Origin of the sequence: Staphylococcus hominis subsp. hominis, assembly GCF_002901845.1 — a bacterium.
GTDB classification, from domain to species: domain Bacteria; phylum Bacillota; class Bacilli; order Staphylococcales; family Staphylococcaceae; genus Staphylococcus; species Staphylococcus hominis.
In genome coordinates this window covers 57,672-115,342 of the sequence record NZ_PPQE01000030.1, presented here as the reverse complement: position 1 = coordinate 115,342, position 57,671 = coordinate 57,672, and the positions used below count along the sequence as shown (strand labels likewise).

Here is a 57,671-nt window from a genome sequence, read left to right as displayed (position 1 = left end):
CATGAAAATATGACCAATAATAATTGTAAATACAGATACTGATAAATCATTGGCTTGTAATAAAATAAAACTATCAGCAAATCTATTGAAACTCATCATTCCAATAATAAAAATAATGAGCGGTAAAATTAACGCAAGTATTATACGTTCAATAACTCTAATATCAATAGAGAAATTCAAACCAGCTAGTTGAGTACGCTTATTTTTAAATGCAATAATACAAATTATTGCAGCAATAAATGGCGCTAAATTATTAATACTAAACACAAAACGTTTAATACCAATAGATGCTTGAAAGTCTCGCAGGATTAAAGACAATGCCATTGTAACAACGAAAAATACAAAAATTGTTAAAGCCCATTGAAATCCTGAAATACGTTTCGTCTTCATGTATGTAACCTCCATTAGGGTAACCATATATATATTCTTTCCTTAATATTATACATATTACAAGGGGATAAATAAATTGTCCATTTTAAATATCATTAAAATGTAATAGTATTGAATTATTTTTAAATTTTTGAAACTAATATTTAATGTCTGAATCATAAATTAAAGGGTGAATAATTTAATAAAAATGGGTATTGATTGTATAAAATATGTTATATGATTAAGGTAACCTTAAATAATTAGGAGGCATCTATTATTATGTACAGTAAAAGCAATCCAAAACTATGGAAAGGAAGAGTAGATAGTCAAAATGATCCTAAGCAGTTTAAGCATTTTCAGACCGTCACATTTGCTAATTTAGAAAATATAGACAATCGTTTTGATAAAGTTGGTGTAGGTTTGTTAGGCTATGCCGTTGATAAAGGGATTGAACTGAATGAAGGAAGAATGGGTGCTAAAAAAGGACCAGATGAAATAAAAAAAGCTTTTGCCCAATTACCGGATTTAAGTGAATGTGAATCTCTTGTTGATTATGGAAATGTAGAATATACAAAAGGTTCTCTAAGTGAAGTTCAAGAAGAAATGGGACATTTGGCTGCTCGAGTTATTCAACAGCATCACCAATCTTTTTTTGTTGGTGGAGGACATGATATCGCATATGCACAATATCTAGCAACGAGACACACTTATCCTGATGCTTCTATTGGCATTATTAATATCGATTCACATTTCGAGACGCGTGCTGATGTACAATCTAATTCTGGTACAATGTTCAGACAAATTTTAGAAAAAGATGATAATGTTGATTACTTAGTTTTAGGCTTGTCTCAAGGTAGAAATACACGTTCTCTATATGAATATGCTGAAGAAAAAGGAATTATCTATGTATATGCAGATGAAATTTTAAATGATTTGTCTCCAACCATTAAAGATAAAATTGAACGATTTATTCATCAGCATGAAACGATTATGTTTACAATTAGTATGGACGCCATCGATAGTGCATTTGCGCCTGGAGTAAGTGAACCTACTGTACTCGGATTGAATCCTCATTCTGTATTTGATATAGGTAAACGCGTCATATTAAGTGGAAAGACGTCTTCTATTAGTATTGCCGAAGTCAATCCAAATTATGATATTGATCATCGTACTGCTCAACTTGCAGCGAATTTTATTCACCATTTTATTGAGTAGTTATTTTAAAAATTGAAATGAACTTTTAAATAAGAGTAGTCCACATTCTAAGTAATGGGTATCTACTCTTATTTAGTTATAAGAAAAGTTTGATAATTATGATACTATAGACTATACAACATTTTATTGGACTTAGAGGAAGGGAAGTGACATTGATGACAAGTTTTAACGATGTTGTAAAATGGAGACGTATGTTTCATCAATATCCTGAGTTATCAAAATACGAATATAAAACGACGCAACGTATAAAAGATATATTAACTTCATACAATATTAAAATGATTGACATTCCAATGGAAACGGGTCTAGTAGCAGAAATAGGACAAGGAGAAAAGTGTATCGCGGTTCGTACTGATATTGATGCGTTACCTATTCAGGAGCAAGTTAGTCAAGATTTTACTTCTACTAATGATGGAGTGATGCATGCTTGTGGACATGATATTCACATGGCTAGTATCTTAGCTATTGCTACCAAGTTAAAAGAAGAAGAAGAACAATTAAATGGAAGAGTAAGGTTTTTATTTCAACCAGCCGAAGAACTTGGATATGGAGCTAAAGTCATGGCTAAAACCAATGCACTAGATGATGTACAAGCGATTATTGGATTTCACAATTATCCAACATTAGATATTGGAGAATTTGCCATTAAATCAGGTCCTATTACTTCTGCTGTAGATCGTTTTGAATTTAAAATTCATGGCAAAGGAGCTCATGCTGCCAAGCCAGAGCAAGGCAATGACCCTGTAATGGCGTTAGGGCAATTAATTACAAGTTTGCAAACAATTATTAGTCGTAATTTATCTGCCTTTGATAGTGCTGTCATTACAATAGGAGAAGTGTCTTCAGGTAATACTTGGAATGTTATAGCAGATAATGCTTATGTTCAAGGTACGGTACGTTCATTCAAACCTGACGTACAAGATTATATTGAACAACGTATGCATGACATTGCTAAAGGATTAGAACAATTATTTAATATAGAGATTGAATTAATTTATACACGTTTACCAGGCGCAGTTATTAATGACGTAGAGCTTACCAAACATGCTAAAGAAGCGGCAAAAAAAGTAGGATACACAGTAATTGATTTAGAACATCCGTATACAATTGGAGAAGATTTTTCTGGTTTATTAGAGCATCATCCAGGGGTATTTGCATTTATTGGATCGAATAGCGAATATGATTTACATCATCCAAAATACAATCCAGATGAACGTATTTTAGAAAAAATACCTGATTATTTTATAGAACTGATTTATCAATTATTAGCATAATATTTATTAGAAAATTTTTGGAATTATGATTTAATTACTATTTAATGTGGTAAACCAGTATTGAGTGATTAAATAGGAGATGATTTTAATGGGTGCACAAGATCCAAGAACTAAATTTAAAGATTCTGATTATAAAAAACAAGAACAAGAAACACCAGGTTATCAATATAAAATGTCACCTAAACCAGATTGTGGTGAAGAATCATATGAAGGTCATGGTCGTTTACAAGATTATAAAATGCTTGTAACTGGTGGCGATTCAGGTATTGGACGTGCAGCAGCAATTGCTTATGCTAAAGAAGGTGCTGATGTAGTTCTTAACTACTTACCAAGTGAAGAACAAGATGCACAAGAAGTTAAAAAAGTCATCGAAAAAGCTGGAAGAAAAGCAGTGCTTATCCCTGGAGATGTGAGAAATGAGCAGTTTAACTATGATTTAGTAAAACAAGCTTATAATGAATTAGGTGGCTTAGACAACATTACTCTTGTTGCAGGTCATCAACAGTATCATGATGATATTCATGGATTTACAACTGAACAATTTGCTGAAACATTTGAAACAAATGTCTATCCAATTTTTTGGACTGCTCAAGCAGCAACTAAATATTTAAAACCAGGTGCTTCAATTACAACGACATCTTCAGTGCAAGGGTATAAACCTGCTGCAATTTTACATGATTATGCCGCTTCTAAAGCAGCAATTATTTCATTAACAAAAAGTCTTTCTGAAGAATTTGGAGATAAAGGTATTAGAGTGAATAGTGTAGCGCCAGGACCATTTTGGTCACCTTTACAAATCAGTGGTGGACAACCTCAATCAGCAATACCAGAATTTGGCCAAGCTACTCCACTAGGTCGTGCAGGTCAACCTGTTGAATGTGTGGGACCATATGTATTATTTGCTTCAGAAGATGGTAGTTATTTAACTGGTCAAGTTCATAGCGTTACTGGTGGTATTCAAATCGACTAATTTAGTAAAATGTTAAGTATACTGGCGAGAGATTTTTAGAAATCTCTCGCTTTTTATTTTATAAAGGAGAATTAAAAATGAAAGAGATTAATCCAAATCAATTATCAGACATTCAAAATTATAAATTATTAAGTGGTTCAGTTATCCCTAGACCTATTGCGTTTGTAACATCGGAAGATGAAAAAGGTAATTTAAACGGTGCGCCATTTAGCTTTTTCAATGTAGTGAATAATAAACCACCTATGATAGCAATTGCAGCACAAAGAAGTAATGGTAAGCGTAAAGATACAGCTATAAATATTGAAAAAACAAAAGAATTTGTTGTGCACATTACAGATGAATTCAATATTGAAGATATCAATGAGACGGCTGCACCTTTAAAATACGAAGACAATGAATTAGAACGTACATCATTGACTCTTATCAGTTCATCTATGATAAAGACGCCTGCTGTGAAAGAATCTAATATTCGTTTTGAATGTAAATTAGATCAAATGATTCAATTAGGTACTAAAAATGATGGTGCTGATTTAATTATAGGAGACGTTGTTATGTATCATATAAGTGAAGATGTCTATTTTGAGGATAGTAAAATTGATTCTAATCAGCTTAAACCGGTAGCACGTTTAGCGGGAAATAATTATTCTAAACTCGGAGACACATTTACAATTGAACGTCCAGAATCATAATAATATGAATTTTACATGTAATTGTATTGACGATGATACATGAATCTTGTACCTTTAAATATAAATTCAATTAGTATTAATGAAAGTAGGTTAAATATGGGAGAAGGTAATAAAGGGCATGCATGGGCACTACTACCTCTTGTGCTATTTATTGCATTATTTTTAGGAATAGGAATCGCTACTGGAGATTTTAGTAATATGCCTTTAAATGTTGCGATAACGATTACTGTGATTGTAGCATTAATGATGAATAGAAAAGAAAAATTTTCAAAAAAGATTGAAATATTTACCCAAGGAGCAGGGCATTCAAATATTGTCCTAATGGTTTTCATCTTTATCTTAGCAGGTGCATTTTCAACTACTGCTGAAAAAATGGGTGGTGTTACGTCTACAGTTAATTTAGGACTATCACTCATACCACAAAATTTTATTATTGTAGGATTGTTTATAATTTGTATGTTTGTCTCTATCTCTATGGGAACCTCAGTTGGAACGATCGCAGCACTTGCACCTGTAGGATTTGGATTTTCTCAGGCAACTGATATTTCAGCTATGTTAGCGATGGGAACAGTAGTAGGCGGTGCGATGTTTGGTGATAATTTATCAATGATATCAGATACCACAATAGCAGCAGTACGTACTCAAAAAACAAAAATGAGCGATAAGTTTAAAGTTAATTTTTGGATTGTTTTACCAGGTGCAATTCTAACAATTATCATTTTATTTTTCTTAACAAATGGTGTACATGTTGATCATTCTAAGCAATATGATTATAACTTAGTGAAAGTCATTCCTTATATTTTAGTGCTTGTTTTAGCCGTCATTGGTGTGAATGTTATCGTAGTTTTAATTAGTGGTACTATACTTTCTGGAATCATTGGTCTTATTGATGGTTCTTTCAATTGGAAAGGTTTATTAACTGCTATATCAAAAGGAATTATTGGAATGGAAGATATTGCAATTATAGCTTTACTTATTGGTGGGCTTGTTGGTCTTATTCAACATAATGGCGGTGTAGAATGGTTGCTTAATTTTGTGAAATCGAAAGTGAAATCGAAACGTGGTGCTGAATTTGGTATCGCTAGTCTTGTGAGTGTAGCGGATATCGCTACAGCAAATAACACAATTTCAATTATTATGTCAGGACCATTGGCTAAAAATATTGCCGACGAGTATGAAGTAGATCCTCGTAAATCAGCAAGTCTTCTTGATATTTTTGCTGGATGTTTTCAAGGTCTGTTACCCTATAGCCCTCAACTTATTGCAGCAGCGGGTGTCGCTGGAATATCTCCTTTTAGTATGATGCCATATTGTATTTATTCAATTTTATTAGGCATTTGTGGAATTCTAGCAATTGTATTTAGATTTCCACGTCTTAAGACGAAATAAATGATATATAACAAGTTAAAATCATCTAAATTTATATTTTTTTAATTTCTGATAGTTGAAATTTTGGTAGTATTTATAAATGCGTTAAAATATAACTAAGAGTGAAAGTAGGTGAGATGAGTGGCAAAATATAATGTAGAAAATGAACAAGTTGAGATTCATATTGAGCGTTTATTTAAATATTCTCCAGAATTTGTTTATAGTGCTTGGACAGATATAAACTTATTAAAGCAATGGTTTATGACCTCCCAACGAACAAATAAGTTATTTGATGCAGATATTCATGAAGGTGGACAATATCGTATAGTAGATGCTCGTAATGGTAAACAAAATGTAATTCAAGGTAAATATGAAGAATTAGTATCCGATGAATATATCAAAATGACTATTGGAATGCCAGAATTAAGCGATAGTCAAGATGTTATTGAAGTAGAATTTGAAGAGCGTGAATCAGGCGGTACGCAAATGTTCTTTTACTATCAATCTATAGTAGAAAAAGAACGTCGTTTAACGGCTTTAGAATATAAACATAAAAAGAAAGAATATCATGATTCTACTGCACATGGTTTAGAATTAATGTTTGATCGAATGAATGAAGTTTTAGATCAATATGTAGAGGACAATGATATGTTACTTTAATTAAAATGAAAAGACCTATTGAGTAAGAGTAAGTTATTACTTAATAGGTCTTTTTATTTATTATAATTCACCGTTTTCTTTTCGCTCATTATATTTTCTTAGTAACGTTTCAAAGAAGATATGATAATTAATAAAGCTAGAATAATCTATATCATTGTATAAATAAAATGTATGACTAGAAACGTAAACATTATAATTTGCCTTTTGTGCTAATGTATTGTCTTTCATGGTTGTAACAGAAATAAAATAACGTTGGCGCAATTGAAGTAAATTAGTAATCTCAGTTAATTGGTGAGTTTCTCCAGATAAAGAAATCACAAAAAATAAGTCATCTTCATTAGAGTAGTTAAGTACCATTTTAATCTCATGTTCATCATGCAATACAATTACATTTTTATGCATAGTTAATAAGATACGTTGTGCCTCTTCAGCTACATTTTTCTGAGCTCGTCCAGTACCATATAAGTATACATTGGTAGCTTTATCAATTTTTTCAGTAATAAGGTTAAAATTTACCCTTTCTAGGTAAGTAAATGTTGTTTCAATTTCTTGTTTAAATTGTTTGATTGAATCGGTAGGAACTTCATGTAAAGATTGACTTTCAAATTTTAAATAAGATTTAAAATCACTATAGCCATCAAAGCCTAATTTACGGGTGAAACGATGAATCGTTGCGTTTGATGCATGTGTATATTGTGATAGTTCTTGTATTTTTAAAGTTTTACATTGTTCTATATGTGTATTAACAAAATGAGCTATATGAAGGTCATTGTCATTTAATTTATCAAAGTTAGCATTAACTCTCTCATCTAATAACATATAAACACCTCAAGTTATAATATTGAAAATTTTTTCATCTATAGAAAATATAAACTGATTATACAAAAATATTTCAAAATGAGTCAATGCTATTGTATATATGAAAGCGTTTACTATAATAGAATTAAGATATTAAGAAAGCGCTTAAAAAAGTGCAATATCATATGATTAATGATGATATTTAGATTTGGGGGGCAGCATATGAACGCAATAAAACGTTTTGGGAGCGCAATGATAGTTCCAGTATTAATGTTTGCATTCTTCGGGATTATATTGGGGTTTGCAACACTATTTAAAAACCCAACGATAATGGGTGGTTTGGCAGATAGTCACACATTTTGGTTTAAATTTTGGTCAGTCATTGAATCTGGTGGTTGGGTTATCTTTAATCACATGGAAATTGTATTTGTAGTAGGGTTACCCATTTCACTTGCTAAAAAAGCACCAGGTCACGCAGCATTAGCAGCTTTAATGGGTTACTTAATGTTTAATACATTTATCAATGCCATTTTAACGCAATGGCCACATACGTTTGGTGCAAACTTACAAAAGGGTGTTGAAAATGTTACAGGTTTAAAAGCAATTGCAGGTATTCCAACATTAGATACTAATATTTTAGGTGGTATCATTATTTCAGCTATTGTAACTTGGATACATAATAGATATTACAGTAAGAAATTACCTGAAATGCTTGGTGTTTTCCAAGGTTTAACATTTGTAGTCACTATTTCATTCTTTGTTATGTTACTAGTAGCAGCCATTACATGTGTAGTGTGGCCAACGATTCAAAGCGGAATTGAATCATTACAACACTTCATTATTGCTTCTGGTTATATAGGCGTATGGTTATACCATTTCTTAGAACGTGTATTAATACCTACTGGACTTCACCATTTTGTTTATGCACCAATTGAAGTAGGTCCAGTTGTAGCAAAAGATGGTTTAAAAGCAGAATGGTTTAGACATTTAAATCAATTTGCCGAAAGTAGCAAACCATTAAAAGATCAATTCCATTATGGTTTCATGCTTCAAGGTAATGGTAAAGTATTTGGCGCAATTGGTATTGCTTTAGCAATGTATTCTACAACACCTAAAGAAAATCGTAAAAAAGTAGCTGCATTATTGATACCTGCTACATTAACTGCTGTTGTAGTTGGTATTACAGAACCATTAGAATTTACATTTTTATTTATTGCACCATTCTTATTTGTTATTCATGCATTATTAGCTGCAACAATGGATACAATCATGTATGGTTTTGGGGTAGTTGGTAATATGGGTGGAGGACTGCTTGACTTTATTGCAACAAACTGGATTCCACTTGGACAAAATCACTGGATGACTTATGTAGCTCAAGTTATTATTGGTTTAATTTTTTCAGCAATTTACTTCTTTGTATTTAGATATCTTATTTTAAAATTTGATATTCCATTACCAGGACGTCGTGCTGAAGAAGAAGTGAAACTATTTTCTAAAAAAGATTATAAAGAGAAAAAAGGAGAAGATAGTACAGACACTTCAGGTTTTAAGCCTAGTAATGAATATGAAGAAAAAGCATATTATTATTTAGAAGGTTTAGGTGGAAAAGAAAATATTAAAGATGTGACAAATTGTACAACACGTTTACGCTTAACTGTTAATGACGAATCAAAAGTAGAAGATACTGCATATTTTACACATCAACAAATGGCACATGGACTTGTAAAAAGTGGTAAGAATGTACAAGTAGTTGTAGGAATGACCGTACCACAAGTACGAGAAGCATTCGAACACTTAGTGTTTGATGAAAATGATAAAAAATAAGATACCAAAAGGGTCGAAACATTTTGTTTCGACCCTTTAACTACTCTAAGAAATACGTGCATTATGTAATGCGCGAGTTTTATATGTGGCTGATAAAATATCAATATTTCGACAAGCAATAAACTGAATGAGTTTCGAGAATATTTCTGGTTTACAACATACGCTAGCATAATTATTGTTTAATGTATAAGTTAAATCATATTGATTAGAGAAATATGTCATTATATCAATAACTTTATCTTTAATAAAAGCATCTTGTAATCCATCTATACATAAATTAAAGCGTTTAGAAGAAGAATAATGTTGTCCAGAATCTAATAAGATGTGTGTATTTCTAGAAGAGAGAATTTGGTAAATAGAAATTTGGTAAAAACTTAAAAAACTAATGAAATAGGGTAATTGTTGTTTAGGTAAGCTAATTTCAAGGGCTGGAGTATTGTTATATTTAATAATGTTGTATTGAAATGATTCGCAAAATTGAACATTTCTGCAAATTTTCATTAATTGTCTTTTAGTCGATCTTGATTGCAAACCTACAATATTTAGAATGTAAGTTTCAAATTTATCTATCCACATGCAAGAACCTCCCAATTCTTAATAATATGTAGTCTTCATGTCATTATCATTCTTAAAATAAAACACGTCGTTCCCATATACAGTCTGATTGTATCACTCTTTATTATGATTATCACTACGACTTTTGAATGAATTTTAATTTAATATTTTTGTAATACATTCGTAACTCTATTTAAAAAAGAAAAAATAAAAATATACATATTTTTAAATATTCTGAAAATTTATTGTTTTACTTTTTCTCCTGTGATACTCTTATTTCATTATTTAAAATAAGAGGGTGACGTCATGTTAAGTAAAGTAAGTGAATTTGCAACTAAGACATTTTTATTGTGGATGTTTATTGCTGCTATTATAGGTTTTATATTTCCAACTCAACTAGCGACGATTGGTCAATTCGTCCCATGGCTATTAGGAATTGTGATGTTAGGCATGGGAATGACAATTAAACCTAGTGATTTTAAATTGGTTTTTAAAGAGCCGAGGTCTGTTATTATCGGAGTGATCTTACAATTCACTATTATGCCTATCTTGGCCTATACTATTGCGAAAATATTTCATTTACCAGCTGAGTTAGCAATTGGAGTGATTTTAGTTGGATGTTGTCCTGGCGGAACATCAAGTAATGTCATGAGTTATCTAGCTAATGCTAATGTTGCGTTATCTGTAGCGATTACAAGTGTATCTACTTTATTAGCACCATTTGTAACACCTGCTTTAATTTATTTATTTGCTCATGAGTGGTTACATGTATCATTTTTAAGTATGCTATGGTCGGTCATTCAAGTTGTTTTATTACCAATAATCATAGGATTCATTCTACAACTTGCTTCCAAAAAAGTAACTCGAGAGGCTACTAAAATTTTACCAATTATTTCTGTAGTAGCGATTTCATTGATTTTAGCGGCTGTTGTTGGAGGGAGTAAATCACAAATTCTTAAAACTGGATTACTTATTTTTATTGTAGTCATTTTACATAATGCAGTGGGCTATTTATTAGGTTATGTTTTAGCACATGTATTCAAACTTGATAGAAGAGACAAAAAGGCGGTTTCTATTGAAGTTGGAATGCAAAATTCAGGTTTAGCTGTGTCTTTGGCAACTGTACATTTTAATCCACTAGCAGCAGTGCCAGGAGCCGTATTCAGTTTTGTTCATAATATTTCTGGACCTATTCTTGCCAAATATTGGTCTAAACGTTAATGTAATATGTTAAACTTACCTATAATATTAAGTTTAAAGGAGAAATATCATGTATAAAGCAATAGTATTCGATTTTGATGGTACAATTGTCGATACTGAACAACACTTGTTTAATATTATTAATAAGCATCTAATTAGTCATAATGCAACACCAATTACACTCGATTTTTACCGTGAAAATATTGGTGGAGAAGCAAAGGATTTACACGAATATTTGGAACAGACGATTGGAAATGATAATAAAGAAACTATTTATAAAGAACATCATCAAACAAGCAATCAATTAGAAATTAATCCTACGATTAAACAATTGATGAAATACTTAAAGCAACGTCATATTCCTATGGCAATTGCGACAAGTAGTTATAAAAAGGATATTTTTCCAGTATTTAAGAGTTTAGGTTTAGATGAATATATAAATATTATTGTTGGGAGAGAAAGTGTAGAATATGTAAAACCAGAGCCAGAACTTTATTTGACTGCGGTTCAGCAGCTTAATTATTCTCCAACGCATTGTTTAGCTATTGAAGACTCTGTAAATGGTGCTACAGCTGCTTTTCGCGCTGGATTAGATGTTATAGTAAATACAAATTATATGACTCAAACACAAGATTTCTCAACTATTCCATATATTGGTAAAGATTTAAATAACGAAGAAATTATAAATCGTTTTTTTGAAAAGGGTCATGTGTGAATGAAATGTCGTGGCAATTAATTATCTTCTTTTTAGCTGGACCCATTATTATTGGAATAGGAAATCTTGTTTTAGGTCCAATATTTAATAAACGTATTCCTTTTAGAGTTCGTATACGTTCATTCATGTTAGGATCAATGATATATCTTATACTTGCTTTTATAGCGTATTTCTTTTTGTTACAAGGCAAATTATAAAGTGATCGACCAATATAACAGTAAAAAGGAACCTTTTTCTAAGGTTCCTTTTTTATTAAATAATTATTTTTAGAATAATTGTAAAGACTAATAAAACAATTAAAATCGCATCAATACCTACCATTACGGTAAATCTAGTGCTTTTAGATCCTTGAGATTTAGCTTGTTTCATTGCATTATAATTTGGTATGAGACTTAAAAATAATAAAACAATAATTAATATTATACCGATAGTGACTGACATATATATTTATTCTCCTTTTCTTTTTTCAATCCATTCCCATATAAATCCTGCAATAATACCTACACAGATTCCTATTAAAACACCGAACTTTGGAGAAGATAATACTATTCCTATAATTAAAAAGATTATAACAGCGATAGATAAAGTAATACTAAATTTTATTTTACGTTGATCAGAATTAAAGATTGAAAATACAATTAAGTATAGTAAGAAAAATGCTAAAGTTGCTAAAAACGTTCGTAGTATAAGCGAACTTACCATGTGCTGTTGTTCACTAAAAAAGTTCAGTAAAAAGAACACAATAGCAAAAATAATAGATATTTTTATATCCTTTTTTAATAAATGCTGCATAAGGTTAAACTCCTTTAAGTCTATATAAGCAGTATAGCATACTGCTAAAGTATCAATTAAATATATTAATTTAGTAATATGATTCTCAACTAAAAATAACTCAATAATACAAATATTAAATTATTCATTTTTGTAAAAAAGTAAAAATATTTTAATTAAATAAATGGAAACGCTTTCAATGTAATTTAAAAAATATATTTTATTTTCTGAAAATTATAGTATAATAACTTCAATAAGGTAAAGGATATGTCGACTAAGAAAACGTAATAAATATTTTCTATAGTTTAAAAGTATCGCACCTTAGTCCAAATAGAGATGGGGTATTTTTATGGATAATAATGAATTACACAGGGGACTAAGTGCACGTCAAATTAGAATGATTGCGCTTGGCGGGACAATTGGTGTAGGTTTATTTATGGGGGCAACAAGTACAATTAAATGGACTGGACCGTCAGTTATTTTTGCGTATTTAATCGCAGGAATATTCTTATTTTTAATAATGAGAGCAATGGGAGAATTGATTTATTTAAATCCAACAACAGGTTCATTTGCAACATTTGCTAGTGAATACATACATCCAGCTGCTGGCTATATGACAGCGTGGAGTAATATATTCCAATGGATTGTCGTTGGGATGAGTGAAGTCATTGCCGTAGGTGAGTATATGAATTATTGGTTCCCTCATTTACCACAATGGATACCAGGTGTGATTGCAATAGTATTATTATTAGTAGCAAACTTAGCTTCAGTTAAAGCGTTTGGAGAATTTGAGTTTTGGTTTGCAATGATAAAGGTGGTAACAATCTTATTAATGATTATTGCTGGGTTAGGATTGATTTTCTTTGGAATTGGTAATGGAGGACATCCTATCGGTATTTCTAACTTATGGAAACACGGTGGATTTATGCCAAATGGATTAGTTGGTTTCTTCTTTGCACTTTCAATCGTTATTGGTTCTTATCAAGGGGTTGAGCTCATTGGTATTACTGCAGGTGAAACAAAGAATCCTAAAGAGAATATTAAAAGTGCTGTAAATGGCGTTATATGGCGTATATTAATTTTTTACATAGGTGCTATTTTTGTTATCGTTTCAATATACCCTTGGAATCAATTAGAAAGTATTGGTAGTCCTTTTGTAGCTACATTCTCTAAAATTGGTATTACATTTGCTGCAGGTTTAATCAACTTTGTTGTATTAACTGCTGCATTATCAGGATGTAACTCTGGTATTTTTAGTGCAAGTCGTATGATATATACACTTGCTCAAAAAGGGCAAATGCCTAAAATCTTTACACGTGTAATGAAAAATGGTGTGCCGTTTTATCCAGTATTAACTATTGCAATTGGTATTTTAATCGGAGCATTATTAAATGTTATTTTACCTGTATTTATTAAAGGTGCTGATAGTATTTTCGTGTATGTTTATAGTGCATCTATTTTACCAGGTATGATTCCATGGTTTATGATTTTAATTAGTCATATTCGTTTCAGAAAATTACATCCAGAACAGGTTGAAAATCATCCATTTAAGATGCCAGGAGGCCCAATTTCTAGTGTTATTACCATTATCTTTTTACTCATTGTTTTAATTGGTATGTTATTTAATAAAGACACAGTTATTTCAGTGGTTATAGGTATTATTGTCTTAGCAGGGGTTACAGTTTATTACTTTATTCGCGGTCACCACAAAAATGATGCTATAAAAAGAGTAAAATAACGATAAATATATATATTAAAAAATCTGAGACGTGCATAAACGTCTCAGATTTTTTAACGTTTGGATAGTAAATCCCTAAGTTAAACATAGACTAATATCAAGTTTTTCAATTGTAGACCGAGACCCTAACATAAAGCCATTCAAAAAGAAAGTCGACGACCAACGTAAGTTAGGAATGAAGTGGAACAATGAGTTCTATCCCACTCCTTTTTTACTAATGTTTAAATTCAATTTTTGATAAATATTTGTGATAATTATCTAATGAAATCTTTGACTGTGTTATATAGTCTAAAGAATCGTGATAATTACGTGCTATAAAGCGGTAAAAGATAATATCAATCGTATATAATTGTGCAAATAATGCAGTCGTCGCACTCATACACAGTTCGTTTTTATAATCTTCATTATACGTTAAAACTAAATCAGAATCTTTTGCAATTGAATTATTGTTAGAACTTGTAATAGTAATCATTGAAAGATTAAAATCTTTAACGACTTTTACCATTGCTTGTAGTTCGCTCTGTTCACCACTATTTGTAATAAAAACGACACAGTCATTTTTATTATGTGTAGACAACATTGTAGTAAGTAAATGTGTATCTTGAACTAATTGAATATTGAGACCAATACGGGATAATTTCTGATAAAATTCAAGGGCACACACATATGAACTCCCATAACCATATAGAAAAATGGTATGTGCCTGTTTAAATGTTTCACAAATAGCGTCAATAGTTTGGTGATCTATAAAATGATTACTTTGTTTTAACGACGCTTTAGTTTGAAAATATAATTTTTGTTTTAAACTTTCTACTGATTCATTTTCTACTAACTTGATATTATATGGTGTGACTTGTTTAGGAAACCATTGCTTAATTTCATCGCGTATAGCTTTAAAATTTTGATTAATTAATTTTTGACTATAACGATTCATAGTAGATACACTAATATTAAGCTCATCTGCAATCGCTTCATTAGACATTGAAACTAATTTATGTGGAGAATTTAATATGAAACGTGAAAGTTTCTGTTCACTTTTAGAAGACGAAGCGTAGACTTCATCTATCCTACTTAAAATATTTGTCATCCAATCACCTAATTTATTAAAAGTTTTTCTTTCATCATAAATAGATAGATGAAAATGAAAACATCTCTATCTAGGCATGTGAATACATCATATATTACATCTAAATTCCCACAAATATCGATAAATAACTGTAAAGTGATTAAGTTAAGTAAAGGTTTACGTAATAGGATTACCGAAATAATGTGATATTCTCCCATCAATATGACATTATTTCGAAGATTAAAAAAATAGTATGCAGTTTTTACTTAATATTAATCAAGCATTATTATACATACTATCAATTACAATGACAATTCACCTACTAAACTTATCAAAAAAATAAGGTTATTGATAATTATTAATCTGATTATAAACTTTATAAATATGATTTTGACGTTCTTGCAAATCAACGATTAAATTTCCATTTTTAAAATTTTGAAGAGGGATCTGTTTTAAGTGAGTCACCAATTTATTGTATTGCTCGAAACAATACATTTGTGAATCAGAACAATGAGATGAAATACTATTTATTTGATTATGTTTAAAATGAGCACGGCAATGAGTAATAAAATTATTGTAATCTTTAATTCCCAAAGATAAATGTGCTATGTCCATAAAATAATAATATTTAGCTTTTTCTAGTAAAATTAATAATTGAATTAAAATGTGTTGATCGTATATTAAGGTTTTATAATGCATGGTACACTCATCCTTTAAAAGAGAATGTTAAGGATATATGGTGTGTAAGCATTTAGTATTTAAGAATGAAAGTGAGAATACATCGAAATTTCTTCAATACTCACTATATTCATTATTCATTGTTTTTAGTCTGTAGAAATTCCTTATAGTTATGAATAGTAATATCGTATGTTTGAATCTTTTTTTCAAATGAATAAGAAATATCAACAATATTTAATATTGATAATTCACGAGTTCTACCGAATCCAATTTCATAAACAATAGCAAACCATTGACCGTTACGGCATAGTAAACCGATGAATATCACATTTTCTGCAGTAATTTCATTATTTTCTGAAAAGTCAACAAGCATAACATGTCTTTCGTTACTATAAATTAAAATTTCTGAAAATAGATGTGGTAATGTTAGAGAACGTGTATCTTCTAATTTAATATTATTGGAGATATGTTTCAGTATTTTTAGCATTTGTGTATTAGGTGTTTTTAAACATTTATTCATAATTGAACGAATGTCTTGAGTGTAAGGTAATGTAGAGTGAGATTGACTTTCTTGCAAAGTTAAAAATAGTGCAATAAGTTCAGATTCATTTAATTTAAGTTGAAAATAATGATCAGTATTTTGAATTTCATATCCACCATGTCTTCCTTTATGAGCGTATATATGAACGCCTTTAGATTCTAAGTCATTAATATCTCTAGTAATTGTACGGGTAGAAACATTAAATTGTTTTGCTAAATCAGAAGCATTGATTTTATGTCCTTGTTGAATTAATGACATCATTTGATTTTGTCTTTCCATTTTATTCAATATACTCACCACCTATGAACATTACATATTACATTAATTATAACATAAGACCGGGATTCAAGACATTTATAGTAATAAGTTGATTATAAGTGTAAAAATAAACTATTTTTATTTAGAAAACGCTTACAATTATTAGGTGATTATGCTAATATAATATTTGTAACAGGGTAGAACGATTTCAAACAAAGGGGTAGGGGCTATATAACAGATAGCTCAAGGTGAGTCGTTCGGGTTACATCGAAACATCTTCAATATTTATTACTTACTTTCCTTTCTATTTTGTCGGCTAGCAAATGACTAGCCGATTTTTTATTTTAAAAAAATAATATGTTATATGATAAGATGAATAAAAACGTTGAGGTGACATCATGCAAAATCAACAACTTCAATTTATAGATAAGCATATTACGAATTGGTTCCAACATTTAGATGATATTATTCCTAATTTAATTAAAAATATGGTTACAGAAACAAAAGAAAATCGATTCGATTTAGTTACAAATGTAGATAAACAAATCCAAAATGATTTCGAAGCCTATCTTGAAAAGTATTTTCCTACACATCAGTTATTAGCTGAAGAAAAAAATAATGATGGTATTGAACCCTATCAGGGACACCTTTGGATTATGGACCCTATTGATGGAACAGCCAATTTAGTGAAACAACAAGAAGATTATTGTATTATTTTAGCTTACTTTGAAAATGGACAACCTAAATTATCTTATATTTATGACTACGCTCATAAAATAATATATAAAGCAATTGAAGGTAAGGGAGCTTTCATGAATAATGTCAAACTTGAGTCTCCAGAAGTATTATCGCTTAAAGATACTATTGTTTCATTTGGTTCAGAATACGTGAGTGAAAATTTAAGTAAAGCTTTGTATCAATCGTCTTTTAGTGTGAGATATATAGGAGCTTGCGGATTAGATTCAGTGCGAGTAATTAAAGGACAATTTGGAGCACATTTTAATACCAATCCTAAACCTTGGGATATCGCAGCACAGTTTTTATTCGCTAAAGAATTAGGATTAGTGATGACGCAAATGGATGGGCAACATCTTGATTTCGCTAAAGGTGGTCCCTTTATTATTAGTAATAAAGGGTGCTACGAGGAGATATTAGCTATTATTAATGATGAACACTAATACTTCTATTCTTAGTTATTTGATATATTTCCTACTAAAGTTGTATAGTAAATTAAATCATTTAATATATAATAATGGAGATATATTTTAATATAAATAGAATAGGAGGAGGAAGATGCAACGTCCTGATAAGAAAAAACATTCCTCTAGTAAAATAATGAAATGGGTTATTAGTATACTTGTTGTGTTAGCTATCGTTGCTGTAGCCGTTATCGCAGCAACGATATTGATCACAGGTAATAAAATTCATAACCCGCTTCATCGTCAACAATCTGAATTGCGTTCTCATAATGTTAATTTAAGAAATGGAGATCCATTTACAATTGTCTTATTTGGTGTTGACTCTAATGCACAACGTAAAAGTACAAATGATGGTGAACGTAGTGATACAATAATGATTTTATCAGTGAATCCAAAGAAAAAAACGACTGAGCTTGTAAGTATTCCACGTGATACTCAAGCAGAAATCGTAGGAAGAGGTACAACTGAAAAAATTAATCATGCTTATGCTTATGGGGGCCCTACCATGGCTGTTAAATCATTAGAAAAACTAATGAATGTGCCAATAGATCACTATGCTACTATTGATATGGATGGATTACACGACATGATTGATTCGGTCGGCGGTGTTAACATAACGAGTAATGATACATTTACAGTTCAAGGTACAACATTTACTAAAGGGCAATCCACTCATGTTGATGGAGATACAGCTATGGCATTTATTAGAAGTCGTAAAGAAACAGGTGCAGGTGGCGATTTTGGACGTCAAGAACGTCAACAACTAGTTTTACAAGCTATGGCAAATAAAATGGTGAGTTCTTCAGCGATTACACATTTGCCATCATTAATTACTCAAATTCAAAAGAACGTCACAACCGATTTAACATTAGGAGACTTAAATGAAATTAGAAGTCATTATAAAGAGGCTAATGATACAGTGAATCGTCATCAGCTAGAAGGTACAGGTAGTATTCAAAATGACGGATTATGGTATTTTATTCCTAATGAAAGTTCAAAAGGGCAAATGACAGAGGTATTAAATAATAATTTGAAAAAATAAAAGATTGATATAGAATTTAAAAAATCTGAGACTCATTTATATGTCTCGGATTTTTTATTTAAAGATATAAAAATTTAAGAGTATATGCTTTATTTAAAAGAATAAAGAAAGGTCAATAGATAGTATTGAAAGCCTTAACATTATATGATTTTAGTTATACAATAATATTAATTCTGTATTGAATATGGGGAAACAATACAGAATCTTAATGAAATTGGTTGTTTACGGAATATAATTATAAGGTGGGGAAAGCAATGCAAGAACATTTAGTTTTAACCCTAGATGATGTGGATTATCTTGTAGAACCTGGAACAAATTTACTCGAATTTATTAAATCTCGTGATACTTTCGTGCCTTCAATTTGCTATAACGAATCCATGGGTCCAATTCAAACCTGTGATACTTGCATGGTTGAAATTGACGGTAAAGTTGAACGAGCGTGTAGTACAGTAGTTGACCGTCCGATGTCAGTCAATACTCAAAATAAACGAGTGAAAGCTAGCCAAAAAGAAGCATTAGATAGAATTTTAGAAAAGCATATGCTGTATTGTACGGTATGTGATTATAATAACGGTGATTGTGAGATTCACAATGCCATGGATGCATGGGGATTACAAGAACAATCATATGAATATAAAACAAAACCTTATGAAAAAGATTATGGTCCTTTCTATCGTTATGACCCAGACCAATGTATCCTATGTGGCAGATGTGTAGAAGCATGTCAAGATGTGGAAGTTAACGAAACACTTTCTATAGACTGGGATCGTGAGCACCCACGTGTGATTTGGGATAATGATGTTCCAATAAATGAATCGTCTTGTGTATCATGTGGTCAATGTGCGACAGTATGTCCATGTAATGCAATGATGGAAGTCAATATGGAGGGTAATGCAGGATATTTAACTGATACAGAACCGGGTTCATTAGCAGCTATGATTGATTTAACTAAAAAAGCTGAACCAGGAGATGGATTGTTATTTGCTGTGTCGGATTCTGAAGCAGAGATGCGCAAAGAAAGAATTAAAAAAACTAAAACAGTATGTACATATTGTGGTGTAGGATGTTCATTTGATGTATGGACAAAAGATAGAGAAATCTTAAAAGTTCAACCATCACACGACTCTCCAGCAAATAAAATCTCTACTTGTGTAAAAGGTAAATTCTCATGGGGACACATTAATTCGGATCAACGTTTAACTAAACCTTTAGTACGTAAAAATGGTGAATTTCATGAGGTTGAATGGGAAGAAGCCCTTGATGTTATAGAAGAGAACTTTAAGCGCATTAAAAATAAATATGGTGGCGATCATCTAGCATTTATCGCCTCTTCAAAAGGTACAAACGAAGAGTCATATTTAATGCAGAAACTTTCTCGCCAAGTATTTGGTTCAAATAATATTGATAATTGTTCGAGGTATTGTCAAGCACCTGCTACAAAAGGATTATTTAGAACGGTAGGACATGGCGGGGACTCAGGTTCTATTGATGACTTGGAAAAAGCAGCTATGACGGTACTTATTGGTACAAATACAGCAGAAGCACATCCAGTTATTGCTTCAAGAATTAAACGTGCACAGAAATTGTTTGGACAAAGAATGCATGTCTTTGATATTCGTAAACATGAAATGGCTGAACGTGCAGATGAATTTTATCAACCTAAACCTGGTACAGACTTAGTATGGTTGAGTGCTGTGACAAAATATATTATCGATCATCATTTACATGATATCGAATTTATTAAAAAGTGGGTTGACAATTTTGATGAATACTATGAGTCGTTAACTCCATTTTCATTAGAATTTACTGAAGAGGTTACAGGAATTTCAAAAGCGCGGTTAATTAGTTTCGCGGAAGAATGCGCAAAAGCAGAATCTGTAGCTATTTGTTGGGCAATGGGTGTCACACAACAAGATATTGGTAGTGATACAAGTACAGCAATTTCAAATCTTCTTCTTGTAACAGGTAACTATAGAAGACCTGGCACAGGGGCTTATCCATTACGCGGCCACAATAATGTTCAAGGTGCAAGTGATATGGGAAGTATGCCAGATCAATTTCCAGGTTATCAAATGATACACAATGATGAAATTAGAGCGAAATTTGAGAAAGAGTATGGTGTCACATTGAATCCAACGCCTGGTCGTGATAATCATCAAATGATGGATGGTATTCATGAAGGACAAATTCATTCACTATATTTGTATGGTGAAGATACAGGAATTGTAGATTCAAATATTAACTATGTACAATCTGCATTAGAAAAAGTTGAATTTTTGGTAGTTCAAGATGAATTTTTAACATTTACAGCAACGTATGCGGATGTTGTGTTACCAGCTAGTCCTTCGTTAGAAAAAGATGGCACATATACAAATACAGAGCGTAGAATTCAACGTATTAATCAAGCATTATCACCTTTAGGTGACTCAAAACCTGACTGGGTAATTTTCCAATTGATTGCTAAAAGAATGGGCTTTGATTGGAATTATAGTCATCCTTCAGAAATTATGGACGAAATTGCACGCTTAACACCTTCTTATTCAGGTGTCAGCTATGAAAGATTAGAAGGTTTTAACAGTTTACAATGGCCTGTAGCACCAGATGGTATAGATCAACCTACATTATATCTTGATGGCTTTAATTTCGATAATAAACGTGCAAAATTATTTAAATTAACATTTGATAATTTCTTTAAAGAAGATGAAGTATATGATTTACATGTGAATAATGGTCGCGTACTAGAACATTTCCATGAAGGAAATATGACATATCAAACAGAAATGATTAAATATAAAATGCCTCATGCATTTGTAGAAATTTCACCTGAATTAGCAAAAGATCGCGATATCCATGAGGGTGCAGAAGTAAAACTTATTTCTGATACAGGAGAAGCTACTTTAGTTGCTACAATTACTGATAGAGTTAAAGGAAAAGAGATATATATTCCTTTAAATAATGATGCTATGAGTAATGGTGATATAGGTGCTATAAATAAATTAACTAATAGTGACGCGGATTATGCTACACACACACCATCTTATAAACGTACACATTGTCGTTTAGAGGTTATAACTAGAAAAGGTAAATCTCCTTTAAATCCAACGAATTTCCGTGTAGATAAACATCGTCATCCACAATATAGTGTCCAAGTTCAGAAAAAATGGAAGCGTAAGGATTATATTTTCCCGGGAAATGTGGTGGATTAATATGGCTGAAAGAATAACTAAAATTAATCGTCTTGAAAAATCAAAGGAACAACTTAAATTGGAAAGTTTGAATGAAGTTACAGATGCAATTGTTGAAAATAAGGATAGTATTTTAAAAGCTATTCGTATTATTAAAAATTTAGATGATGCAAAACTCTTAGATGCTATTAACGGTGGTATTAAAGGTCGTCAAGTTATTATAAATAAATTCGCTACGGAATTAAATAAAGATATGTATACTGGACTGATTACAAATTTAGCTCCAATGGTATTTATGCTTGGAAATCTAGAAGTTAAAGAACTAAGTCAATTTTTAAATAAACTTAATAGTGGCTTACACGTAGCTAATCAAGCAAGTCCAAATGCCAAAATGACGATACGAAGCTTAATGAGTGTATTAAAAGATGATGATATGAATCGTAGCTTAACGTACATGCTAAATTTACTTAAAGGCATGTCTAGAAAATAAATTGAATAGATACGACTCCTTAATATAAGAATGAGATGACTTATGTTAAGGAGTTTTTTTAGAAATGAATTTGTAAAATATAGTATACATCTATTATGATAAAGTAGAGTGTATAAATTAAAGTGTAAGGAGAGAGGACTTATTCATCCAAATATTATTAAAATAATGACTATTATTTCTAATATTTTTGTTATATTAGGAATTATATTTTTAATTATGATGAAATTAATGTTAGCGATAGCAATGTTTGCCGTTTCATTGGCAATTAGTCTTGTTATTTTTAATGTATTATTTCGAGATCGTACGGGCATGAAAATTATTATTAATATTTCGTTTGCCATCGTCGTTATTGCTATTATAGTTGCATACAGTATGTTATCTAAATAAGACAATTAGAGGAATTTCAATTTATGAAATATAGAAATAGTAATCATTTACGTTTATCTATTATACTTTTTATGTTTGTTCTCATCATATTGATTGTATTACTTTGTATCAATCATAAGGATATACTACGTAATGATCGAAGATACAGTTTTCAAGAGGCCTTTCAAAAGCAAACCCAATCAAACCAATTAAATACCATTGATAAAAATAATCAGTTTGTTCTAGCGAATAATAATGAAGTGAAAAGAGCAATGAGTATTTCTAAAAAAGATAATGATTTAAAATATATGGATTTATCTAAAACGGTTCCAATGAATGAAGATGAGGTAAAACATATACTTAAAAATAAAGGTATTTTAACAGATCAGGCCCAAACATTTTTAAAGGCCCAAGATAAGTACCAAGTTAATATTATATATTTAATGAATCATGCAATAATAGAAACAGCAAATGGTCAATCCGAACTGGCTAATGGTATTAAAGAGAATAATCATAAATACTATAATTTTTTTGGAATTGGTGCATTTGATCAAGATGCCATTGCTACTGGTCATAGTTATGCTAAAGAGCATGATTGGACAACACCAAGTAAAGCAATTATGGGCGGTGCAGCTTTTATTCGTCATCAATATTTTGAAAACGAACAAATTACGCTTTATCAAATGAGATGGAATCCTAAAAATCCAGGGTCTCATCAATATGCGAGCGATATTGAGTGGGCAGATAAAATTGCAGATAATATGAAAAAAGATTATGAACGTTTGGGTATAAAAAAAGATAAGATACGTAGGAATTACTATATATCTAATAAATAGAGATATTGAGGTGTAATAGAATGAAAGTTGCAGTGATAGGTGCTGGTATCGGAGGTTTAACGGTTGCAGCCCTTTTACAAGAACAAGGGCATGATGTCAAAGTCTTTGAGAGAAAGACTGATATTAAAGAAGTAGGTGCTGGTATTGGCATCGGTGATAACGTTTTAAAAAAACTCGGTAATCATGATTTAGCTAAAGGTATCAAAAATGCCGGACAAAATTTAAAATCATTAAATATCTATAGCGATAAAGGCGACTTGCTTACATCAGCTAAATTGAAAGAGGGAACATTAAATGTGACGTTATCTCGTCAGTCATTAATAGAGTTAATATATTCATATATAAAACCTAATACTGTATTTACAGATTATGAAGTGACTAAAGTGGATGTTCAATCTGAACTGCCAATGCTTCATTTCTCAAAACATGCAAGTCAGACGTTTGATTTATGTATTGGCGCGGATGGTATTCATTCAGCTGTTAGAAAAGCATTATTCCCAGACTCTAAAGTGATTTATCAAGGTTATACGTGCTTTAGAGGAATGATAGATGAAGTGGACATAATGAATCAATATACAGCAGATGAATATTGGGGAAGACGTGGACGCGTGGGTATTGTGCCTCTAATCAATAATCAAGCCTATTGGTTTATTACAATTAATGCAAATGAAAAAGATCCTAAATATGTATCATTTGAAAAACCACATTTGCAGGCTTATTTTAATCATTATCCTAATCAAGTGAGAGCATTGTTAGATAAACAAAGTGAAACAGGTATTATTAAAAACGATTTATATGATTTAAAACCTTTAACTTCATTTGTACATCATCGTACAGTCTTACTAGGAGATGCTGCCCATGCAATGACGCCAAACATGGGTCAGGGCGCAGGACAAGCAATGGAAGATGCTATCGTTTTAGCTAATTGTATTGCTTCTTATGACTTAAAAAAAGCATTACAGCGATATAATAAATTACGTGTAAAACATACTAAAAAAGTAATAAAACGCTCTCGAAAAATCGGACATATTGCTCAAAAAGATAATAAACTAGTTGTTGCATTGCGCAATTCTATCATGAAACATATGCCAAAACGATTTTTTAGTGGTCAAACTAAATTTTTATATAAAACAAAAGATAAATAAGGAGTGATCATAGAATTCACTATGGATTCTATGATCACTCCTTATTATTTTATTTAATATTATTTTTTATTAACAACAAATTGCGGTTCTTCACCATTCAATTTTTTAATTGTATCATTAGCTACAATTTTAGACATCATTTCACGAGCTTCAAACGTAGCATTACCGATGTGTGGCGTAATGACTACGTTATCTAAAGATTTCAAGCCTTCAGTAATATCTGGCTCGAATTCATACACATCGAGAGCTGCACCTTCAATATCTTTATGTTTCAATGCATCAACAAGTGCTTGTTCATTAACGATTGGTCCACGTCCTGCATTGACTAAATAAGCAGTCGATTTCATTTTTTTAAATTGTTCTGAATCAATCATATGGTGTATATCTGGATTGTAAGCAGCGTTGATTGTAATAAAATCAGAGTGTTCTAATAATGTATCTAAATCAACGTATTTAGCACCAATTTCACGTTCTTTTTCCTTTTTTTGGTGAGGACCTGTATAAAGGATATCCATATCAAATCCTTTTGCACGTTTAGCTACTGCACTACCAATTTCTCCAAATCCGATAATACCAAGTGTTTTGCCTGAGACTTCACGGCCTCTAAAGAATAATGGCGCCCAACCATCAAATCCTTTTGTACGAGAAAGTTTGTCACCTTCAACGATACGACGAGCAATTGCTAATACTAAACCGAATGTTAATTCAGCAGTTGCAGCTGTAGATGCTTTTGGTGTATTTGTAACATCAATATTTTTTTCACGTGCATAATCTACATCTACATTATTAAACCCAGCGCCATAATTGGCAATAATTTTAAGATTTTCACCGCTGTCAATCACTTCTTTATCTACATTAGTAGATAAAATACTAATCAAAGCAGAAGCATCTTTGACACCTTTTTTTAATGTTTCTTTATCGATGATATCTTCACCTTCATATATGTCTACTTCAAAATGTTCTTTAAGTAGATTTAAACCAGCTTCTGGAATTTTACCAGCTATATATACTTTTTCCATCCATCTCACTCCTTTGTAATCTTTCAAATTAAGTATAATGGAAGAAAGATAGGGACACAAAGAATTTATATGAATAAAGTTATTGTATTATTTTTAAAGCAATTACGGATATTAAGATTAAAGCAATACAAAATATACGAATAAATTTTTTTGATTCATTATAGAAAATCATACCTACAATGGTACCTCCAGCAGTCCCAATCCCTGTCCATATTGCATAGGCAGTTCCCATCGAAATCGTCTGCATAGATAGTTTTAAAGTACTAAAGCTAAATATAAATGTAAGCGCACCTAGTAGAATATATATTTTTTTATGTGTACGATTCAGTTCATTTAAGAAAACAACACCTAAAATCTCAAAGCATCCTGCAACTAAAAGGTATAACCACGCCATTTTATAGACCTCCTTCAGATTGGTCATCAGTAGAAATCTTTAATCCGATAATACCTATAATTAATAAAATAATAAATAATAATTTCATAGGTGAAATAACGTGATTAATAAATAACATATCAACAATGACTGTTCCTGCAGCGCCTATACCAACAAAAACAGCATAAACAGTACCTACTGGAAGTTGTTTTGTAGCAGAAAGCATTAAATAAAAACTTAAAGCAATAAATAATAAAGTGATAAGCCAAGTAAACGTATTATGAGCGTAATTTAAACACGTAACCCAAACAACTTCTATCAATCCAGATAAAATGACCTTTAACCATTGCATTACATCCATTACTCCTTGTAGTATTTTTGATAAGTAAAAACATTTTCTCAGACAATTATGAGTTATGCAATTTTAGAAAATAGAAAAGTGAGAAAGAATTCATTGTGAATTCATTTTCTCACTTTTAAATTAATGAAAATATAATCTTAAAGGTGATATTAAACGGTAATATATTTATATTCAAGTTATATCAATCTTAGATATTTATGATAAATGAATATAATTATAAGAACTTACTTCGCTTACTGAAATTGTACGTGTATCCGTCACGTAGGCGCCACCTGTATAATTCATTTCTGAAATTGTAATTGATCCATCACTATTTACACTTTCTACATAAGCCACATGTCCTAAACTTCCTGCTGTGGTTTGTAAAATTGAACCAGCTTTGGCATGATGATTAACTGTGTATCCAGCTGCTTTTGCAGCATTTGCCCAGTTATTTGCATTACCCCATGTTGAACCAATAGCACCATTCACTTTGTCATATACATACCATGTACATTGACCAGCGGTGTACAAGTTGTTCTTAGTTGAAGATGTTGTCTTAGTTGATGTACTCGTTACACTTGAGGAATTTGAAGTAGATGAACTACTAGATGACGTAGTATGAGATACACTATTTAATTTATTCATTGTAGATGTGGCGCTAGCTACATCTTCTGTAGTATGACTGGCTAAATGTAGATTAGGATTTGTATGATTGTTTGAGTAAATAGTATTAGTGAAATGAGAAGGTGCTTGCTTGTTAGTGACGATTTTTTTAGATTTTGCTTCATTATAGTGAATTACATTTTGATTTTGCTTTTGTTGATTCAAATGTTGAGTAGGTTGATTTTGTGCGTTGTAGTTTGATTGACCAAAATGATATCTTTGATTATTTAGATTTGAATGATTAATTTGACGTGCTTGATGTGCTATATTAGATTGACTTGTCTGTTGATGATTATAGCCTTGCTTTTGAAGTTGATTCTGATTTTGTTGGTGATTTAAATTTTGTTGTTGTTCACTATTATTATGTTGTTTTTGTTGATTCACTTGTTGAGTAGCTTGATTTTGAGTTAATTCTGCTGCATCTGCATGATGTATATTTAATCCAAAAGCAGAGACTCCAATTCCTGCTGTCAGTGTTGATAATGTAATTAATTTTTTCATAAATAAAGTCCTCCCAAATACTATTCAACAATAGGATAATTTTAGCGATATGTTGAATATGTTTTAACATTAACTTGTCGCTGTTAACGATAAGTCATACTTTATCAGATAAAAACATGTAGTAGGGCATTGTTACTTTACCGTAAATGAAATTCAAAATTCTTGTACAACGATGTAATAAAAATCTGTTTAATATTTCTTAATGAAATATTTCTTGCAAACTGCATGTTTGCTATACATTTTCTAATTTTTTGAAAATATTAATAGAATTTATATTACAGCACCTTGTAATAAACTTATTTTATATAAAGATATATACATAAAGGATAAGCGGTTACATTTATGGAGATTTATTTGATATCATACTACTAATAGTGTTTGTAAAAATTTAAATTAGGCTATAGAATAAAATAATACTATTTTGAAGATGCAGTATTTATATCTGCATCTTTATTTATTGATAATAATTTTTTAGATGACTATTAAAAATTCTAAATAGAGAAATGAGGAATGATAACTATGAAAATTGCAATAGTAGGATCAGGAAATGGTGCGGTTACAGCTGCAGTAGATATGGTCAATCAAGGACATGAAGTCAAATTATATTGTCGAAATTCATCAATTCACAAATTTGATAGAGCGTTAGAAAAAGGTGGATTTGATTTTAATAATGAAGGTCATGAAACGTTTGTACCTTTTACAAATATTAGTGATGATATTGAATATGTATTAAAAGATGCAGAAGTGATACAAGTAGTGATTCCTTCATCTTACATTGAATATTATGCGAAAGTGATGTCCCATTATATAACGGCGGAACAAATTATTTTCTTTAATATCGCAGCAGCTATGGGATCAATTCGATTTATGAATGTATTAGAAGAACGTCATATTAATATTCAACCTAAATATGCAGAAGCTAATACCCTTACTTACGGGACACGTGTAGATTTTGAAGAGGCTCGAGTGGATTTATCTCTTAATGTAAGAAAAGTCTTTTTCTCAACATACAATAAGAGAGAGTTAAATGAATGTTTTGATAAAGTGAGCCAATTGTATCCACAATTAGTAAAAGAAGAAAGTTTGTGGAAAACGAATCTAGAAAATGGAAATCCTGAAGTTCATCCAGCTCCTACACTATTAAATGTAGGCCGTATAGATTATGCAGATACATTTGCATTATATAAAGAAGGTATCACAAAACATACAGTGCGACTTTTACATGCTGTAGAATTAGAACGTCTAACTTTAGGGCGTAAATTAGGATTTGAATTATTAACTGCTAAAGAAGCGCGTATTCAACGAGGTTATTTAGAACGTAAAGACGAGGATGAACCGCTAAATCGTTTATTTAATACAAGTCCTGTATTTTCACAAATTCCAGGACCGAACTCTGTAGAAAATCGTTATCTTACTGAAGATATCGCATATGGACTTGTATTATGGTCAAGTTTAGGACGTGAAATTGGTGTAGATACACCGAATATTGATGCGATAATTACCATTGCCTCTACTATTCTCGAACGTGATTTCTTTAATGAAGGACTAACAGTAGAAGAACTTGGTTTAGATAAATTAGGATTAAAATAAGTATAATGTTTGGTATAGAAAAGAGGTCTTAAGAAAAAAGAAAAAGGAGCAGATATATGAAAAGAAAACCCACATTTCTAGAAGCAATATCTACAATTATTGTCATGGTAATAGTTGTTACAATTGGATTTGTTAAATTCAATATCCCTATTCAAGTATTGTTACTTATCGCTTCAACCTACGCTGCTTTTATTGCTATGCGTGTCGGTTTAAAATGGAAAGACTTGGAAGAAGGAATTACACATCGATTGACAACAGCTATGCCTGCTATTTTCATTATTTTGGCTGTAGGTATCATTGTAGGTAGCTGGATGTACGCAGGCACTGTACCTGCATTAATCTACTATGGACTTAAGTTTTTGAATCCTAGTTATTTTCTAATTTCGGCATTTATCATTTCGGCTATATGTAGTTTAGCAACCGGGACAGCTTGGGGATCTGCATCTACAGCTGGGATTGCCTTAATATCTATTGGAAGTCAACTTGGTATAAATCAAGGAATGGCAGCAGGTGCAATTATTGCAGGTGCAGTATTTGGAGATAAAATGTCACCTTTATCAGATACAACCAATCTTGCTGCACTCGTAACAAAAGTAAACATTTTTTCTCATATTAGAGCAATGATGTGGACAACCATTCCAGCATCAATCATTGGACTTATCGTATGGTTTTTTGCTGGATTAAACTCCCAAGGTAATGTAAATACAAAGCAAATAAAAGAACTTTTAAATGAACTAGCTAGTATTTATAATATTAATTTTTTCGTATGGATTCCCTTAATTGTGATTATCATTTGTTTAATACTAAAAATTTCAACTGTTCCATCTATGCTTGTTTCAGCGTTGAGTGCTATTTTGATAGGTAAGTTTAATAATGGATTTAAATTTGTAGATGGTTTTAAAGCAACGTTTGATGGCTTTACATCATCTATGACTGGTCATTCTCATGTCACCGAAAATGCAAAAACATTGATTGAACAAGGTGGAATGATGAGTATGACACAAATCATTGTGACCATTTTTTGTGGTTATGCATTTGCAGGTATTGTAGAGAAATCTGGTTGTTTAGATGTAATGTTACAAACTGTTGCAAAAGGTGTTAAATCTGTTGGTACCCTCGTCCTTATTACTGTTCTATCGTCTCTAATGTTGGTATTTGCTGCTGGTGTGGCGTCAATTGTTATTATTATGGTTGGGGTACTTATGAAAGACATGTTTGAAGATATGAATTTAGATAGAAGTAATTTATCTCGTACATTAGAAGATTCCAGTACTATGGTCCTACCATTAATTCCTTGGGGAACATCAGGTATTTACTATGCGCAACAATTAGGAGTTTCAGTTGATCAATTCTTTATTTGGGCAGTACCATGTTATTTATGTGCTATATTAGCAATTATTTATGGATTTACTGGCATTGGAATACGTAAAAAAATAAATTAAATGATTAATTTGATGTTTAATTCCCCTATAATATGGAAATAACAAATTAGGATTAAAGTATTGATGAGAAACATAGTAGCGATGTTATTTAAAAAATACATTAATTTTAGATATCCTAAAAAATGAATTAAAAGAGGATTTAATTTTTGTGGCGAGAATTCAATCCATAATAATGAATTGATTAATATGATAACTTAAAGCGTTCGAAACACTAAATTAAAGTAAAGTTTCGAACGCTTTTTGTATTATGCATAAAAAAAAGATTTAGAATTCATATTGAATTCTAAATCTTTTTTCTTTATCAATTTAATTAATGAATGAAATTATATGAAGCAGCTTCACTTGAAGAAAGTGTACGAGATGTTACTACACCTACACCATGACCATAATTCATTTCAGACACTGTGATTGAACCATTACTATTTACATTTTCAACATATGCTACGTGACCGTAAGCACCAGCAGTAGATTGCATAATTGCGCCTGCAGATGGACGGTTATTTACTGTGTAACCAGCAGATGCTGCAGCATTTGCCCAGTTATTTGCGTTACCCCAAGTCGAACCGATTTTACCACCTACACGGTCATATACATAATATGTACATTGGCCAGAAGTGTAGTAGTTTCTACCTGAGCTAACAGAGTTAGAAATTGAAACACCTGTTGATGAAGGTGCAGTTACAGTAGTTACTTTTACATTATTATTAGAAGTAGAAGCAGCACCTAAACCACCAGTTTGTTGATTACTTGTTGTGTAAGATTGTGTTGGATTACTAGCAACTTGATTTGAGTTATTAGTATTATAGTTGTTATAACTATAAGTTGAATTTGTATTAGAATAATTATTATATGTATTGTAGTTATAATTGTAATTATAGTTAGAATGATTTAAACGATCTGGGCTCCAGTTACCTTTCCAAGTGTAATGGTAGTTACCTTGTTGATCGATAGTGTAAGAGTAGCTATATGAAGTAGGATCATTTGGATTATATCCTTGTTCAGCTGCATGAGCTTCATGTCCTTGTCCGGCGATAGCAATTGCGGCAACTCCTGCAGTAGCGATTGTAGCTGTAGCGATTTTTTTCATTATAAATTTCCTCCTGAGAATTAAATTAATATTATTTTATATTTAATAGTCATTTGTTAACTTAGTCTTTAAATCATTTTACTTAACGACAAGAAATACTTTATCAAAAAAATTACAATTTGTGGGGAATGTTAACGATTTGTAATTTTTCGATAATATAAAAGCTTGTAAATTTAATTCTTAGTAATATTGTTTAATATAAAAAACGCTATTATGACAGTGTTTATAGAAGAATATGAAAAAGACATTCATTTTCTTGTAATCTTTTTGTAAAATAATAGAAAAATAATTTATAACAAAATAATTTAGCCTATTGAATTATTACTTGATTAAATAAATACTAAAAAATTATTTTATATGTCATCCTTATATATAAATAAAGTAAGTTTATATTGAAAAACAATAAAATCATACTATAAGATAATAAAGTGATAAAATAAGTCAAAATATTGCTACTGCTAATACCGAAATAAAACATAAAATTGTATATGAAGATAGATCTCCGATACGCATACATAAGTATCGAGGCGATAATTCAATAGAATTAAGTGGTGAATAAAGGGGAGAAATGTCATCGCTTATATCTAGTCTTTATATTACAAACGAGAGGAAAGACGTATGATAGATAATTTTTCGGTAAAGCTTTTAAAAAATACGAGAATATTAAAACAAAAAGAATCCAATATCAAACTTATATATTGGTTAAAGGGTTCTGGAAAAATAAATTTAGACTTAGATACATATAATATGAAAAAAAGAGATCTCGTATTTATTATGTTAAATGATTTATATTCGATAGAAGGCGAAACGAACTCTGTTATTGCAATAATTGAAATTTCATTCACAGATTATTTAAGATTTGCAGACGATTATATCAGACAAAAAGGATATAAATTTTCTTCTATTGAACGAAAACAATTAGAATCATTTATTATTAATCTTCTTGAATTTGAAAGTCGAAAACCTCGACTTCCACACATAAGGGATAAATTAGTTAAACATTTATGTGTAGAATTAGGTTATATTCAAAGAAAACATCGTCAAAACTATAAACTAAACAATCCACTTGTAGATGAAGTTCATGAATATATTATCGAACATCATCATGAAAAGATTAATAAACAAGCATTAGCGAATTCACTTGATATGTCTAACAAAGAGTTAAGTCAAGTGATTAAATTTCATACACCTTATCATAATATTGCTCAATATATTAATGATATTCGTTTGAAATTATGTTTACTTGATATTTTAGATAGTAGTGAATTTATTCAAGATATTGCTTATAAACATGGATTTAATCATTTTCCGAGATTTATTGCATTATTTAGTAAGAAATATGGGATGACTCCAGGTCAAGCACGAAAAAAACAATTTGCTCCAATATATAAGGCTACCGAAACGGTTGAAATATCTTTAGATTATGAAGCACAGTTACTTATAGCTGAGGCCAAAAGTAACTATCATACCTAAAATAGGATTAAGTCCATTAATAAGTAAAAAGATAAAGTATTTAGACCTTTACTCATACTTAATATGAAGTAAGTATATGTATGATATAAAGATAAACTGGTAACACTTTAAAATTGTATCGCAATACTAAAGTCTGTCTTCTAGAATTGTTGTATAAATTGCGAGGTGGCAACTATCATGACGAAAAATGATATGGATGTACTATTATTTTATCTTTTATTTTACAAAGCAGTCGATGAACTTTTAAAATATTCTAAAAACCTAAATATTGAACACCTAAATGTACTATATGCTATTATTGATTATCATAAAACGAACCATCAAGGTATGGATATTGAAACATTAATGAAAAAAACGTATTTATCTAAACGAACTTTATTCCATCTTGTTAGTCATTTATACCACGAAAATTGGATTTTTAAATCTTATGATGCAAATGATCAACGAAGATTAAGAATCTTACCTGTAGAAGTGTATGAAAGAAAAATGAATCATTTATTATTAGAAATTGGAGAATTACTTGAAAATAACTATCTTAAAACATCAATCAAGAATATGAATTATTGTAAGTTAACATATTTAATTACTATTTATAAAGTTTTAAATAAGATTGAAAAAAGTATTAAGCACTATCAGTTAAGTTTAAATGATTTGCTTGTTTTAGGCATTATTTGGTCGAATCAAAATGACATCTCGTTGAAATCGATAAACTATTTTTCGCGTTGTCAGTCTATAAATATAAATTTAGTAATTAAACGATTACAACAAAGTGGTTATATTTTGAAAGAAAGAGATGTTATAGATGAACGTAGAGTGTGTATAAAGTTAAATATGTCAAAAAAGGAAGAGATTCATTATATCTTGAGACATTGTAGTAAAATGATAAAAAAGGAATTAATATTATAATTTGTTCTAAAAATAACTAGTGATGTAAGAAAGTCTTGTCTCTTACATTACTAGTTATTTTAGGTGTATAACACATGAAATAATTATGTATAATTTAATTTGGCAAATGAGATTTTAATATATAATATCATTTTAATTTCATAAAAATATTGAAATATTATACTTAAATGTTATAAAATAATTTTTATAGCATAAGAAATGTTTAGTGTTGTAGTAGTTAGTATACATGAACCTTGTAGCAACTAGATGTACATCAGAGGAGTGGTTTAGAATATGGGACAAATTAAAGACATCAATGATTTAGTTAACGCAACATTTCAAGTGAAAAAGTTTTTTAAAGACACTAAGAAAAAATATAATCTGAATTATGAAGAAATTTATATTTTAAATTATATTGTTAAAAGTAAAAAAGATGAAATTACTTCAAAAGAAATTGCAACGTATTCAGAATTCAAACCTTATTACTTAACTAAAGCATTACAAAAATTAAAAGATTTACAATTATTATCAAAAAAACGTAGTATACAAGATGAAAGAACAGTTATTGTTTATGTAACAAAAGAGCAACGCGAGAGAATTAATGCTTTAATTGCTGAATTAGAGAAATATATACAATAGAATGATGATGGGGTAAATGAGTGAGACAGAATTTCTGTCCACTCTTTTTTAATTCTAATATACTATGTTAATGAGATACTTTATATTATTAAAACCGAGTGTTAAACTATGATTAAATATATCAAATATCGAATAGGTGATAGTCATGTTAGATTCATTTTTAATAAGTAGTGATATTCAAAGAAAATGGATTAAAAAATTTAAAACAATTGAAGATACATTTAAACAAAGAGCAGCAGAAGAAGATATTGACTCTAAATTCCCATTTGACAATATAAAATGGCTTGTAGAGGAAGGTTATAGTGTGTTAACTTTACCTAAATCATATGGTGGAGAAGGTGCAACAATAGAAGATATGGTCGTTTTACAATCGTATCTTGGAGCTATAGATGGTGCTACAGCACTGTCTATAGGCTGGCATCTAAGCGTTGTAGGACAATTATATCAACAACATATGTGGAGTCAAACTATGCTTGATCAATTTGCAATAGAAGTAAAAAATGGTGCGCTTGTAAATAGAGCAGTAAGTGAAGCGGATACTGGTAGTCCTACTCGTGGTGGGAGACCTGCTACGCATGCAATAAAAACTAAAGACGGATATAAATTAAATGGTGTAAAAACGTTTACTTCTATGAGTAAAGCATTGACACATTACATTGTTGCTGCATTTGCAGAAGATATTCAAGAAGTAGGCTTCTTTTTAATTCCTAGAGAGACTAAAGGTTTAGAAATTGCAGATAATTGGAATATGTTAGGGATGCGTGCAACGGAAAGTCATGATTTAGTATTAAATGATGTTATAGTTCCGTTTGAAAACTTTGTAGAAACAAAACATAAACCGCAACCCAATGGATGGATTTTACATATACCAAGTGTATATTTAGGTATTGCCCAAGCAGCGAGAGATTATGCTATTGAGTTTGCCAAAATACATTCTCCTAATAGTATTGAGGGAACAATTGCTACGCTACCTACTGTACAACAAAATATTGGGAAAATGGAATCACTCTTATTATCTGCACGTCATTTTTTATGGAGTACAGCTAGAGGTTACAATCAATATAATGAAACACTTAATATTTGGAATGAAACATCTGCAAGTAAAATTTTAGTCATGAATCAAGGATTAGAAGTAGTGGATCTTGCTATGCGAATAGTAGGGGCAAAAAGTTTAGAAATGGATCGTCCATTACAACGCTATTATCGTAATATGCGTGCTGGCCTACATAATCCTCCTATGGAAGATGCAGCATATACGAATATTGCAAAATCTATACTTGATTTAATGTAGAATGAATTTTTTATTTATAATATGTTTAAAGAAAGCTATGATTACGTATAATGTAGTCATAGCTTTTTTTACATATTTTTTGGAGGGATTTAATGACTAAAATATATTTTAATCATGATGGCGGCGTTGATGATTTAATATCGCTATTCTTATTACTACAAATGGATAATATTGAATTAGTAGGTGTAAGTACAATCGGTGCAGATTGTTATTTAGAACCTTCTCTAAGTGCTTCATGTAAAATTATAAATCGTTTTTCAAATTTATCTATTGATGTAGCTCCTTCATATGAAAGAGGAGTTAACCCTTTTCCGAAAGACTGGAGAATGCATGCCTTTTTTATGGATGCGCTGCCTATTTTAAATGAGGAATGGATTGATAAACGTTCTATAACGAGTACATTTGAAGCTTATGAGGATATGATTAATGTATTAAATAATAGTAAAGAAAAGGTGACTTTATTGTTTACTGGTCCGTTAACTGATTTAGCCAAAGCAATCAAATATGATAAAGCAATAGTAAACAATATTGAAAAGTTAGTTTGGATGGGAGGAACATTTTTAGAAAAGGGAAATGTAGAAGAACCCGAACATGATGGCACAGCTGAATGGAATGCTTTTTGGGATCCTGAAGCTGTTAAAACAATATTTGATACGTCTATCAAGATAGAAATGGTAGCGTTAGAAAGCACTAATCAAGTACCATTGACACCAGCTATTCGTCAAATGTGGGCAAATCAACGTCAGTTTATAGGAGTTGATTTTTTAGGCATCAGTTATGCAGCTGTACCTCCTCTTACTCATTTTGTCACCAACTCTACTTACTTTTTATGGGATGTATTGACGACTGCTCAAATTGGTAAAGAAAACTTAACAGATTCTATAGAACTTAAAGTAGATGTATGTACAAAAGGACCAAGCCAAGGACGCACATATGAGAGCGATGATGGACGTATGGTGCGTGTCGTTAATCATGTCAATCATGATGAATTCTTCAACTATATTACGTCTTTAGCTAAAAAAGTATCTCATTAACTTTAAATGTAAACTTTTTATATAAAATAGTTTACATAAGTGGTATAATTTTCTTCATAAAAGGAGGAAATCAAATGAGTACAAAAAATTTAGTATATACAGCGTTAATGACAGCGGTTATTTGTATTTTAGGCCTAGTACCCGGAATACCGTTACCATTTATGCCTGTACCAATTGTATTACAAAATATAGGTATCTTTTTAGCAGGAGTTATATTAGGACGTAAATACGGCGCACTCAGTGTTATTATCTTCTTATTATTAGCAGCCACAGGTTTGCCATTATTATCAGGTGGACGCGGTGGAATAGGTGTGTTTGCAGGTCCTTCAGCAGGATTTTTATTCTTATATCCAGTAGTGGCGTATCTTATAGGTTTAGTAAGAGATCGTTTTAAAAATCATATTAATTTCTTGACATTATTTATTGGTATACTTGTATTTGGTGTTTTATTATTAGATATTGTAGGAACAATCATTATGGGATTCATTATACATATGCCTATAAGTAAAGCATTTTTATTATCATTTACATTTATTCCAGGAGATATTATTAAAGCGATTATTGCGAGTTTAATCGGTACAACATTACTTAACCATTCACGTTTTAAGAATTTGATATAATAGTACAAAATATACATAGTTGGGTGATGGTTACTATGACATACATAACAATGAAGCAGATTAAAGAAAATGGAAAAATATACTTAGAAGATGAGTTGAATATTATATATTTAACACCTTCTGATCCAATGACATATCACATGAATAAGTGGCAGTACAAAACGTTACCTTCAATTAATCAGTGGTATTCAGATATGGAGAAACAACGAATTTTGCATAAAAAACAACATTCTTCTCATTTATCTTTTACATTTCCAGAAAACCAATTACTGCATTCTACATGGTTAGAAGCGATACGCAATGAAGGATTTCAATTAGGACTACTTGAATTGTACGCGATAGATAGTGTTACATTAAAACAATTTGAGAGCAATATTCAGGTAGATATTGAACCTGTAACTTCATTTAACATGGAAGATTATTTAAGTGTTTACAATGAATTTTCAAAACCGTATGGCGAAGCGTTTGTTAAAGAAAGTGAAGAACGAACGAGAGAGGCAATATTAAATCAAATAGATGATGTCACTCGTATAGTTGCATATTATCTTCATAAACCTGTGGGGATTTTGGATGTTATAGTTACAGATGAAACCGTTGAAATTGATGGGTTCGGCGTTTTAGAAGACTATCGTCATAAGGGAATAGGTACTACGATGCAGTCCTATGTAGGTCATTTAGCTGGTTCTCGACCCGTCATATTAGTGGCAGATGGTGATGATACAGCAAAAGACATGTATATAAAACAAGGCTATATTTTTCAAAGCTTTCAATATCAGATAGTCAAAGAAGATGCAATATAAATAAAAGTAGGGAGTGAAAAATGAATTTATAATAAATTCTATTTCACTCCTTTTACACGTTCTGGATGACTATAAATATTAAAAGAATTACCTCTAATAAAACCAATAGCAGTAATATTTAAGTCATGTGCCAGTGTTACTGCTAATGTGGTAGGTGCAGATTTTGATAATATAACACCAACACCGATTTTAGCTGCTTTTAGTAAAATTTCAGATGATATACGTCCACTAAAAATAAGCACTTTATTTCTAACAGGAATTTGATGAGTAAGACAAAAACCGTAAAGTTTATCTAAGGCATTATGTCTACCTATATCTTGACGATGTTCAAAAAATGCCTCACCATCACTAATCGCTGCATTATGCAAGCCACCTGTTTGTTTAAATAAAGTACTTGCACTTTGTAAACCTGTCATCATATTTAAAATTTGTCTTGGAGTGAGAACGATATTAGACATCGATGTTTTAGCAATTGCCGCATCATTTTGAAAATAAAATTCTCGACTTTTTCCACAACATGAAGCAACCATGCGCTTTGTAGAATACTCAAAACGATCACTTAATGACTTAGTTAATTCTACATGAGCAAACCCTTTACTATTATCAATTTGTAAATATTTAATTTCTCCTTTTTTATAAATGGCTCCTTCAGATGCTAAAAATCCTATGACTAACTCTTCTAAATGTGTCGGACTGCAGATTACTGTAGCAAATTCTTTTCCATTCACCATAATCGTTAATGGAAATTCGGTTACATAGCTGTCTTCAGTTTCGATGAGTTGCTCATCTTCATACCTAATAATTGGTTGATTTTGAACGGCATCTTTATCCATGAATGTCTCCCCTTTGGTTATAACTACTTTATACTGTATCATTATATTCACAAAAAGTATTTCAATATTGAATGATTATATAAAACATGGTAAAACTTTTCAAAAGATATAAAAAGCGTATAATATTTGATTGAATAGGGGGCATAAAAATAAATGACTGTAAAACGATTATTAGCGGTGTTAGGGACTTTTATTATCATTATGGCAGGTTGTTCAAATTCAAAAGATAATGAGAATAGCAAGCACTCTTCAAAGTCAAATAATAGTAATAATCCTAAAACTGAATTGAAAGTTTCAGCAGCAGCAAGTTTAAGTGATGTAAGTAAAGCATTAAAGAAAGAGTTTGAAAAAACACATAAAAATGTAAATGTAACATTTAATTATGGTGGATCAGGAGCCTTAAGACAACAAATTGAAAAAGGTGCACCAACTGATGTCTTTATGTCTGCAAATACGAAAGATGTAGATATGTTGAAAAAACATAATCAAGCTCATAATACATATAAATACGCACATAATCAGTTGGTATTGATTGGTGATAAAAACAGTGATCAAGCTTCAGTAAAAGATTTAAAAGACAACGAAAAATTAGCTATTGGTGAAGTGAAAACTGTACCAGCAGGTAAATATGCGAAACAATATTTAGATGATCAACATTTATATAGTGATGTAAAAGATAAAATTGTATATGCCAAAGACGTTAAACAAGTATTAAATTACGTTGAAAAAGGTAATGCTCAAATGGGATTTGTATATGAGACCGATTTATATACGAATAATGAAAGAACAGATAAAGTAAATGAGATTAAAAAAGCGGATTTGAAAAAACCTATCACTTATGAAGCGGGAGCAACATCAGATAATAAATTTGCTAAAGAATGGATGGAATTTTTAAAATCTAAAAAAGCGAAAAATATTTTAAAAGAATATCACTTTAAAGTATAGGGGGATGACATATGCCTGATTTAACACCTCTATGGATTTCTATTAAAGTAGGATTTATCAGTACGATAATTGTCTCTATATTAGGAATTTTTATTTGTAGAACGTTATATAAAAGAAAGGGGCATGCAACTCAATTTCTTGAAAGCTTAATATTATTACCTATTGTTTTACCACCAACAGTACTAGGGTTTATACTTATTATTGTTTTTTCACCTAGAACATTTGTGGGACAATTCTTTCAAAATATACTTCATTTACCCGTAGTATTTACAATGACAGGTGCAGTAATTGCATCTGTCATTGTTAGTTTTCCACTGATGTACCAACATACTATTCAAGGATTTCGAAGTATTAACCCTAAAATGTTAAATACTGCACGAACAATGGGAGCAAGTGAACGTAAAATCTTCTATCGTTTAATTCTACCATTATCTAAACGTTCAATTATTGCGGGTATTATGATGAGTTTTGCGAGAGCTATTGGAGAATTTGGTGCAACATTGATGGTTGCAGGATATATTCCAAATACAACCAATACCCTGCCACTTGAAATCTATTTTTTAGTAGAGCAAGGAAAAGAAAATCAGGCATGGTTATGGGTACTTGTACTCGTTGCTTTTTCTATTACAGTCATTAGTATGTTGAATTTTGCGAATCGTGATAAAGCTCAGGAGGTAGACTAGATGTTACAAGTTAAATTACAACATCAGTTAAAACAAACATTGATTCATATTAACATTGAAGATACAAAAGCTAAAATATATGCAATACAAGGTCCCTCCGGCATTGGAAAAACGACAATATTAAATATTATTGCGGGATTAAGACAACCAGATGAGGCTTATATTAATGTTAATAATCAGTTATTAGTAGATACTGAAAACCATATTAATGTAAAGATTCAACAACGCCAAATTGGCTATTTATTTCAAGATTATCAACTTTTTCCTAACATGACGGTTCTCCAGAATATTACATTTATGACTAAACAGTCTAAACATATTGATGAGCTTATTCAACGTTTAAATATTAGCCATTTAATGAATCAATTTCCGCCGACACTGTCTGGTGGGGAAGCTCAACGTGTAGCACTCGCTCGAACTTTAAGCACGAAACCCAATTTAATTTTACTTGATGAACCTTTTTCAAGTTTAGATGATATTTCTAGAGATGAAGGCATCCATCTAGTTAAGCAAATTCATGAGGAATGGTGTATACCTATTATTTTTGTAACGCATTCTAATTATGAAGCAGAAGTATTAGCAGATGAAATGATTCAAATTAAATAAACAGGAGTAGGATATCGAAGTCTAGAATGTTTTAGATTTCTGTCCTACTCCTATTTCGTTATAATAAAAAGAAGAGAGAATGTTGAGAGAGGTTTCAAATAATGACTCAAGAACGTTATTCAAGACAAATTTTATTTAAAGATATTGGAGAACATGGACAACAAACCATTAATCAGAAACATGTATTGATTGTTGGAATGGGCGCTTTGGGTACCCATGTAGCTGAAGGACTTGTTCGTGCTGGTATTCGAGAGTTGACTATTGTGGATAGAGACTATATTGAATATAGTAATTTACAAAGACAGACATTGTTTACAGAAAGTGATGCAGATCGTATGTTGCCAAAAGTGGTTGCTGCACAAGATCACTTAAAACATATTCGCTCTGATATAAAAGTGAATATTTATATTGAACATGTAGATGCCCAATTTTTAGAGCAATATGCAACGAGTGTAGATTTGATTATTGATGCAACGGATAATTTTGAAACAAGACAATTAATCAATGATTTTTCCTACAGATATCGCATTCCTTGGATTTATGGTGGAGTAGTTCAAAGTACCTATGTAGAAACTGCATTTATTCCAGGTCAAACACCTTGCTTTAATTGTTTAATGCCTCAGTTACCAGTGATAAATCTGACATGTGATACAGCCGGTGTGATTCAGCCAGCCGTAACGATGACCACAAGTTTTCAATTACGGGATGCTTTAAAGATATTGATTGGTAAACAGATTCCCACGAAGCTGACATATGGAGATATTTGGGAGAATACACATTTTTCTTTTGGTTATAGTAAAATGCGTCGTGATGATTGCCCAACTTGTGGCAAAAATGCTAGCTTTCCGTATTTATATACTCATTCGACTTCATATGCAACTTTGTGTGGTAGAGATACAGTTCAATATGAAAATAAAGACATTACAAAAAAAGTATTAGTTGATTTTCTTATAGCACTTGATATTCGTTATCATGAAAACCAATATATGTTAGTATTTGAATTTAAAAAACATAGAATTGTATATTTTGAAGGTGGGCGAATGTTGATTCATGGTACAACTAAGAAATCTGAAGCAATACAGTTAATCAATCAACTATTTGGATAAGGAGAGAATGATGATGCATGAGCATGAAAATAAAGAAGTTAAAAAAACAATTCAATGTGCAGTGTTAACAATTTCTGATACACGAAATAAAGAAACAGATAAAGGGGGTCAATTAGTTCAAAAGTGTTTGAAAGAACTGAATATAGAAGTGACAGAAGAACACTATAATATCATTAAAGATGACAAGGAAGACATCCAATCTCAAATTGATGAATGGTTAGCATCAGATATTGATGTCATTATAACGACTGGAGGTACTGGTATAGCACAACGTGATGTGACTATAGAAGCTGTAAAACCACTTTTAGATAAAGAAATTGAAGGATTCGGCGAACTTTTTAGATATTTAAGTTATACGGAAGATGTAGGAACAAAAGCGCTTCTCTCAAGAGCATTAGCGGGAACTGTTATGAGTAAATTAATCTTTACGTTGCCGGGATCAACTGGGGCAGTAAAGTTAGCAATGACTAAACTCATTATTCCGGAATTAAATCATATGGTTTATGAACTCAATAAATAAAATAGTCATAAAAAGCATTGTAAATCATAGGTTTCCCTAATTGAAAATGCTGCTTATGACTATCATAATAGAAGACAATCATATAGATTAATCTAATTGCCGGTGATAATCTCCAGATTTACCTCCAGATTTTGATTCAAGGTATGTGTCACCAATGATCATTCCTTTATCAGCTGCTTTTGTCATATCGTATACTGTGAGAGCTGTAACTGAAGCAGCTGTTAAAGCTTCCATTTCAACACCAGTCTTACCTGTAGTAGAAACCGTAGCAGTAATGCTTAATTGATAGTGGCGTTGTGTGTTCGCTTGATTCCAAGAGAATTCAATATCTATTCCAGTTAAGGGCAATGGATGACACATCGGAATAATAGTCGAAGTATTTTTAGCAGCCATTATACCTGCAATTTGAGCAGTATTAAGTACATTACCTTTTTTATTTGTATTGTCAATAATTTGATGGTAAATCGCTTCATTCACTGTGATGCTTGAATGCGCTTTAGCAATACGTTTTGTAATACTTTTATTCGAAACATCAACCATTTTTGCATTACCTTGATGATTGATATGTGTGAAATTTGACATAAATAGCCTCCTATAGAAATATCTAAAAATCATAACATATAAATAAAGTTATAATCATTTATTTTTAATAAGTACATCATTATTTTACTGAGTTTATAAAATAGTATAGCATGAATTTATCGTGTAATTGGAGTTGATAAAATGGTAGTTGAAAAAAGAAAACCAATACCTATTAAAGAAGCAATTGAACGTATTGTAAAACAAGATATATATACTCCACAAAGTAATATATCATTAGAGGACAGTTTAGGATATGTCTTAGCTGAAGACATTGTAGCAACTTATGATATACCACGTTTCAATAAATCGCCGTATGATGGTTTTGCTATAAGAAGTGAAGATTCGGCTGGTGCCTTTTCAAAAAATCGTAAAACATTTAAAGTGATAGATCATATTGGTGCAGGCACAGTATCTCATAAAACAGTCGGAGAAAATGAAGCAGTTCGTATTATGACAGGCGCTCAAATTCCTGAGGGCGCAGATGCAGTAGTGATGTTTGAACAAACTGTGGAAAACGGAGATACATTTACTATTAGAAAACCTTTTGAAGAGAATGAAAATGTGTCGCTAAAAGGAGAAGAAACGAAAACAGGAGATATTGTTTTAAAAAAAGGACAAGTCATTAATCCTGGAGCTATTGCAGTACTAGCGACCTATGGTTATACAGAAGTGCCTGTGTTTTTAAAACCAAGTATTGCAGTCATTGCTACTGGAAGCGAATTATTGAATGTAGACGAAGAATTACAACCAGGAAAAATTAGAAATTCTAATGGTCCGATGATACAAGCATTAGCTGATAAAATGGGATTAACGATAGAGCCTTATAGTATACAACAAGATGACTTAGAAAGTAGTATTCAAGTCATCACTAAAGCAATGAAAGATCATGATATTGTCATTACTACTGGAGGTGTTTCGGTAGGGGATTATGACTTTTTACCAAAGATATACAAAGCAATTCAAGCAGAAGTGTTATTTAATAAAATTGCGATGCGTCCTGGAAGTGTGACAACTGTGGCAGTTGCAAATAATAAGTATTTATTTGGTTTATCAGGGAACCCATCGGCTTGTTTTACTGGTTTTGAATTATTTGTTAAACCAGCAGTGCAACATATGATGCAAGCCAAAGCAGTTTACCCTCAAGTTGTGAAAGCAACATTAATGGAAGATTTTGCGAAAGCCAATCCATTTACAAGATTTATTCGAGCAACTGCATCTTTTACTCATAATTGTGCGACTGTGGTTCCATCCGGATTTAATAAATCGGGTGCTGTAGTAGCAATAGCACATAGTAATGCAATGATTATGTTGCCAGGGGGGACAAGGGGATTTAAAGCCGGACATACTGTAGATGTTATTTTAACTGAATCGAATGTTTTCGAAGAGGAACTATCATTATGATTTTACAAATAGTTGGTTTTAAAGATTCGGGTAAAACAACGTTGTTACAACAATCTATTACATTTTTAAAATCTCAAGGCTATCATATTGTAACGATTAAACATCATGGACATGATAAAGATGATATTACGCTTCAATCTTCTAATGTGGATCATATGAAACATTTTGAAGCTGGTGCAGATCAGAGTATTGTTCAAGGATCTGCTTATCAACAAACGGTAACACGTAGAAATCAGCCGTCGCTTGAAGAGCTGATAAAAGAAAGTGTAACTATTCGTTATGACGTTATTTTAGTTGAAGGGTTTAAACATGAGAATTATGACAAAATAGTGGTATATCAGACCCAAGAAGAATTAGAAAAACTGAGACTTCTTACACATGTTCAATATTTTTATAATTATAATAATGAGAATGCTTTAAACAACTATGAGCAATGGTTACTAAAATGGATGAAACAAAAGGATGAATAAAAAATGAAACAATTTGAAATCGTGACGAATCCAATTGAGCCCGAACAATATAGAACATTTACTTTAAATGAACATCAAGGAGCTGTTGTTGTCTTTACAGGTCATGTTCGCGAATGGACTAAAGGGGTGAAAACAGAATATCTTGAGTATGAAGCTTATGTTCCAATGGCTCAAAAAAAACTAGAACAAATTGGAGAAGAAATTACACAGCGTTGGCCAGGAACGATAACAACGATTGTACATCGTATTGGTCCTCTACACATTTCCGATATTGCAGTATTGATTGCTGTCTCTTCGCCACATCGTAAAGATGCCTATCGTGCAAATGAATATGCGATTGAAAGAATTAAAGAAATTGTGCCGATTTGGAAAAAAGAAATTTGGGAAGACGGTGCAGAATGGCAAGGACATCAAAGAGGAGACCACAGTCAAGCAACTAAAGGAGGGGCTTAAATGAGAGTATTATATTTTGCAGAAATAAAAGAAATATTAGAAATGAATTCAGAGGACATTGATTTAATAGAAGATATTACAGTAGAAACATTTAAAGAATTATTATTTGAACGTCACTCATCCATTCGTGATAAAAAATTTCAAGTAGCTGTGAATGAAGAATTTGTTCAACTTAATGATATTGTAAAGCAAGATGATATTGTTGCGTTAATACCTCCAGTTAGTGGTGGTTAAATATGAAAGCAATTATTCTAGCTGGGGGACACTCTAAACGTTTTGGTAGTCCCAAAGCATTTGCTTGTATTCACGGTGAAATGTTCTATAAACGAATTATTAATACATTAACAGAAACGAATTTATTTGACGATATTATTATCAGTACAAACAAACAACTTAAAAATGAATTTGAGTATAAACAGATTATGATAGATGAAGAAACACATGCAGATAAAGGCCCGTTATCAGGAATCTACACAGTTATGAAACATTATAATAATGAAGAATTATTTTTTGTGGTTTCTGTAGATACTCCTATGATTACTAAAGAAGCAATAAGTCAACTATATCAATTTACAATTTCACAGCGTATGGAACATCAAGCAGATATTATAGCTTATTCAGACAATGATAAACCTATACCGACCATTGCGTTTTATAGTCGAGGAGTCATTTCGAATATTGAAAAAGCACTGAATTCTAATGATTATAGTTTACGGCATGTATATAAAAATGTGATAACATGTTTTCTAGATACTAAAGAGGTTCAGCCTTTAAAAAATTGGTCTAAAAATATTAATTATCAAGATGATTTGAATACTTTACTTCATCAGATTAATGATTAAAGGGGGACGCGTTAATGACGATCCAAATTAAAGACAAATTAGGACGTCCTATAAGAGATCTACGAATTTCTGTAACAGATCGTTGTAATTTCAGATGTGATTATTGTATGCCAAAAGAAATATTTGGTGATGATTTTGTTTTTTTGCCTAAAGAGGAATTACTGACATTTGATGAAATTACAACAATTGCCAAAGTTTATGCTGAATTAGGCGTGAAAAAATTAAGAATCACTGGTGGAGAACCCTTGTTACGACGTGATTTATATAAATTAATTGAAAAACTCAATCGTATTGAGGGTATTGAAGATATTGGTATGACTACTAATGGTTTACTTTTAAAAAAACATGGTCAAAAGTTGTATGATGAAGGATTACGTAGAATTAATGTAAGTTTAGATGCAATTGATGATGAGGTATTTCAAGCAATCAATAACCGTAACATTAAAGCTTCTACCATCTTGCAACAAATTGATTATGCGGTCTCTATTGGATTTCATGTAAAAGTAAATGTAGTTATACAAAAAGGAATTAATGATGATCAAATCCTACCTATGATCGAATATTTTAAAGATAAACACATTCAAATAAGATTCATTGAATTTATGGATGTAGGTAATGATAATAGTTGGGATTTTAATAAAGTTGTTACGAAAGAAGAAATGCTATCTACTATTGAAGAAGAGTTTGATATAGAACCACTTCCACCTAGATACTTTGGTGAAGTTGCCACATATTATAGACATAAAGATAATGGTGCACAGTTTGGTCTAATCACCAGTGTTTCAGCTTCATTTTGTTCTACTTGTACAAGAGCAAGACTATCATCTGATGGAAAATTTTATGGATGTTTATTTAGTGTGATTGATGGTTTTGATATTAAATCATTATTGCGTAGTGGTGCTACACATCAAAAATTAAAAGACACGTTCATTTCATTATGGCAAGCACGTGATGATCGTTATTCAGATGAACGTACAGAACAAACAGTAAAAAATCGACAACGAAAGAAAATTAATATGAATTATATTGGTGGTTAATCTATACAGAAGTAAGTGATAATCATATGTGATATTACTTACTTCTGTATTTTAATTTGATAGTAGCTTTAATTAATTTTAATAATTTCAAAGTAATTTATATTAATCACTAAACAGATATAAATTAATATTTGTAATAGATTAAATTGTACATATGTTATATAATTAAATTAAGCAATTTTATTATATTATGTATTTATACAACTTAGAATCAACTTTGGAGGCATGTACTATGAATAATAAAGTGAATCGCTTTATTGAAGCGGAAAAAGAACTCAGTCAACTAAAACATTGGTTAAAAATGACGTATAAAATTTCTATTGAGGAATTTGTCGTTTTATTTAAAGTGTATGAAGGTAAAAAAATTAGCGGAAAAGAGTTACGCGATACATTACATTTTGAAATGTTATGGGATACAAGTAAAATTGACGTAATCATTCGCAAAATTTACAAGAAAGAATTAATTTCTAAATTACGTTCTGAAACAGATGAACGACAAGTATTTTATTTCTTTAATGCGTCTCAACAAAAAGTATTAGATAAAATGAAAAATGAAATTGAAGCTATTAGTATTGCAAATTAATTAAATAAAAAGAGCACCTCTCATATTCTATAACGAATAATAGGGGTGCTCCTTTTTATATATTAAATGAAAGATTAATACGTATTACCATGTACTTTTCTACCATGAACAATTAAATAAAGTACTGTACATAAAGCAGCTACAATAGCCATAATGAGATAAACTTGAGTATACGTGATTGAATCTGTAAATAATCCAAGCAACGATGGACCAAAGCCAATACCAATATCTAATCCTATAAAGTAAGTTGAAGTTGCAATTCCATATTTACTTGAAGGGGAGACTTTAATTGCAATGGCTTGCATTGAAGAAGAGAGGTTTCCATAACCAATACCTAAGAACACGCCAGCAAGTAATAATACCCAACCATTATAGCTAAATACTAATAAAACAAATGTGATAATTAAGGCAAGAAAAGCTGGATAAACCACAACGTTTTCATTTTTTGCATCAATCATTCTACCAGCAATAGGTCGAGTGATTAATGAAGCGACCGCATAGAAAATAAAGAAATAACTAGATGCTTCTAACAAATGACGTTGCTCAGCAAAAGGTTTTAAGAATGTTAGGATTGACGCATAATTTAACCCAATGATCATCATAACAATTGCTACTGGTACAGCTTCTTTAGCAATAAAATTATGAATATTGAAACCAGAAGCTTGAGCTACTTTTCTATCAACTGCATTTTTAGTAGGATTAAAATCAATTTTAATAAAGAGTGAAACAATTAAACTTGCGATTCCTAGTATGAGACAGATAAGAAATAGTAAATTAATTGAGAATGATTTCAATAATAAAATTCCAAAGAAAGGCCCAATAGCTGATCCAAGAACAAGGCTCAGTGAAAATAAGCTAATACCCTCACTTTTACGTTCTACAGGGGTAACATGTGCAGCAATTGTACCTGTAGCAGTCGTTGCGATAGCTGTAGCAATTCCATTTAGGAGTCGTACAAACATCAAGATGGTTATCGACCCAGAGATAAAATAAAGTAACTGAGTAATGATTAGAAAAATTAAACCAACAATTAAAATTTTTTTAGGACCAAAACGATTGACATACTTTCCTGTTCCAAAACGTCCTATTAATGATCCAATAATAAATAGTCCTACAACAAGTCCAGATATACTGTCTGACACATGATAGGATGTTTTAGAATAATCAGCGATGATAACTAATAATAAGTACATACATAAATAAACAAAGAAGTTAATGATAAAATTGATTGTAAAACTTCTAGTAAAAATAGGTTGTTTAATAGTACTAGTCTGATTCATGAGTATCCCCCTTCGATAATGTGGTATGTAATTTTTTCATGATTGCTATGACGTGATCCAAGTCATCATTAGATATATTAGATTGATGGATTAAATCTTCTTGAATAGGTGTAATACAAGCATTCATGTCCTCAAATAATTGCTGTCCTTTTTCAGATAAACTTAATAGCTTTTCACGTTTGTCAGTACCTTGAGTAACCAAAAGTAAATCTTTTTCAAATAGGACTTTAATAATTTTACGCGCAGTCGGTTTTTCAATAAAACGACGTTTAGATATTTGAACTAAAGTCGTTTGATCATATGTAGCAATATCTTTAAGCACTAACCACTGACCTGTATGTAGACCAAATTGATCTAATATAGGTTGAGTACGTTTAATATAAGGACGATAAATACCAATAAAACTATTAAAAAATTCATTTGTGAGCATTTTAAATTGTCTCCCTCGAAAATAGTTAGCAAGGCTAACTAATTAATACCGAAAATTATTATACGCTGATTTCATTCGTTTTTCAACACTAAATATAAGTTATAGAGTAAAGTATAGTGAAATTTGTTAAAATACAATTAAGTTTAAATTAGTAAAGGGGATATTGATACATGAAATTGAAATTTGATCATATGATTCATTACGTCGATCAATTAAAAGGATTTAAATATCCAGGTGAGTTATTAAAAATTCATTCTGGAGGCAAGCATCATCAATATGGCACTTTCAATCGTTTAACTTATATAAATGGAAATTACATCGAACTTTTAGATGTTGAAAATGTCGAAAAGTTAAAGAAAGAAGCTAAAACTGAAAAGGGTAGAGTCGCTTTTGCAACGAAAATTGTTCAAGATAATTTTAAGCAAGGATTTAAAACAATGGCATTTAGAACGGAAGATATAGAGAGAGTAAAACAATCTTTAAACGAACGTCATATTGATACGATTGGTCCTATAAATATGGACAGAGAAAATAAAAAGGGTGAAAAGATAAGATGGAAGTTACTCTACATCGCTGATCCCGACTATATGGTAAGGCCTCCTTTTTTTATTGAGTGGAATAAAAATAAAGTCGATCATATGCAAAATTTGGATTCATTTTTTCAGAAACAATTTAAAATTGATAAAATTATTATAGATAGTTCTAAACGCTCTAAAACCTTAACTAAGTGGCAAAGCTGGTTTAATATGGATATTATAGAAGAAAATGAGAACTACACTGATTTAAAATTAGAGGGGGATACTATTGTTTATCGGATTCAAGATGCGGCTCAATCTGGATACAATACCATTGTTTTTAAAGATAATGAGACTATGACTCCTTATTCAATCATTATTAAAGGAGCCAAATATCGTTTCGAACCTAATGAAGGAACTAATTAAATAGATAGGTATAAGTACTATGTGCAATAAAAGCAATATGAATAAAAACTAGTACTAAAGAAATTAAGCTTAGTATTAAAGAAAAACGATTTGTTTTTAATAGTATAAATAAAATGGTAAGTACAAGTGATAAAGCGACAAACATCACTCTCAGACTAAAAAAATTTATAGTTAATGGATGAGCCATTGTATAAATTATTGCAATAGCATTACATACAATAAATATAAGTAAAATAATATTTCTCAATTTTAAAAACCTCTTTAATAAAAAATAGTAGTGTTTTTCATTCATTAAGTATAACAAAAAGAATAGCTTTTTGAAGAAAATACAACTTCTATTATGAGTTTGTCGACACTCTCAAATCTACAATGTATAATGATAAGTAATGCAAAGATAAAGGAGTTTTATATAGCATGGAAAAGATGAATATCACAAATCAGGAACATGACGAATTTGTAAAAACTCATCCGAATGGTGATTTATTGCAACTGACAAAGTGGGCAGAGACAAAGCGCTTAACTGGATGGTATTCAAAACGTGTGGCAGTAGGTGAAAATGGTGAAATTAAAGGTGTAGGACAGTTATTATTTAAAAAGATACCGAAGTTACCATTTACATTATGCTACGTATCACGTGGATTCGTAGCCGATTATAATGATAGAGACGTACTGAGAGCACTTTTAAATGAAACAAAAAAAATTGCTAAAGAAGAAAAAGCGTACGCGATTAAGATTGATCCAGATGTTGAAGTAGAACATGGCACAGAAGCACTTAAAAATTTAAGAATGCTTGGATTTAAACATAAAGGGTTTAAAGAAGGATTATCAAAAGACTATATTCAACCTCGTATGACAATGATTACACCTATTGATAAAACCGATGATGAAATTATTCAAAACTTTGAACGTCGTAATCGTTCTAAAGTTAGATTAGCGCTTAAACGAGGTACTAAAGTTGAACACTCAAATCGTGAAGGACTTAAAACATTTGCGAAGTTAATGCAAATTACGGGTGAACGTGATGGTTTCTTAACACGTGATATTAGCTATTTTGAGAATATTTATGACTCATTACATGAAGATGGAGATGCAGAATTATTCTTAGTGAAATTAGAGCCACAACAAGTGCTTGATGAAACGAATAAAGATTTAGAAGCTCAAGAAGCAGAAAAAGCTAAATTAGAAGCGAAGTCAGAAGCACGTCCAAATGACAAAAAGACAGCTAACAAATTAAATGATATAAAAAATAAGATTTCTAAGACAACTGAATTAAAAGAAGATTTAGAAAGATTAAATCAAGAACATCCAGAAGGCGTATATTTATCAGGCGCATTACTTATGTTTGCAGGTAAAAAATCATATTACTTATATGGAGCTTCTTCAAATGATTATCGTGATTTCTTACCGAACCATCATATGCAATATGAAATGATGAAATACGCAAGAGACCATGGTGCAACAACGTATGACTTTGGTGGCACAGATAATAATCCATCAAAAGATTCTGAACACTATGGATTATGGGCTTTTAAACGTGTATGGGGCACTTATTTAAGTGAAAAAATTGGTGAGTTTGATTATGTCTTAAATCAACCGTTATATCAATTAATCGAACAAGTTAAACCAAGACTTACAAAAGCCAAAATTAAACTCTCTCGCAAATTAAAACGTAAATAATTAATTTACAGTATTGTAGATACAGTATTTAATCTGAACGATTCTATGAAGAAACGTTCAGATTTTTTTACCAATATTAATCACTTATTATAGGAGAAGTAACAAAATGATTAAAAAGATGCTTCAATTTTCATTAGGTAATAAGTTTGCTATTTTTTTAATGGTTCTTTTAGTCATTATAGGTGGCATATATTCAAGTGCTAAACTTAAATTAGAATTATTACCTGATGTTGAAAATCCAATTATTTCTGTCCAAACGACGATGTCAGGAGCTACACCTCAAACGACACAAGGTGAAATTAGCTCGAAAATTGATAAACAAGTCAGATCACTCGCTTATGTAAAAAGTGTAGAAACACAATCGATATCTAATGCTTCAATTGTGAAAGTTGAATATAACAACGGAACTGACATGGATAAAGCTGAAGAAGTACTGAAAAAAGAAATAGATAAAATCGATTTTAAGGATGGAGTAAGTGAACCAGAATTAATACGTAATTCCATCGACGCCTTTCCTATCGTAGCTTACTCATTTACAAATGAAAGTAATGACTTAAGAACTACTACAAAGGAAATTAATGAACAATTAATACCTAAACTTCAAACTGTTGACGGTGTTCAAAGTGCACAACTGAATGGACAAACTACACGTCAAGTTACTTTGAAATTTAAACAAAAAGAATTAGATAAAGTAGGGTTATCTGCGGATGATGTTGAAAATTACATTAAGACAGCGACTAGAGAAACACCACTCGGTTTATTTCAATTTGGAAATAATGAAAAATCTCTCGTTGTGGATGGTCAATTTAAATCAGTCAGTGCATTAAAAGATTTAAAGATCCCTCTTTCTATAGCAGGTCAAGGACAATCAAGCGATTCTAACGATAATAGTATTAGCAGTACTGGCCAAGAGGACAGTCAATCATCTAGTTCAAGTCAATCGCGAGCGAATAGCTCTTTAAAAGAAACAAATGGTCAAATGCCAAGCGTGCCACTTAAAGATTTAGCTAAAATCACTGTGGGCGATGAACGAGATTCTATTTCAAAAACAAATGGTAAAGATGCAGTTAACGTACAAGTAATGAAAGCACAAGATGCAAATACAGTTCAAGTGGCTAGAGCAACGCAAAAGAAAATAGACGAGTTTGTTAAGAATAACAGTGATATCAAAGCCACAAAAACAATGGACACAGCTAAACCAATTGAAGATTCATTATATACTATGATTGAAAAAGCGGCCTTAGGTACCATCGTCGCAATTATTGTTATTTTATTATTCTTAAGAAATATTAAAACAACAGCGATATCTATCGTTTCAATTCCGTTATCTATTTTGATTGCACTTATTGCACTGAAATTAAGTAATGTATCACTTAATATTTTAACTTTAGGTGCATTGACTATTGCGATTGGTCGGGTCATAGATGATTCTATTGTTGTAGTAGAAAATATCTATCGCCGATTATCAGATCCAGGTGAACAATTAAAAGGGAACAATTTAGTTATTAGTGCAACGAGAGAGGTATTTAAACCTATTTTATCTTCTACGATTGTTACAATTATAGTTTTCTTACCGCTAGCTTTTGTTTCAGGCTCAGTAGGTGAAATGTTTCGACCATTTGCGTTAGCTATCACATTTAGTTTACTGGCTTCGCTTCTTGTTTCTATTACTGTTGTACCAGCTCTTGCCTCAACGTTCTTTAAAAATGGAATAAAAATAAATGGCAATGTTAATGAAGAAAATAAATTAGGGAGAATTAGTAAGGAATATAAACGAGTACTGGGTTGGTCACTTAATCATAAATGGCTTGTTCTTATTATTAGTATTGTTATATTAATTGCGAGTATAGGAATTGGTGCAACTAAGTTAGGAACAAGTTATATTTCTACTGGAGAAGATAAGTTCTTAGCGTTAACTTATACACCTAAACCAGGAGAAACTGAAAAAGCAGTACTTAAACATGCTGAAAAAGCTCAAAAATATCTTCAAAGTAAAGATAAAGTTAAAACAGTTCAATTTTCTGTAGGTGGACCTTCTCCAGCAGATCCAACAGGAAGCACGAATAGCATGGCTATTATGGTGGAATATGATTCGAATACACCTCACTTTGAGGAAGAACCAGATAAAGTGGTTACACATCTTTCTAAAATGAAAGACCCAGGTGAATGGAAAAATCAAGACTTAGGTACAGGAGCTGGAAACAATTCAGTGGACGTAACTGTTAAAGGACCTTCTACTGATGCAATTAGAAGTACAGTAACTAAAGTTGAAAATAAAATGAAATCCATTAAAGGTGTAGCAGATGTCAATTCAGATTTATCACAGACCTATGATCAATATGAAATCAAAGTAGATCAAAATAAAGCAACAGATAAAGGTATTTCAGCTGCACAATTAGCATTGAATTTAAATGAGAACTTACCAGAAAAAACAATTACAACTGTTAAAGAAAATGGTAATAATATAGATGTAAAAGTAAAACAGAATAAACAAACAAATTGGTCTCAAAATAAACTAGAAAACATTGACTTACATGCACCAAGTGGAGAAACTGTTAAATTAAAAGATATCGCACGTCTAAACAAAACAACAACACCAAGTAAACTTGTTCAAAAAGATGGCGATTATGCTACAACAGTTTCAGGTAAGATTACCGCTTCTGATGTTGGTGGAACCTCTAGTAAAGTGATGCGTGAAATCAATACAATTGATAAACCTAATAACGTTAAGTTTAATGTTGGCGGTGCAACAGATGATATTAATACAGCAATGAGCCAACTCGCTTTTGCAATGCTTATTGCTATTGTTATTGTGTATCTTGTGTTGGTTATCACATTCAAAGGTGGTTTAGCACCATTTACAATTCTATTCTCATTACCATTTACAGCTATTGGTATAGTATTTGCATTATTGATTACCAGAGAAACCATTTCAGTACCAAGTTTAATTGGTATGTTGATGTTAATTGGTATTGTTGTTACAAATGCAATTGTATTAATTGATAGAGTGATTTCAAATGAACATCAAGGTATGTTAATGAAAGAAGCTTTAATTGAAGCGGGTGGAACTCGAATTAGACCTATTTTGATGACTGCAGTTGCAACAATCGGTGCATTATTACCATTGTTATTTGGGCAAAATAGTTCAATTCTAATTTCTAAAGGAATGGCTGCTACAGTCATAGGTGGATTAGTATCATCAACACTACTAACCTTAATCGTAGTGCCTGTTATCTATGAAATACTCTTTACTTTAAAAAACAAACTTACACGTAAATAAAGATAAATTTAGGATAAGTCAAAAAAAGCAATTGAGACGTATGCACATACGTTCAATTGCTTTTTTATTAATACATAGTAAAAGTTAAAATAATATATATTACAAAAATAATGATAGATATAATATTTAAAATCGAAACACCTTTATGATCGTTTTTAAGTGCTTTAAAAGCTGTAACTTCTACATTTCCTACAAGAAGAAGCAATACAACAAATACCCACCAATTTTCACTAGGAAATTGGATCGTAGTGATAGCTACTACAAATAATAATAATATTCCCATAATAATACGTAAAATATGTACGAACATTGATTTCATTTTAAAAATACTGATATAACTTACAATAAGATACAGTATGGGTAATAAAATTAAGTATATTTTCACTTGATGACATCCTTTCTATTACGACTAATATCATAGCATTCATGAACTTTAATGCCTAGATATATTGAAAAATTATTTCTGACGTAATTTTGAACGTATGTCTGAAATTTCTTTTTCAATTTCTTCTAATTGTTTTACTAAAGGATCAATCTGTTGATTTAGTGATTCTTTTTTCTCTAAATCATTTTGTAAACGAATATAATCGTATTTAAGCTCAGCTAATTGTGATTCTAATTCCATGTCTAGTCGAACTCCTTATTTATTAATATGATTAGTAATGATTATAGCATGAAACAAGTAACTTCTAAAAATACTGTTAATTGTGTTAGAGTAATTAGTTGTAATGGAATATTAGGGAAGAAGGGATGAATTGTGACTGAGCAATTTATAATCATTATTTTGTTAATTGCATTAGGTTACTTACTTAAACGTATTAACTTTATTAAATCTGCAGATAGTCAAGTATTGTCTACGCTTGTATTGAATGTCACATTACCTTCTTTAGTTATTGTCAATTTAAATAGTGCGAATCTTGATTTATCATTTTCTATTTTACCAATTATGATGCTCATCTATGGCATATTAGCCAAAGTAATTATGGTTGCATTATTTAGAAAATATGATAATCATGTCAAGGGTTCAGTAGGTATGATGGCAGCGTCATTAAACATTGGTTTATTTGCTTATCCACTTGTAGAAACAATTTGGCCTAAAAATGGTATGATTTATTTTGGTATGGCTGATATCGGTGGGGCAATTATTATGTTTGGAGTCACTTACTTTGTAGGTAGTTATTACAGTGAAGGAAGCGATCAATTTAATTTCAAATTTTTAGGGAAAAAGTTAATTTCTTCAATACCACTCGTTACTTATATTGTAATGTTTATACTTAATATGGCTAATAT

Annotated in this window: 61 protein-coding genes and 1 pseudogene (2 of these 62 cut by a window edge); 43 read left to right on the top strand and 19 right to left on the bottom strand. The window is 31.0% G+C overall.

Annotated elements, in window-relative coordinates; genetic code table 11:
* A pseudogene (gene sdpC, locus CD034_RS09735) lies at window positions 1–390 on the bottom strand (peptidoglycan release complex CPBP-like subunit SdpC) (its annotated part extends 439 nt beyond the left edge of the window); the annotation flags it as partial.
* A 258-nt stretch (window positions 391–648) separates the two neighbouring features.
* Between sdpC and hutG the strand changes: the two are divergent.
* From hutG to CD034_RS09705, 6 genes are all read left to right on the top strand, one after another.
* Window positions 649–1,584: a formimidoylglutamase gene (gene hutG, locus CD034_RS09730; RefSeq protein ID WP_103288326.1), complete on the top strand. Its 936-nt coding sequence runs from the start codon at window positions 649–651 to the stop codon at window positions 1,582–1,584.
* Window positions 1,585–1,739: 155 nt separating this feature from the next.
* Window positions 1,740–2,858, top strand: a complete 1,119-nt coding sequence (locus CD034_RS09725; RefSeq protein WP_103288325.1) for an amidohydrolase — start codon at window positions 1,740–1,742, stop codon at window positions 2,856–2,858.
* Between the two features lie 88 nt (window positions 2,859–2,946).
* The gene (locus tag CD034_RS09720; RefSeq protein WP_002488817.1) at window positions 2,947–3,828 is read left to right on the top strand and encodes an SDR family oxidoreductase; all 882 of its coding nucleotides are present in this window, start codon (window positions 2,947–2,949) and stop codon (window positions 3,826–3,828) included.
* Between the two features lie 77 nt (window positions 3,829–3,905).
* Window positions 3,906–4,517, top strand: a complete 612-nt coding sequence (locus CD034_RS09715; RefSeq protein ID WP_049432417.1) for a flavin reductase family protein — start codon at window positions 3,906–3,908, stop codon at window positions 4,515–4,517.
* 96 nt (window positions 4,518–4,613) lie between these two features.
* On the top strand, window positions 4,614–5,906 hold the full coding sequence (locus CD034_RS09710; protein WP_002448544.1) for a Na+/H+ antiporter NhaC family protein: 1,293 nt from the start codon (window positions 4,614–4,616) through the stop codon (window positions 5,904–5,906).
* Window positions 5,907–6,026: 120 nt separating this feature from the next.
* A complete protein-coding gene (locus CD034_RS09705) occupies window positions 6,027–6,545 on the top strand; it encodes an SRPBCC family protein (RefSeq protein WP_103288324.1) in 519 nt (172 codons plus the stop codon).
* 60 nt (window positions 6,546–6,605) lie between these two features.
* On the opposite strand, the gene CD034_RS09700 is transcribed toward CD034_RS09705, so the two are convergent.
* Complete coding sequence (locus CD034_RS09700; protein ID WP_002448387.1) at window positions 6,606–7,364, bottom strand: MurR/RpiR family transcriptional regulator; 759 nt, start codon at window positions 7,362–7,364, stop codon at window positions 6,606–6,608.
* Window positions 7,365–7,565: 201 nt separating this feature from the next.
* Here CD034_RS09700 and CD034_RS09695 point away from each other — a divergent pair, with 201 nt between their 5' ends.
* Window positions 7,566–9,167 (top strand): alpha-glucoside-specific PTS transporter subunit IIBC, encoded by a 1,602-nt coding sequence (locus CD034_RS09695; RefSeq protein WP_049417721.1) that lies wholly within the window; start codon window positions 7,566–7,568, stop codon window positions 9,165–9,167.
* Between the two features lie 45 nt (window positions 9,168–9,212).
* Here CD034_RS09695 and CD034_RS09690 read toward each other — a convergent pair whose 3' ends face one another.
* Window positions 9,213–9,743, bottom strand: a complete 531-nt coding sequence (locus CD034_RS09690) for a hypothetical protein (RefSeq protein ID WP_002454979.1) — start codon at window positions 9,741–9,743, stop codon at window positions 9,213–9,215.
* A gap of 285 nt (window positions 9,744–10,028) precedes the next feature.
* On the opposite strand from CD034_RS09690, the gene CD034_RS09685 reads away from it, so the two are divergent.
* The 3 genes from CD034_RS09685 to CD034_RS09675 are packed head-to-tail and all read left to right on the top strand — an operon-like array spanning window position 10,029 to window position 11,834.
* The gene (locus CD034_RS09685; RefSeq protein ID WP_002488728.1) at window positions 10,029–10,943 is read left to right on the top strand and encodes a bile acid:sodium symporter family protein; all 915 of its coding nucleotides are present in this window, start codon (window positions 10,029–10,031) and stop codon (window positions 10,941–10,943) included.
* Between the two features lie 49 nt (window positions 10,944–10,992).
* Window positions 10,993–11,637, top strand: a complete 645-nt coding sequence (locus CD034_RS09680; RefSeq protein ID WP_002448575.1) for an HAD-IA family hydrolase — start codon at window positions 10,993–10,995, stop codon at window positions 11,635–11,637.
* 5 nt (window positions 11,638–11,642) lie between these two features.
* A complete protein-coding gene (locus CD034_RS09675; RefSeq protein ID WP_002454981.1) occupies window positions 11,643–11,834 on the top strand; it encodes a hypothetical protein in 192 nt (63 codons plus the stop codon).
* Window positions 11,835–11,889: 55 nt separating this feature from the next.
* Here CD034_RS09675 and CD034_RS09670 read toward each other — a convergent pair whose 3' ends face one another.
* Window positions 11,890–12,078, bottom strand: a complete 189-nt coding sequence (locus CD034_RS09670; protein WP_002448560.1) for a hypothetical protein — start codon at window positions 12,076–12,078, stop codon at window positions 11,890–11,892.
* Window positions 12,079–12,084: 6 nt separating this feature from the next.
* Window positions 12,085–12,429 (bottom strand): hypothetical protein, encoded by a 345-nt coding sequence (locus CD034_RS09665; RefSeq protein WP_002448336.1) that lies wholly within the window; start codon window positions 12,427–12,429, stop codon window positions 12,085–12,087.
* Window positions 12,430–12,757: 328 nt separating this feature from the next.
* Here CD034_RS09665 and CD034_RS09660 point away from each other — a divergent pair, with 328 nt between their 5' ends.
* On the top strand, window positions 12,758–14,146 hold the full coding sequence (locus CD034_RS09660) for an amino acid permease (protein ID WP_049417724.1): 1,389 nt from the start codon (window positions 12,758–12,760) through the stop codon (window positions 14,144–14,146).
* A 214-nt stretch (window positions 14,147–14,360) separates the two neighbouring features.
* Here the strand turns inward: CD034_RS09660 and CD034_RS09655 are convergent, their stop codons facing one another.
* From CD034_RS09655 to CD034_RS09645, 3 genes are all read right to left on the bottom strand, one after another.
* Complete coding sequence (locus tag CD034_RS09655; RefSeq protein WP_049417726.1) at window positions 14,361–15,233, bottom strand: MurR/RpiR family transcriptional regulator; 873 nt, start codon at window positions 15,231–15,233, stop codon at window positions 14,361–14,363.
* Window positions 15,234–15,557: 324 nt separating this feature from the next.
* Window positions 15,558–15,911: a hypothetical protein gene (locus CD034_RS09650; RefSeq protein ID WP_002448527.1), complete on the bottom strand. Its 354-nt coding sequence runs from the start codon at window positions 15,909–15,911 to the stop codon at window positions 15,558–15,560.
* Between the two features lie 112 nt (window positions 15,912–16,023).
* Window positions 16,024–16,719, bottom strand: coding sequence for a helix-turn-helix transcriptional regulator (locus CD034_RS09645; RefSeq protein ID WP_037554333.1), 696 nt, complete (start codon window positions 16,717–16,719; stop codon window positions 16,024–16,026).
* Window positions 16,720–17,087: 368 nt separating this feature from the next.
* On the opposite strand from CD034_RS09645, the gene CD034_RS09640 reads away from it, so the two are divergent.
* From CD034_RS09640 to CD034_RS09610, 7 genes are all read left to right on the top strand, one after another.
* A complete protein-coding gene (locus CD034_RS09640; protein ID WP_002448358.1) occupies window positions 17,088–17,867 on the top strand; it encodes an inositol monophosphatase family protein in 780 nt (259 codons plus the stop codon).
* A gap of 115 nt (window positions 17,868–17,982) precedes the next feature.
* Window positions 17,983–18,930 carry an LCP family protein gene (locus CD034_RS09635; protein WP_103288323.1) on the top strand — a complete coding sequence of 316 codons (948 nt, stop codon included), beginning with the start codon at window positions 17,983–17,985 and terminating at the stop codon, window positions 18,928–18,930.
* Between the two features lie 254 nt (window positions 18,931–19,184).
* Window positions 19,185–22,136 (top strand): formate dehydrogenase subunit alpha, encoded by a 2,952-nt coding sequence (gene fdhF, locus CD034_RS09630; RefSeq protein WP_002448551.1) that lies wholly within the window; start codon window positions 19,185–19,187, stop codon window positions 22,134–22,136.
* 1 nt (window position 22,137) lies between these two features.
* Window positions 22,138–22,605 (top strand): helical membrane plugin domain-containing protein, encoded by a 468-nt coding sequence (locus tag CD034_RS09625; protein ID WP_002448524.1) that lies wholly within the window; start codon window positions 22,138–22,140, stop codon window positions 22,603–22,605.
* Between the two features lie 165 nt (window positions 22,606–22,770).
* A complete protein-coding gene (locus CD034_RS09620) occupies window positions 22,771–22,992 on the top strand; it encodes a hypothetical protein (protein ID WP_002448552.1) in 222 nt (73 codons plus the stop codon).
* Between the two features lie 23 nt (window positions 22,993–23,015).
* Window positions 23,016–23,807 carry an N-acetylglucosaminidase gene (locus tag CD034_RS09615; protein ID WP_002454989.1) on the top strand — a complete coding sequence of 264 codons (792 nt, stop codon included), beginning with the start codon at window positions 23,016–23,018 and terminating at the stop codon, window positions 23,805–23,807.
* Window positions 23,808–23,827: 20 nt separating this feature from the next.
* Window positions 23,828–24,952 carry an FAD-dependent monooxygenase gene (locus tag CD034_RS09610; RefSeq protein WP_103288322.1) on the top strand — a complete coding sequence of 375 codons (1,125 nt, stop codon included), beginning with the start codon at window positions 23,828–23,830 and terminating at the stop codon, window positions 24,950–24,952.
* A gap of 59 nt (window positions 24,953–25,011) precedes the next feature.
* Here CD034_RS09610 and CD034_RS09605 read toward each other — a convergent pair whose 3' ends face one another.
* From CD034_RS09605 to CD034_RS09590, 4 genes are all read right to left on the bottom strand, one after another.
* Window positions 25,012–25,971, bottom strand: coding sequence for a 2-hydroxyacid dehydrogenase family protein (locus CD034_RS09605; RefSeq protein ID WP_103288321.1), 960 nt, complete (start codon window positions 25,969–25,971; stop codon window positions 25,012–25,014).
* A 79-nt stretch (window positions 25,972–26,050) separates the two neighbouring features.
* Window positions 26,051–26,365, bottom strand: a complete 315-nt coding sequence (locus CD034_RS09600) for a DMT family transporter (RefSeq protein ID WP_002454990.1) — start codon at window positions 26,363–26,365, stop codon at window positions 26,051–26,053.
* Between the two features lies 1 nt (window position 26,366).
* Window positions 26,367–26,696, bottom strand: a complete 330-nt coding sequence (locus CD034_RS09595) for a DMT family transporter (protein ID WP_002448391.1) — start codon at window positions 26,694–26,696, stop codon at window positions 26,367–26,369.
* Window positions 26,697–26,900: 204 nt separating this feature from the next.
* Window positions 26,901–27,851, bottom strand: a complete 951-nt coding sequence (locus CD034_RS09590; protein ID WP_103288320.1) for a CHAP domain-containing protein — start codon at window positions 27,849–27,851, stop codon at window positions 26,901–26,903.
* A gap of 519 nt (window positions 27,852–28,370) precedes the next feature.
* On the opposite strand from CD034_RS09590, the gene CD034_RS09585 reads away from it, so the two are divergent.
* Both CD034_RS09585 and nhaC read left to right on the top strand, forming a co-directional pair.
* Window positions 28,371–29,441: an NAD/NADP-dependent octopine/nopaline dehydrogenase family protein gene (locus tag CD034_RS09585; protein WP_002448510.1), complete on the top strand. Its 1,071-nt coding sequence runs from the start codon at window positions 28,371–28,373 to the stop codon at window positions 29,439–29,441.
* 56 nt (window positions 29,442–29,497) lie between these two features.
* The gene (nhaC, locus tag CD034_RS09580; protein ID WP_002448535.1) at window positions 29,498–30,883 is read left to right on the top strand and encodes a Na+/H+ antiporter NhaC; all 1,386 of its coding nucleotides are present in this window, start codon (window positions 29,498–29,500) and stop codon (window positions 30,881–30,883) included.
* 310 nt (window positions 30,884–31,193) lie between these two features.
* On the opposite strand, the gene CD034_RS09575 is transcribed toward nhaC, so the two are convergent.
* Window positions 31,194–31,970, bottom strand: coding sequence for a CHAP domain-containing protein (locus tag CD034_RS09575; protein WP_002448555.1), 777 nt, complete (start codon window positions 31,968–31,970; stop codon window positions 31,194–31,196).
* Between the two features lie 618 nt (window positions 31,971–32,588).
* On the opposite strand from CD034_RS09575, the gene CD034_RS09570 reads away from it, so the two are divergent.
* From CD034_RS09570 to CD034_RS09540, 7 genes are all read left to right on the top strand, one after another.
* Entirely contained in the window at window positions 32,589–33,443 is an 855-nt protein-coding gene (locus CD034_RS09570) for a helix-turn-helix transcriptional regulator (RefSeq protein WP_002448325.1), read from the top strand.
* A gap of 177 nt (window positions 33,444–33,620) precedes the next feature.
* Complete coding sequence (locus CD034_RS09565) at window positions 33,621–34,349, top strand: transcriptional regulator, SarA/Rot family (protein ID WP_002448437.1); 729 nt, start codon at window positions 33,621–33,623, stop codon at window positions 34,347–34,349.
* A gap of 273 nt (window positions 34,350–34,622) precedes the next feature.
* Window positions 34,623–34,967, top strand: a complete 345-nt coding sequence (locus CD034_RS09560) for a transcriptional regulator, SarA/Rot family (RefSeq protein ID WP_002448494.1) — start codon at window positions 34,623–34,625, stop codon at window positions 34,965–34,967.
* 145 nt (window positions 34,968–35,112) lie between these two features.
* The gene (locus CD034_RS09555) at window positions 35,113–36,258 is read left to right on the top strand and encodes an acyl-CoA dehydrogenase family protein (RefSeq protein WP_049432403.1); all 1,146 of its coding nucleotides are present in this window, start codon (window positions 35,113–35,115) and stop codon (window positions 36,256–36,258) included.
* Window positions 36,259–36,350: 92 nt separating this feature from the next.
* On the top strand, window positions 36,351–37,292 hold the full coding sequence (locus tag CD034_RS09550; protein ID WP_049432401.1) for a nucleoside hydrolase: 942 nt from the start codon (window positions 36,351–36,353) through the stop codon (window positions 37,290–37,292).
* A gap of 74 nt (window positions 37,293–37,366) precedes the next feature.
* On the top strand, window positions 37,367–37,912 hold the full coding sequence (locus CD034_RS09545) for a biotin transporter BioY (protein WP_002448536.1): 546 nt from the start codon (window positions 37,367–37,369) through the stop codon (window positions 37,910–37,912).
* A 35-nt stretch (window positions 37,913–37,947) separates the two neighbouring features.
* A complete protein-coding gene (locus tag CD034_RS09540; RefSeq protein WP_002448609.1) occupies window positions 37,948–38,712 on the top strand; it encodes a GNAT family N-acetyltransferase in 765 nt (254 codons plus the stop codon).
* 38 nt (window positions 38,713–38,750) lie between these two features.
* On the opposite strand, the gene fdhD is transcribed toward CD034_RS09540, so the two are convergent.
* The gene (gene fdhD, locus CD034_RS09535; RefSeq protein WP_002454993.1) at window positions 38,751–39,545 is read right to left on the bottom strand and encodes a formate dehydrogenase accessory sulfurtransferase FdhD; all 795 of its coding nucleotides are present in this window, start codon (window positions 39,543–39,545) and stop codon (window positions 38,751–38,753) included.
* 153 nt (window positions 39,546–39,698) lie between these two features.
* Between fdhD and modA the strand changes: the two genes are divergently transcribed.
* The 5 genes from modA to CD034_RS09510 all read left to right on the top strand — a co-directional run bounded on the left by modA (window position 39,699) and on the right by CD034_RS09510 (window position 43,405).
* Complete coding sequence (modA, locus tag CD034_RS09530) at window positions 39,699–40,490, top strand: molybdate ABC transporter substrate-binding protein (RefSeq protein ID WP_002454994.1); 792 nt, start codon at window positions 39,699–39,701, stop codon at window positions 40,488–40,490.
* An 11-nt stretch (window positions 40,491–40,501) separates the two neighbouring features.
* On the top strand, window positions 40,502–41,173 hold the full coding sequence (gene modB, locus CD034_RS09525; protein WP_002448583.1) for a molybdate ABC transporter permease subunit: 672 nt from the start codon (window positions 40,502–40,504) through the stop codon (window positions 41,171–41,173).
* The gene (locus CD034_RS09520; RefSeq protein WP_002448316.1) at window positions 41,174–41,779 is read left to right on the top strand and encodes an ATP-binding cassette domain-containing protein; all 606 of its coding nucleotides are present in this window, start codon (window positions 41,174–41,176) and stop codon (window positions 41,777–41,779) included.
* A gap of 101 nt (window positions 41,780–41,880) precedes the next feature.
* Window positions 41,881–42,885, top strand: coding sequence for a ThiF family adenylyltransferase (locus CD034_RS09515; protein ID WP_002454995.1), 1,005 nt, complete (start codon window positions 41,881–41,883; stop codon window positions 42,883–42,885).
* Between the two features lie 13 nt (window positions 42,886–42,898).
* Entirely contained in the window at window positions 42,899–43,405 is a 507-nt protein-coding gene (locus CD034_RS09510; protein WP_002454996.1) for a MogA/MoaB family molybdenum cofactor biosynthesis protein, read from the top strand.
* 87 nt (window positions 43,406–43,492) lie between these two features.
* Here CD034_RS09510 and moaC read toward each other — a convergent pair whose 3' ends face one another.
* The gene (moaC, locus tag CD034_RS09505; RefSeq protein ID WP_002448592.1) at window positions 43,493–43,987 is read right to left on the bottom strand and encodes a cyclic pyranopterin monophosphate synthase MoaC; all 495 of its coding nucleotides are present in this window, start codon (window positions 43,985–43,987) and stop codon (window positions 43,493–43,495) included.
* 141 nt (window positions 43,988–44,128) lie between these two features.
* Between moaC and CD034_RS09500 the strand changes: the two genes are divergently transcribed.
* From CD034_RS09500 to CD034_RS09470, 7 genes are all read left to right on the top strand, one after another.
* Window positions 44,129–45,388 (top strand): molybdopterin molybdotransferase MoeA, encoded by a 1,260-nt coding sequence (locus CD034_RS09500; RefSeq protein ID WP_002448422.1) that lies wholly within the window; start codon window positions 44,129–44,131, stop codon window positions 45,386–45,388.
* Complete coding sequence (mobB, locus tag CD034_RS09495; RefSeq protein ID WP_002448518.1) at window positions 45,385–45,858, top strand: molybdopterin-guanine dinucleotide biosynthesis protein B; 474 nt, start codon at window positions 45,385–45,387, stop codon at window positions 45,856–45,858. Before CD034_RS09500 ends, mobB begins: the two co-directional genes overlap by 4 nt.
* Window positions 45,859–45,861: 3 nt before the next feature.
* Complete coding sequence (locus CD034_RS09490) at window positions 45,862–46,311, top strand: molybdenum cofactor biosynthesis protein MoaE (RefSeq protein WP_002454998.1); 450 nt, start codon at window positions 45,862–45,864, stop codon at window positions 46,309–46,311.
* Window positions 46,312–46,545, top strand: a complete 234-nt coding sequence (moaD, locus tag CD034_RS09485) for a molybdopterin converting factor subunit 1 (protein WP_002448591.1) — start codon at window positions 46,312–46,314, stop codon at window positions 46,543–46,545. It begins immediately after the preceding gene.
* Window positions 46,546–46,547: 2 nt separating this feature from the next.
* Window positions 46,548–47,153 (top strand): molybdenum cofactor guanylyltransferase MobA, encoded by a 606-nt coding sequence (mobA, locus tag CD034_RS09480; RefSeq protein ID WP_002448453.1) that lies wholly within the window; start codon window positions 46,548–46,550, stop codon window positions 47,151–47,153.
* 14 nt (window positions 47,154–47,167) lie between these two features.
* Window positions 47,168–48,190, top strand: coding sequence for a GTP 3',8-cyclase MoaA (gene moaA / locus CD034_RS09475; RefSeq protein WP_103288319.1), 1,023 nt, complete (start codon window positions 47,168–47,170; stop codon window positions 48,188–48,190).
* 232 nt (window positions 48,191–48,422) lie between these two features.
* Window positions 48,423–48,773: a SarA family transcriptional regulator gene (locus CD034_RS09470; protein ID WP_002448468.1), complete on the top strand. Its 351-nt coding sequence runs from the start codon at window positions 48,423–48,425 to the stop codon at window positions 48,771–48,773.
* 74 nt (window positions 48,774–48,847) lie between these two features.
* Here the strand turns inward: CD034_RS09470 and CD034_RS09465 are convergent, their stop codons facing one another.
* Together CD034_RS09465 and CD034_RS09460 are read right to left on the bottom strand one after the other, a co-directional pair.
* Window positions 48,848–50,053, bottom strand: a complete 1,206-nt coding sequence (locus CD034_RS09465; protein ID WP_002448515.1) for an MFS transporter — start codon at window positions 50,051–50,053, stop codon at window positions 48,848–48,850.
* Window positions 50,040–50,483: a MarR family winged helix-turn-helix transcriptional regulator gene (locus tag CD034_RS09460; protein ID WP_002448562.1), complete on the bottom strand. Its 444-nt coding sequence runs from the start codon at window positions 50,481–50,483 to the stop codon at window positions 50,040–50,042. The genes CD034_RS09465 and CD034_RS09460 overlap by 14 nt, the downstream gene beginning before the upstream one ends.
* Window positions 50,484–50,653: 170 nt before the next feature.
* On the opposite strand from CD034_RS09460, the gene CD034_RS09455 reads away from it, so the two are divergent.
* The 3 genes from CD034_RS09455 (at window position 50,654) to CD034_RS09440 (ending at window position 56,381) form a co-directional block, all read left to right on the top strand.
* Window positions 50,654–51,424: a VOC family protein gene (locus CD034_RS09455; protein ID WP_002448398.1), complete on the top strand. Its 771-nt coding sequence runs from the start codon at window positions 50,654–50,656 to the stop codon at window positions 51,422–51,424.
* A gap of 414 nt (window positions 51,425–51,838) precedes the next feature.
* Window positions 51,839–53,101 carry a lipid II:glycine glycyltransferase FemX gene (locus CD034_RS09445; RefSeq protein WP_002448476.1) on the top strand — a complete coding sequence of 421 codons (1,263 nt, stop codon included), beginning with the start codon at window positions 51,839–51,841 and terminating at the stop codon, window positions 53,099–53,101.
* Window positions 53,102–53,207: 106 nt separating this feature from the next.
* The gene (locus CD034_RS09440) at window positions 53,208–56,381 is read left to right on the top strand and encodes an efflux RND transporter permease subunit (protein WP_103288318.1); all 3,174 of its coding nucleotides are present in this window, start codon (window positions 53,208–53,210) and stop codon (window positions 56,379–56,381) included.
* A 67-nt stretch (window positions 56,382–56,448) separates the two neighbouring features.
* Here CD034_RS09440 and mspA read toward each other — a convergent pair whose 3' ends face one another.
* Together mspA and CD034_RS11260 are read right to left on the bottom strand one after the other, a co-directional pair.
* Window positions 56,449–56,766, bottom strand: a complete 318-nt coding sequence (gene mspA / locus CD034_RS09435) for a membrane stabilizing protein MspA (RefSeq protein ID WP_002448383.1) — start codon at window positions 56,764–56,766, stop codon at window positions 56,449–56,451.
* Between the two features lie 72 nt (window positions 56,767–56,838).
* Window positions 56,839–57,006, bottom strand: coding sequence for an SE1832 family protein (locus tag CD034_RS11260; RefSeq protein WP_002448622.1), 168 nt, complete (start codon window positions 57,004–57,006; stop codon window positions 56,839–56,841).
* A 132-nt stretch (window positions 57,007–57,138) separates the two neighbouring features.
* On the opposite strand from CD034_RS11260, the gene CD034_RS09430 reads away from it, so the two are divergent.
* Window positions 57,139–57,671: the 5' portion of an AEC family transporter gene (locus CD034_RS09430; protein WP_002448531.1), read on the top strand. The gene runs 376 nt beyond the window's last position; the window shows 533 of its 909 coding nt (coding positions 1–533); its start codon is at window positions 57,139–57,141; its stop codon lies off the right edge, out of view.

Bases quoted from the DNA above. Each gene is read 5' to 3' on its own strand.
- hutG (WP_103288326.1), top strand. From the start codon at position 649: ATGTACAGTAAAAGCAATCCAAAACTATGGAAAGGAAGAGTAGATAGT.
- CD034_RS09725 (WP_103288325.1), top strand. From the start codon at position 1,740: ATGACAAGTTTTAACGATGTTGTAAAATGGAGACGTATGTTTCATCAA.
- CD034_RS09720 (WP_002488817.1), top strand. From the start codon at position 2,947: ATGGGTGCACAAGATCCAAGAACTAAATTTAAAGATTCTGATTATAAA.
- CD034_RS09715 (WP_049432417.1), top strand. From the start codon at position 3,906: ATGAAAGAGATTAATCCAAATCAATTATCAGACATTCAAAATTATAAA.
- CD034_RS09710 (WP_002448544.1), top strand. From the start codon at position 4,614: ATGGGAGAAGGTAATAAAGGGCATGCATGGGCACTACTACCTCTTGTG.
- CD034_RS09700 (WP_002448387.1), bottom strand. From the start codon at position 7,364: ATGTTATTAGATGAGAGAGTTAATGCTAACTTTGATAAATTAAATGAC.
- CD034_RS09695 (WP_049417721.1), top strand. From the start codon at position 7,566: ATGAACGCAATAAAACGTTTTGGGAGCGCAATGATAGTTCCAGTATTA.
- CD034_RS09690 (WP_002454979.1), bottom strand. From the start codon at position 9,743: ATGTGGATAGATAAATTTGAAACTTACATTCTAAATATTGTAGGTTTG.
- CD034_RS09685 (WP_002488728.1), top strand. From the start codon at position 10,029: ATGTTAAGTAAAGTAAGTGAATTTGCAACTAAGACATTTTTATTGTGG.
- CD034_RS09680 (WP_002448575.1), top strand. From the start codon at position 10,993: ATGTATAAAGCAATAGTATTCGATTTTGATGGTACAATTGTCGATACT.
- CD034_RS09675 (WP_002454981.1), top strand. From the start codon at position 11,643: ATGTCGTGGCAATTAATTATCTTCTTTTTAGCTGGACCCATTATTATT.
- CD034_RS09670 (WP_002448560.1), bottom strand. From the start codon at position 12,078: ATGTCAGTCACTATCGGTATAATATTAATTATTGTTTTATTATTTTTA.
- CD034_RS09665 (WP_002448336.1), bottom strand. From the start codon at position 12,429: ATGCAGCATTTATTAAAAAAGGATATAAAAATATCTATTATTTTTGCT.
- CD034_RS09660 (WP_049417724.1), top strand. From the start codon at position 12,758: ATGGATAATAATGAATTACACAGGGGACTAAGTGCACGTCAAATTAGA.
- CD034_RS09655 (WP_049417726.1), bottom strand. From the start codon at position 15,233: ATGACAAATATTTTAAGTAGGATAGATGAAGTCTACGCTTCGTCTTCT.
- CD034_RS09650 (WP_002448527.1), bottom strand. From the start codon at position 15,911: ATGCATTATAAAACCTTAATATACGATCAACACATTTTAATTCAATTA.
- CD034_RS09640 (WP_002448358.1), top strand. From the start codon at position 17,088: ATGCAAAATCAACAACTTCAATTTATAGATAAGCATATTACGAATTGG.
- CD034_RS09635 (WP_103288323.1), top strand. From the start codon at position 17,983: ATGCAACGTCCTGATAAGAAAAAACATTCCTCTAGTAAAATAATGAAA.
- fdhF (WP_002448551.1), top strand. From the start codon at position 19,185: ATGCAAGAACATTTAGTTTTAACCCTAGATGATGTGGATTATCTTGTA.
- CD034_RS09625 (WP_002448524.1), top strand. From the start codon at position 22,138: ATGGCTGAAAGAATAACTAAAATTAATCGTCTTGAAAAATCAAAGGAA.
- CD034_RS09620 (WP_002448552.1), top strand. From the start codon at position 22,771: ATGACTATTATTTCTAATATTTTTGTTATATTAGGAATTATATTTTTA.
- CD034_RS09615 (WP_002454989.1), top strand. From the start codon at position 23,016: ATGAAATATAGAAATAGTAATCATTTACGTTTATCTATTATACTTTTT.
- CD034_RS09610 (WP_103288322.1), top strand. From the start codon at position 23,828: ATGAAAGTTGCAGTGATAGGTGCTGGTATCGGAGGTTTAACGGTTGCA.
- CD034_RS09605 (WP_103288321.1), bottom strand. From the start codon at position 25,971: ATGGAAAAAGTATATATAGCTGGTAAAATTCCAGAAGCTGGTTTAAAT.
- CD034_RS09600 (WP_002454990.1), bottom strand. From the start codon at position 26,365: ATGGCGTGGTTATACCTTTTAGTTGCAGGATGCTTTGAGATTTTAGGT.
- CD034_RS09595 (WP_002448391.1), bottom strand. From the start codon at position 26,696: ATGCAATGGTTAAAGGTCATTTTATCTGGATTGATAGAAGTTGTTTGG.
- CD034_RS09590 (WP_103288320.1), bottom strand. From the start codon at position 27,851: ATGAAAAAATTAATTACATTATCAACACTGACAGCAGGAATTGGAGTC.
- CD034_RS09585 (WP_002448510.1), top strand. From the start codon at position 28,371: ATGAAAATTGCAATAGTAGGATCAGGAAATGGTGCGGTTACAGCTGCA.
- nhaC (WP_002448535.1), top strand. From the start codon at position 29,498: ATGAAAAGAAAACCCACATTTCTAGAAGCAATATCTACAATTATTGTC.
- CD034_RS09575 (WP_002448555.1), bottom strand. From the start codon at position 31,970: ATGAAAAAAATCGCTACAGCTACAATCGCTACTGCAGGAGTTGCCGCA.
- CD034_RS09570 (WP_002448325.1), top strand. From the start codon at position 32,589: ATGATAGATAATTTTTCGGTAAAGCTTTTAAAAAATACGAGAATATTA.
- CD034_RS09565 (WP_002448437.1), top strand. From the start codon at position 33,621: ATGACGAAAAATGATATGGATGTACTATTATTTTATCTTTTATTTTAC.
- CD034_RS09560 (WP_002448494.1), top strand. From the start codon at position 34,623: ATGGGACAAATTAAAGACATCAATGATTTAGTTAACGCAACATTTCAA.
- CD034_RS09555 (WP_049432403.1), top strand. From the start codon at position 35,113: ATGTTAGATTCATTTTTAATAAGTAGTGATATTCAAAGAAAATGGATT.
- CD034_RS09550 (WP_049432401.1), top strand. From the start codon at position 36,351: ATGACTAAAATATATTTTAATCATGATGGCGGCGTTGATGATTTAATA.
- CD034_RS09545 (WP_002448536.1), top strand. From the start codon at position 37,367: ATGAGTACAAAAAATTTAGTATATACAGCGTTAATGACAGCGGTTATT.
- CD034_RS09540 (WP_002448609.1), top strand. From the start codon at position 37,948: ATGACATACATAACAATGAAGCAGATTAAAGAAAATGGAAAAATATAC.
- fdhD (WP_002454993.1), bottom strand. From the start codon at position 39,545: ATGGATAAAGATGCCGTTCAAAATCAACCAATTATTAGGTATGAAGAT.
- modA (WP_002454994.1), top strand. From the start codon at position 39,699: ATGACTGTAAAACGATTATTAGCGGTGTTAGGGACTTTTATTATCATT.
- modB (WP_002448583.1), top strand. From the start codon at position 40,502: ATGCCTGATTTAACACCTCTATGGATTTCTATTAAAGTAGGATTTATC.
- CD034_RS09520 (WP_002448316.1), top strand. From the start codon at position 41,174: ATGTTACAAGTTAAATTACAACATCAGTTAAAACAAACATTGATTCAT.
- CD034_RS09515 (WP_002454995.1), top strand. From the start codon at position 41,881: ATGACTCAAGAACGTTATTCAAGACAAATTTTATTTAAAGATATTGGA.
- CD034_RS09510 (WP_002454996.1), top strand. From the start codon at position 42,899: ATGCATGAGCATGAAAATAAAGAAGTTAAAAAAACAATTCAATGTGCA.
- moaC (WP_002448592.1), bottom strand. From the start codon at position 43,987: ATGTCAAATTTCACACATATCAATCATCAAGGTAATGCAAAAATGGTT.
- CD034_RS09500 (WP_002448422.1), top strand. From the start codon at position 44,129: ATGGTAGTTGAAAAAAGAAAACCAATACCTATTAAAGAAGCAATTGAA.
- mobB (WP_002448518.1), top strand. From the start codon at position 45,385: ATGATTTTACAAATAGTTGGTTTTAAAGATTCGGGTAAAACAACGTTG.
- CD034_RS09490 (WP_002454998.1), top strand. From the start codon at position 45,862: ATGAAACAATTTGAAATCGTGACGAATCCAATTGAGCCCGAACAATAT.
- moaD (WP_002448591.1), top strand. From the start codon at position 46,312: ATGAGAGTATTATATTTTGCAGAAATAAAAGAAATATTAGAAATGAAT.
- mobA (WP_002448453.1), top strand. From the start codon at position 46,548: ATGAAAGCAATTATTCTAGCTGGGGGACACTCTAAACGTTTTGGTAGT.
- moaA (WP_103288319.1), top strand. From the start codon at position 47,168: ATGACGATCCAAATTAAAGACAAATTAGGACGTCCTATAAGAGATCTA.
- CD034_RS09470 (WP_002448468.1), top strand. From the start codon at position 48,423: ATGAATAATAAAGTGAATCGCTTTATTGAAGCGGAAAAAGAACTCAGT.
- CD034_RS09465 (WP_002448515.1), bottom strand. From the start codon at position 50,053: ATGAATCAGACTAGTACTATTAAACAACCTATTTTTACTAGAAGTTTT.
- CD034_RS09460 (WP_002448562.1), bottom strand. From the start codon at position 50,483: ATGCTCACAAATGAATTTTTTAATAGTTTTATTGGTATTTATCGTCCT.
- CD034_RS09455 (WP_002448398.1), top strand. From the start codon at position 50,654: ATGAAATTGAAATTTGATCATATGATTCATTACGTCGATCAATTAAAA.
- CD034_RS09445 (WP_002448476.1), top strand. From the start codon at position 51,839: ATGGAAAAGATGAATATCACAAATCAGGAACATGACGAATTTGTAAAA.
- CD034_RS09440 (WP_103288318.1), top strand. From the start codon at position 53,208: ATGATTAAAAAGATGCTTCAATTTTCATTAGGTAATAAGTTTGCTATT.
- CD034_RS11260 (WP_002448622.1), bottom strand. From the start codon at position 57,006: ATGGAATTAGAATCACAATTAGCTGAGCTTAAATACGATTATATTCGT.